We start from the raw sequence: 57,671 nt of genomic DNA on the forward strand, positions 1-57,671 counted from the left end.
TTGTCAAAAGCATCTTGAAGCTTTTGTACAACAGACATTGGATCATGTCCTTCAATTTCATGGCGTTCTACCATCGTGCACAGCTCGCCGTCTTTCAAAAGAGCAAAAGATGGGGAGGACGGTGGATAACCGACAAAGTAACTGCGCGCTTTCGCTGTCGCTTCTTTATCCTGACCGGCAAAAACCGTTACAAGATGATCTGGACGCTTGTCATGATGAATAGAATGAGCCGCAGCCGGACGAGCGATGCCGCCAGCACAGCCACACACTGAATTGATCATTACTAGTGTTGTGCCCTTTTTAGCAAATGTTTCTTCGACTTCCTCTGGTGTTTGAAGCTGTGTATATCCAGCAGCTGTGATTTCCTCACGTGCCTGGCGAACGACATCATTCATTAAAAAATTAAAGTCTATATTCATTGATACCACTCCTTTATCCACATTCGTGTACCCTTATGATAAGACAACGACGCACGGTTTTCAAATAATCTAGTAAATTTTTTATAAATTATGTTTTAAAAACAGCCAATCGGGGAAGATAAATAAGGCAACTAGATCCGTACCCCCTAAACTCCCTAATGGAAGGCTGATACTCATATGAGTATCAGCCGTTTTTTTGTCTTTGTTACATTTTCACTGCGATCAATCATTGAAAAAATGCCATCTGCTTTTAGTAGAGTCTTTATTTTATTGCTCATTCTGCTTATAGACATTGGAAAATAAATTGACCAGTGCCTGAGCCGGCGTTATTTCACCTGTCATCGCCTTTTGCTCCATTTCCGCCAAGTGATGAGTGACATAAGGATGCTGATAAAAATTGGCCTTCAGCTGTTCCACAATCAGCGCATGCAGCCATTCTTTCGTTTGCAGCCGCCGCCGTTCTTCAAATGTGCCGGCTGCTTTTGTTTTCTCTTCAAATTCTTGAATGACTTCCCATAGTTCTAGAATGCCGTTTCGTTGAATAGAAGAGCATGTGAAGGCTTGCGATGCCCAGCCTTTTGTCGCTGGCTGGAGCATATGAAGGATCTGATTAAATTCCCTTCTCGTTTTTTCAGCCAATTGCTTATTAGGACCGTCCGCTTTATTTACCACAATTGCATCGGCCAGCTCCATAATTCCTTTTTTCATTCCTTGCAGCTCATCGCCTGCACCTGTCAGGACGATAAGCAAAAAGAAATCGACCATGCCGCGGACCATGAATTCACTTTGGCCAACACCAACTGTTTCGATCAAAATCACTTCAAAGCCGGCTGCTTCACAGAGAAGCATCGTTTCTCTCGTTTTCCGGTGCACGCCGCCAAGCGTGCCACCAGAAGGAGAAGGTCGGATAAAGGCATTCGGATGCCTCGCCAATGACTCCATTCTCGTTTTATCACCGAGAATACTGCCGCCGGAAATCGAAGAACTGGGATCAATAGCGAGCACCGCTGTTTTTAGTCCGCTTTCACAGAGCATATGGCCGAACGCTTCAATAAAAGTACTTTTTCCAGCTCCCGGAACGCCCGTAATGCCAATACGAATTGACTTCCCTGTACGGGGAAGCAGCTGCTGCAACAGCTCCTGGCCATAGTTATAATGGCTTTTTGCATTGCTTTCAATAAAAGTAATAGCTTTAGCCAAGTCTTTGCGTTCGCCGGCAAGAATTTTTGCTGCCAGCTCTCCTGCATCTGGCAGCTGCTCCTCTTTTTTTCGAAACCGCCTCTTCTGAGGAGAAGCAAAGCCGTCATGAGAGGAAGTGATGCCTTTTCTTACATGAAGGGCCGATTCATGATGGGAATGCTCTTCTTTCGTCATTATTCTGCCACTTCCTCGTAACCGAGCCTGCGGTAGATCTCCTCCAAGATTTTTTGAGCTGAGACTGGAATAACCGTGCCTGGCCCAAAAATACCGGCCGCCCCGTTAGCACGGAGAAACTCGTAATCTTGAGCCGGAATAACTCCGCCTATAAAGACGATAATATCCTCTCGCCCCAGCTTCTTTAGTTCATTCATTAAAGCCGGAAGCAAGGTTTTGTGTCCTGCAGCAAGCGAGCTGACACCGATTGCATGCACATCATTCTCCACTGCTTGTAAAGCCGTTTCTTCTGGTGTTTGGAATAGCGGTCCAATATCTACATCAAAGCCTAAATCGGCGTAAGCAGTAGCCACTACTTTCGCTCCCCGATCATGGCCGTCCTGTCCCATTTTAGCAATCAGCAGACGCGGACGCCGTCCTTCCTGTTCACTGAATTCATCAGTCATCCGCTTAACTTCAGCAATTTGCTCTTCATCCGAAAAATGAGAGCTGTACACACCGCTCACTGACCGGATAACTGCTTGATGTCTTCCGCTTACCTGTTCGATCGCATCGGAAATTTCTCCAAGTGTCGCACGCTCCCTTGCTGCATCTACTGCAAGCTCAAGCAAATTCCCCTCTCCTGTTTCGGCTGCCTTAGTTAGAGCTGTTAAAGATTCTTTTACTTTTTCTTCATTGCGTCCTGCTTTGACACGCTCTAAGCGTTCAATTTGCTTCAGACGCACGGCGGTATTGTCAATATCGAGAATATCAATCGGTTCTTCCTCCGCCATCCTGTAGCGGTTGACCCCAATAATCGTTTCTTCAACAGAATCGATTTGCGCCTGGCGCCTAGCCGCCGCTTCTTCAATTCTCATTTTAGGCAAGCCCGTGTCGATCGCTTTTGTCATGCCGCCAAGCTCTTCTACTTCTTCTATGTGTTTCCATGCTCTTTCCATCAGTTCATGCGTCAGCGCCTCCACATAATACGAGCCGGCCCATGGATCAATCACATTCGTAATACCCGTTTCCTCCTGGAGGTACAGCTGCGTGTTACGAGCAATCCGAGCGGAAAAATCCGTCGGCAAGGCTATCGCTTCATCCAATGCATTCGTATGAAGTGACTGTGTATGCCCCATGGCAGCTGCATGAGCTTCAATCAATGTGCGGGTTACATTATTAAATGGATCCTGCTCTGTCAGACTCCAGCCTGACGTTTGAGAATGAGTGCGCAAAGCGAGCGATTTAGCGTTTTTCGGCTCAAACGGCTGCATCAACTGAGCCCACATCCGGCGGGCAGCCCGCATTTTTGCTACTTCCATAAAATAATTCATGCCAATTGCCCAGAAAAATGACAGCCGCGGAGCAAAAGAATCAATGTCAATACCAGCCTCTAGTCCAGTCCGAACATAATCCAGCCCGTCGGCAAGTGTATAAGCCAGCTCAATATCGGCCGGGGCGCCTGCCTCTTGCATATGATAGCCGGAAATACTAATGCTATTAAATTTCGGCATGTTCTCAGATGTATATTTAAAAATATCGGCAATAATCCGCATCGAAACTTCCGGCGGATAAATATAAGTGTTTCTCACCATGTATTCTTTTAAAATATCATTTTGAATCGTCCCGGACAGCTTTTCACGTGGAACGCCTTGTTCTTCTGCCGCTATGATGTAAAAAGCCATAACCGGCAGTACCGCTCCATTCATGGTCATAGACACGGACATTTGGTCCAGCGGAATCCCATCAAATAAAATTTTCATATCTTCCACGGAATCAATGGCGACACCAGCCTTTCCGACATCGCCGACAACACGCGGATGGTCGGAATCATATCCCCGATGAGTAGGTAAATCAAAAGCGACAGACAGCCCTTTTTGCCCCATCGCCAGATTACGGCGATAAAAGGCATTGCTTTCTTCCGCAGTCGAAAAACCAGCGTATTGCCGAATGGTCCATGGACGGTTCACATACATCGTCGGGTAAGGTCCCCGTGTGTAAGGGGCGACACCAGGAAGGTCCTGTAAATGCTCCATCTCCTTGGTCGTCTCTTTCGTATAAAGAGGCTGCAGACGGATTTGTTCATTCGTTTCAAACGCGAGCTCTTCAAAGGACTTCTTCACTTCTTGCTCCAGAGCCGTCTTCCACTCTTGAAAAGAACGAGAATCGTTTTTGCCTTTTGGATTAAATTGCTGAAAATCCGGTTTACTCATATGCCGCCACCCCTTCCAAATGATCAAGCAGCTCTGTTGCTTTTTTGATTAGGTTTTGTCCTTTATACAGCTGCCCATCAAGGCCAGCCTGCTGCCATTCTGCTTTAATTTCGTCGGACAGCCTTCCTGCCAGATCTATTCTCAGGCCAGAATTTGTCTGCTTCATGGCCGCCACCAGCTGCGGACCAAATTGGTCGTATGCTTTATCCTTTCCACAGATGCAATAATAAGATAGCTTACTTTCTTTGATGAAGCGCACGGCCTCCTCAAGCGTCTGGCACTCTCCGCTTAAATGAGCCATGATACCACCCGTCGCTAATACGCCCGTTACGAAATCCGCCCGTGGTTTAAACTCTTTTAATTTCCCTAAACAAATGAGCCCCGCCTTCGCTTCTATGCCCTTTGCTCTTTCTCTCAATCTTTCAAACGGTTCAGCCAGCCTTTGGCCCTTGACAGGAATCACTTCGCTGCCGCTATCTTTTGCATGGAGTTCGGCAATCGTTGTCTTTTCAGTTACTTGATCAGCCAGCTCATTAAACGAAGCAACAGACTGCTCTGCTCGAAGCACGGATAGCTTTGGCTTTTCTTTCAGTATATCTTCATGGAGATCGGCGTAAATATTCGTGCCAATCATGGACTTTTTCTGTATAGCCAATTCATCGTTTTTCTTTTCTAGCATTTCGGCTAGTTCTGCTTGCAGCGTCCCCGCTTTCAGGGCAGCAATGATCCCGCCTGCCTGTTCGATAGCTAAAAAATGCTCCCACGCTGATTGGCTAAGCTGAGCCGTTAAGGCCTCTATATAGTAGGAGCCGCCCGCTGGATCAATCACTTCTCCAAGATGGGACTCATCTTTTAGAATAAGCGGAATGTTTTTAGCGATCCGCTCTCCGAGTGCAGAAGGCATTCCGCTTACCTCATCAAACGACTTTACTTGTAAATACTCCACGCCTCCAAGCAAGGCTGAAAACGCTTCACTTCCTGTGCGCAAAATATTCACATGACGATCGAGCTTTGACAAATTGAAAGAAGAAGTCTCCGCTCCAATCAGTACTTTTACATCATCCCCTGTTATTCCGTATGCTTCACAAAGCGTCGTCCAGCACTGGCGGAAGGCTCTCAGCTTGGCTGTTTCCATGAAGAATTGTGAACCAATGGCAAAGTGAATCGCCATGCCCTTCACCACTTCTGCCGGAGACCAGCCTTTTTCTTTCAGCCACTCGATATAAAAGACGGCTTCAGCGAGCGCCAGTGAAATTTCCTGAAAAGCATTTGCTCCAGCTTCATGATAAGGAGCCGTGTCAATACGGATCGATTTCAGTCTAGGAAACGCTTTCTTTAATTCGGTTGCTGCTTGTGCATACAGAGCGAGCGTTTGCTCACCAGCAACGAGTCCTTTTTCCGCATAAAGCGAAACAATATCCGTTCCGACAGCACCGTACAGCTTGCTAGTTTTTGATTTTAATAAAAAAGAAGCGATCGCAAGAAAGTGGTCTTTTGTATTTATGTACAGCGGGTATTCCTCTAAAGGCAATGCGGAAAACTCACTGAACGCCATTGCCGGCAGATCTTCTAATGCAAACGAGATCGCATCCTGTCCTGCTTTGAGGGCCGCCGCAAGCTTTTCTGTTAAAGCGGCACTATTATCTGCCTTCACAGCATGGGCATTCTTCCAAGGCACTTCCATGTAGCCACCTTTGTGAAACCCTCTCGTATATAGAGGATAGCCGGGATACTGCTCGGTGTCAGGTGATGCGTCATTCAGTCCATATAAAGGCTTTAACACAATCTTTTCATAGGTGGCTGTCTGAAGGGCGGTGAGCGGTTTTCCCTTTAAGGAAGCTGTTGCTGTCTTTTCCCACTCCTCCAGCGTCACTTTTGGAAAACGCTGAGCTTTTATTTCTTGAATATCCATGCAATCTCCTCTCCTTCGCCTCGCTTTAAATGATCGTTCTTTAAAGATTCTAACTCTTTCTTTATTATTATTTTATCTGAACCCATTACGGCAATCAATGAGAAGCAGCCAAAAAGCAAGCAGCTCCTCCCTTTTTCTCATGGTCAATCCGTGAAAATTTTTTTATAACATGCTATGCTATCTTTACCTTCTTCATTAGAAGGAAACTGAATTAGGGGAGAAAAAAATGAGAAAAATCTTCGCATGGTTGGGAGTATTGTTGTTAAGCTTTACAACGATTGCGCATGCTGACAGTGTAGTCGGCGACGTGATTGTCACTCTCGGCGAAAATTTATCACCCGCTCAAAAAGAGCAAGTTCTAGAAGAAATGGACGTTCCAAGCGATGTTACGACTGTCACCGTATCCAATGCTGAAGAACATAAATACTTAGGTGAATATATACCGAAAGCGCAAATTGGTTCAAAAGCCATTTCATCTAGTAAAATTACGATGAAAGAAAAAGGATACGGCATTAATGTACAGACACATAATATTTCTTGGGTTTCCAAAGAAATGTATACGAACGCTTTATCGACAGCTGGCGTAAAAGATGCAGATATCTATATTACGGCTCCATTTGAAGTATCGGGCACAGCAGCACTCACTGGATTGATTAAAGCCTATGAAACATCTACAGGAGAAAAAATTCCAGAAGAACAAAAACAAGTAGCTAACGAAGAAATGGTAACAACAGCTAAGCTCGGGGACCAAATCGGCGAAAAACAAGCGACCGAATTAATTCAACGCATTAAAGAAGAAGTAGCAAAGGAAAATCCGCAAACTCTTCAAGAGATTAAAGTGATTGTCAATAACGTATCAAACGAGTTGAATATCCAGTTAACACAAGATCAAACTGATCGGCTTGCTGCTTTGTTTGATAAAATGAAAAATCTTGATATTAATTGGGATCAAGTGAATAGCCAGCTTGATAAAGCAAAGGAAAAATGGAACAATTTTAAAAACTCGGATGAGGGTCAAGGCATCCTGCAATCCATTATTGACTTCTTACAAAGAATCGTTGACTGGATTGCCGGCCTGTTCAAGTAAAACAATGAAAAAATAGCGAAAAAGCTGCCAGGGGGTCCCGGCAGCTTTTTTAGTTTCTTAATAAACAGATGTATTCTCGGAAATGTTCTCTAAAATTTCTTTCACACGCTGCAAGAAACGTCCGCAGATGAGACCGTCAAGTACCCGGTGATCCAATGACAGGCAGAGGTTTACCATGTCACGCACCGCAATCATACCGCCTTGCATAACAACAGGACGTTTGACGATCGATTCCACTTGCAAAATGGCGGCCTGAGGATAATTGATAATACCCATTGACTGCACAGAGCCAAATGAACCTGTGTTGTTTACTGTGAAAGTGCCGCCTTGCATATCCTCTGCTTTGAGCGTGCCGGAGCGAACCTTGCCAGCCAGCTCGTGAATCTCACGGGCAATGCCTTTAATCGTCTTCTCATCCGCCTGCTTAATAACAGGAACGAACAAGGCATCGTCTGTCGCAACAGCAATGGACAGGTTAATTTCTTTCTTTTGGATAATTTCGTCTCCCGCCCACATAGAATTCACTTCTGGAAATTCCTTTAGAGCTTGAGCAACAGCTTTCACAAAGAAAGCGAAATACGTTAAATTAAATCCTTCTTTTTTCTTGAATTCCTCTTTTAAAGCATCACGGCGAGCGACAAGATTCGTCACATCTACCTCCATCATCGTCCAAGCATGCGGTACTTCCTGCTTAGAGCGTACCATATTTGCGGCAATGGCTTTTCTCACACCGCTCACTGGAATGCTAATATCACCCGGCATCGAGGAAACAGATGATTTTGACTGTGCTCGCACGGCCGGCTTTTCTTGTGACACAGGTTCGGGCTGTGCCATTGTTTGCTGTGATGCTGGGATGCCGCCGGATTCTATTATTTTCAGCAAATCTTTACGGGTAATCCGTCCGCCTTTTCCAGAACCAGCCACTTGTGTTAAGTCAATATTATGCTCCTGCGAGAGCTTTAAAACGGCTGGTGAATACCGGGCTTTGTTTTCCGTTTTCTCTTCCGCCACTTGTTCTGTCTCCGTGTGAACAGCTTCCGTACTCTCCTGTGAAATTGCTGACTTTTTCTCGCCAGCCCCTTCCACGTCCATTAAACAGATAACCGCTCCGACTTCGAGTGTATCTCCTTCCGCAGCGATCAGTTCTTTTATTGTACCCGTAAAAGAAGAAGGCACTTCCGCATTTACTTTATCTGTCATCACTTCAGCAATCGGATCATATTTATTGACATGATCCCCCGCCTGGACAAGCCATTTGCTAATGGTTCCTTCGGTGACACTTTCTCCAAGCTGAGGCATCGTTACTTTTTCTATTGTCACAAAAAAGCCTCCTCTCTATCTACCTATTTTAAAACTCGGCCAATTCCCGCATTGCTTTTTCGACTTTGTCAGGATTGATCATGAAAAACTTTTCCATTGTTGGTGCATAAGGCATAGCCGGTACATCTGGCCCTGCCAGCCGCTTAATAGGCGCATCCAGATCAAACAAGCAGTTTTCAGCAATAATCGCCGCTACCTCACTCATGATGCTGCCTTCTTTATTATCTTCTGTTACAAGTAAAACTTTTCCTGTTTTCTTTGCCGCTTCACAGATAGCTTCTTTATCAAGTGGATAAACGGTGCGCAGGTCGAGTATCTCTGTTTCAATTCCATCCTTCGCTAACCTTTCTGCTGCCTGCATGGCAAAGTGGACACACAGCCCATATGTAATGACTGTCAAGTCTTCCCCTTTGCGCTTAGTATCAGCCTTGCCGATTGGAAGTACGTAATCCTCAGTCGGTACCTCCCCTTTAATTAAACGGTAGGCACGCTTATGTTCAAAAAATAAAACTGGATCCTCATCACGAATGGCTGCTTTTAACAAACCTTTTACATCATAAGGTGTGGAAGGCATTACGATCTTTAAGCCAGGCTGATTAGCAAACACCGCTTCCACTGACTGAGAATGATAGAGAGCTCCGTGTACCCCGCCGCCATATGGGGCCCGGATCACAATTGGACAGCTCCAATCATTGTTCGAACGGTAACGAATGCGCGCTGCCTCTGAAATAATTTGGTTCACTGCCGGCATAATAAAGTCAGCGAACTGCATTTCAGCAATCGGCCGCATGCCATACATCGCTGCCCCAATGCCAACTCCGGCAATAGCCGATTCTGCCAGTGGAGTATCCATTACACGCTCTTCGCCAAATCGATCGTATAAGCCTGCCGTTGCTTTAAAGACACCGCCCTTTTTTCCTACATCTTCCCCGAGAACAAATACTCTCGGATCCCGTTCCATTTCTTCACGCATTGCCATTGTCACAGCATCTATATAAGAAATTATCGGCATCCTCTTTCCCCCCTATTACTCTTCTGCATACACGTAAGTCAAGGCATCTTCCGGTTTTGCATATGGCGCATTTTCGGCATAATCGGTCGCTTCATTGACTTCTTTCATAATGCGGTCATTTATTTCTTTCTCAAGTTCATCATTTAGTACACCAGTTTCTTTCAAGTACTGACTAAACGTAATAATTGGATCGTTTGACTTTGCTTTTTCTACTTCATCTGGTGAACGATACGTACGATCATCATCATCCGATGAGTGAGCAGTTAAGCGGTAGGATACTGTCTCAATTAACGTAGGTCCTTCTCCACGTCTAGCCCGGTCTGCAGCCTCTTTTACATATTTATATACTTCTATTGGATCATTCCCGTTAATGGTGAAACCCGGCATGCCATATCCTTGTGCCCGATCCGCAACATTTTCGCATGATAACTGCTTTTCTACTGGCACGGAAATCGCATATTTGTTATTTTCGCACATGAAAATAACAGGAAGCTTATGGACACCCGCAAAATTCGCTCCCTCATGGAAATCACCTTGGTTAGAAGAACCTTCTCCAAATGTAACGAACGTAACGATATCTTCCTTCCTCATCTTTCCGCCTAATGCAATTCCGACGGCGTGCGGCACCTGTGTCGTAACAGGAGAAGATCCTGTTACGATTCGATTTTTCTTTTGACCGAAATGGCCAGGCATTTGCCGGCCGCCCGAGCTCGGATCCTCCGCTTTCGCAAAGCCTGAAAGCATAATGTCCGTTGTTGTCATTCCAAATGTTAGCACAACACCCATATCTCGATAATAAGGCAGCACATAATCCTTTTGTTTATCAAGAGCAAACGCTGCTCCTACTTGTGCCGCTTCCTGTCCCTGGCAGGAAATCACGAAAGGAATTTTCCCTGAACGGTTCAACAGCCACATCCGTTCATCAATCCTGCGGGCGAGCAGCATTGTTTTATACATTTCCAATACCGTATTGTCACTTAATCCTATCGCAGAGTGGCGATTTTCAGCCATACCTATTCCTCTCCCTTCTTTCTCTCCTTACGAATGAATGGCCTTGCCGTCTACAGCAAGAGCCGCTTCCCCGATCGCTTCACTAAGTGTTGGATGCGGATGAATCGTATGACTTACTTCCCAGGCCGCTGCATCGAGCACACGGGCAAGCCCCGCTTCTGAAATCATATCTGTAACATGAGGCCCGATCATATGAACACCAAGCAAGTCATCCGTTTGTTTGTCCGCTACTATTTTAACAAAACCATCGCTCTCTCCGTAAACAAGTGCTTTGCCAATGGCTCGAAACGAAAACTTACCAGTCTTCACTTCATACCCTTGCTCTGTTGCTTCTTGCTCCGTCAACCCTACACTTGCAGCTTCCGGGCTGGAATAAATACATTTAGGCACCATCGTATAATCAATCGGATCTGCTTCTCCCCCAGCTAGATGATTGACCGCTGTGATCCCTTCATGGGAAGCAACATGAGCAAGCTGCAAGCCGCCAATGACATCGCCAATCGCATAGATATGAGATTCTTTCGTTTGGTAAAACTCGTTCACTACTATGTTTCCTTTTTCTACTTCAATATCTGTATTTTCTAAGCCGATTCCATTTACATTTGCCTGCCGGCCGATTGAAACGAGCAGTTTTTCAGCTTTATACACCGTCTGGCCGTTATTTGTTTCAGCCTGGATACTAATCGAATGGTCTCTTTTTTCCACTGTCTCCGCAAGCACCTTCGCTCCAGTGACAATATGGGCTCCACGCTTTTTGAGAAGACGTTCCATTTCTTTCGAGATCTCGATATCTTCTGTCGGCAATATTCTATTCGCGTATTCCAAAACGGTGACTTTCACTCCAAAGTCAGTGAGCATCGAAGCCCATTCAATTCCAATCACGCCGCCGCCGACGATAATAATAGATTCGGGAAGGCTTTCTAGCGCTAAGGCGTCATCAGATGATAAAACTATATCCCCATCAAAAGGAAGAGCTTGTAACGGCCGCGGATGAGAGCCGGTTGCGACAATCACATTTTTAGGAAGGAGCATAGGATTATCCGTTCCATCGTTCATTTCCACGGACACCGTACCCGGCATTGGCGAAAAGATAGATGGGCCTAAAATACGGCCAAGCCCTTCGTATACATCAATTTTATTCTTTTTCATTAATCCTTGCACACCGCTATAAAGCGTATCGATAATGTCCTGTTTCCGCTTTTGTACCTTCGCAAAGTTTAACGTTACACTTCCCGCAGAGACGCCAAAGTCCTCACTGTTCTTAGCCGTTTTAAATACCTCCGCACTTCTCAATAATGCTTTAGAAGGTATACAGCCTTTATGAAGGCATGTCCCGCCAAGCTTGCTTTTTTCAACAAGGGCTGTTTTTAAACCGAGCTGTGATGCACGGATCGCTGCGACATATCCGCCCGTTCCTCCGCCAAGAATCACTAAATCATATTCTTCAGCCAAATCTTCTCCTCCTCTTTCTATTGTTCACCTTAGTATATTAATCCTCTCCTGTTAACATGAGAAGGGCCTTTTCTGCTAGAAAAAGCAAGCCATGATCACCATGATAAGCAGATTGCCTGTTTTTTGTTTGTAAGAGATCGCTTGAAAAGGCAAAATGAGCTGGGATATTTAAATAATCCGCAATATAACGGGCCATCTTGATGCCCTCATCCACATCTTTTTGACTTCTAGCCGTTGCTTCCTCCATCGACCCCGGTACACAAACCACTTTTAGCTTTGAAAGATTGATGCCTTCTCTATCAAGAGAAGCAAGCAGAGAGAGGCACATTTCCGCCAGCGGCTGTTTTTTGTATGGAAAAGTTTGTTCAAACACGGCTATTTGATTATCAAACACGCCCGCTATCACTTCTTCCCCAGCTACATACATAACGAGCATGCGAAATGCTTTCGATCGCAAAAGCGCCCCTCCTCTGCTTTTTGTTAATGTTTGCGTCTTGATAAAATATGATGGCCATCTAATAAAAATTGATTTCTCGCTTTGCTCATTTTCTGAATCCGTTCTTCAGCCATACGATCAGCCGCCCGATAAGTCGGAATACCGTCACGCTTAGAAATATCAATCGTTTTTTCAATGTTGTAGTAAATCTGCTCTACTTTTTTCATCGCACGTTCGCGATTATAACCATTTAGTTCATCTGCTACGTTGATTACTCCGCCAGCGTTAATGACGTAGTCAGGAGCATAAATAATGCCGCGCTCATGAAGTTCGTTGCCATCTTTTTCTTCTTTTAATTGGTTGTTAGCGGAACCAGCGACCACTTTTACTTTTAGCTGTGGAATGGTCTCTGAGTTGATCACTGCCCCAAGAGCACAAGGAGCAAAAATATCTGCTTCGACTCCATAAATTTCATCTGTATTCACCGCTATGGCACCAAAGTCATCGACAGCCCGCTTTACGGCCTCTTTATTAATATCTGTCACAATTAACTTTGCTCCTGCCTCGTGCAAGTGACGGCATAAATGATAAGCCACATTCCCTACTCCCTGCACAGAAATCGTAAGCCCTTCGAGAGAGTCTGTGCCGAACGCCTCTTTCGCAGCCGCCTTCATGCCGACAAAGCAGCCGTAAGCCGTCACAGGAGATGGATTACCCGAAGAACCGAACGCTGGAGAAATTCCAGTTACATAATCCGTTTCCTCATGGATAATATCCATATCTTCTACTGTTGTGCCAACATCTTCGGCTGTAATATACCGCCCGTTAAGCCCTTGAATATACCGGCCGAATGCACGAAACATTTCTTCATTTTTATCTTTGCGCGGATCTCCAATAATGACCGTTTTGCCGCCGCCTAAATTCAAGCCAGCTGCTGCATTTTTATAGGTCATGCCGCGCGCTAGACGGAGGGCATCTTCAATGGCTGCTTCCTCTGATGCATATGTCCACATTCTCGTTCCGCCGAGTGCTGGGCCGAGTGTTGTATCATGTATGGCGATGATCGCTTTTAATCCGGACACTTCGTCTTGGCAAAATACTAGCTGTTCATAATCATATTTTTTCATGTATTTAAAAATTTCCATTGTATTTCCTCCTCATGTCAGGTAGTTAATCTCTTCTGTTCATTTTTATAATGCAATTGCTATGCCAATAATCGCTTTATGAAAACGCTTTATTTTCCAATTCACTCTCTGCAGATAGTTGCATACTGCGCAATTTTTTGCAGGCAATTTAGTGCAGTTGATACTTTTCCAGCTTGTAATACAAATTTCGAATAGAAATTTTTAATTCCCTCGCGGCGGCTGTTTTATTTCCATTATGTTCAGCTAAACGTAATTGAAGAATTTCTTTTTCATATAGATCGAGCATTTCCTGCAGCGAGCGGCCATTCTGTCTTTTTATCTTTGGCTGTTCGTCTGTCAGTCCCTTCACTTCCTTTTCTCCTTTTAGGAGCGGCGGAAGAGCTGCAGTATCAATGAAGTGATCACTATAGTTTAAAAAAATCATCGCCCTTCCTAATACATTCTCCAATTCACGCACGTTCCCCGGCCATGAATATCCCATTAATCTTTCCATCGCTTCGGGAGTAACTCCTTCCACAGTTCTTCCATAGTCTTGGTTGATCTTCGCAATGAGCCGCTCACACAAAAGCGGAATATCTGCTTTCCGATTGCGGAGCGGAGGAATATGTATCGGCATCCGGTTGAGACGGTAATATAAGTCTTCACGAAAAGTTCCCTCGGCCATCGCTTTTTCAAGATTAACGTTCGTAGCCGCAATGATGCGAACATTGACAGGTATTGATTTTGTTCCTCCTACTCGAACAATTTCCCGTTCTTGCAGCACACGTAAAAGTTTTGCCTGCATATTGGCGCTTAATTCACCAATCTCATCAAGAAAAATACTGCCACTGTTTGCTTCTTCAAACAATCCCCTTTTGCCGCCACGGCGGGCACCTGAAAAAGCTCCATCTTCATAACCAAACAGCTCACTTTCTAGCAGCGATTCGGTTAATGCTGCGCAATTTACGCGAATAAATTTATTATAGCGGCGGTCACTCGCATTATGAATCGCATGAGCGAACAACTCTTTTCCTGTTCCTGATTCTCCTCTTAATAAAACAGTTGCCGGTGTATTGGCCCCTGCTTTTGCTTGTTCCACAGCGATTTTCATTTCCTCAGAACAGCCAATGATTTCCTCAAATGTATATTTGGCTTCGAGCGTACGAATGATTTGCCGTGCACGGTCAAGTTCTTTCGTTAAAGATTGAATTTCTGTTAAGTCATGAATAACACCGACGCTGCCCTTTAGCTTATCATCTACAAGAATAGGGGCTACATTCACGACTACTTCCTTTTTTTTCGGTCCCACATACATTTTTACCCCCCGCACTGGCTGTTTCTTTGCAAGTACCTGTAAATGCACGCTGTCGCCTTCTGAAATGTCAATGGTCGCCGGTTTGCCAATTACTTCTTTTTCACTGAGACCGGTTAACCTTGTATAAGCCGGATTAATGAGCAGCCCTCTGCCTTTTTCGTCAACTACGGAGATCGCATCATCACTTGAAAAAATAATGGCTTTCAGCATCGTTTCAATTTCTTTTAAATTTGTAATTTCCTCAGCTAAATTTACTACTTCGGTAATATCCTTAAAAATAGAAAACGCCCCAATGACTTTTCCTTCTGTCGTGATCATCGGGATGCGGGAAGTAATAATTTTTTCATTTTTGGCAAGTTGTTGTTCCCGGTTCATTTCAGTCTGCTTGCTTTTTAATACTTCCGGCAGCCGGCTGTTGGGCACAATTTGTTGAACGTGTTGTCCAATGGCCTCTCTCTTTTTGATCTTCAGTATACGTTCGGCACTTTTGTTAAATAAAATGATTTTTTCTGTATGGTCGATGACAATCATGCCTTCATCGATTGATTCAAATATAATATCATATTGATACGACTGATTTTTCAACTGCATAATCAATTCTTCTTTTTGCTGAAGAAGCTGCGCCAGTAAATAAGCAACACTTCCTGGAATCACAATAGCAGCCGGATCGTATTGACGCACTGCTTCAAATACCTGGCTATTGCCTGTCACCTCAATAATGACATCCGGCTTCCTGTCTATGAAGGAGCGCCAATCCTGTCCTGTTTGAACTCCTATCTCCCTTGCCAGACAAAGAGCTGGTGCCTTCCCATTCACATCTACTACCGCTATGACCTTCATAATCTGGCTGTTCTGTAAGATTTTTAAAACTGAAAGGCCGCCTTGCCCACCGCCAATAATTAAAGCTGTTTGCATGAAGCCATCCCCTCGCTTTCTTTCAGCCTGCAAATTCTTGCATACTCTTATTTTATACGTGTAAATCTAACTTGACAAATTTTTCAGGTGAGATATGATTTTTGTGAGTAACAATTGAAGGAGCAAAACTACATGATCCGACTACTGGCATTATTGGTTTTAGTGATTCCTGGCTTTTTGGCGGGGCTTGGCATAAAGTTAATGAGAGATATGCTATTCGGTATATTGCAGCCGCCATTCCCTTTCCTTTGGCTGCAGTTCCTTGTTGGCCTCGTTCTGTTTGTTGGCGGACTAGGATTTGTTGCCGGTTTTATTTTTTACAGAGACCGAAAGAACAATAAAGTACAAAACCGCTTTAAAGACAAGTAAAAGCTCCTTGTGCGTTTCTGCGTTTTCAGCAGGTTACGCATAAGGAGCTTTTTATACATCTAACACGCTATCTCGGATTTCTAAAGCCATTTTTGGATCATCAGTAATAAGGGCTGAGCAGCCTTCCTCAATCAGCCATCGGACTTGCTTTTCTTTATTTACCGTATACGGACGAATTTGAATGCCATGTTCAATAGACGAACGAATAATGTTAAGGTTGACTGTGCGGATATTTGGGTGAATCGCTCCCGCTCGAATCGCTTCTGCATATTTCCAAGGCATATAAAGATGAGAAGAGTATAGAGCAGCCGTTTCTAAATCCGGTGCAAGCTGGTATACGTAAGTCAATGAGTAATGATTAAATGAGGAAATAATCACACGGCCCTCGTAATTAAATTGGCGAATCAGCCGAATAACCTTTTCTTCCATACCTGGATAAGGAAACTCATTATTCTTTAGCTCAATGTTGCAAATAATTTCATTTTCCCGCATCCATTCAAAGATCTCTTCTAACGACGGAATGCCAATATCCCTCGTTGCTTCTGGAAATTTATATTTTGCTTCCAGCTTCGATAAATCCTTCCATTCCCAATCTTTCACGTATCCCTGTCCATTTGTCGTTCTGTTAAGCTTTTCATCATGAATGACAGCAAGACGCCCATCTTTTGTCAGCTGAACATCCAATTCAATGCCATCGGCTCCTGCGGATTCTGCCGCTTGAAAAGCGGCTAACGTATTTTCCGGAGCTATCGCAGAAAAGCCGCGATGGGCAAAGATAGCAGTCATAGAAACACATCCTTTTTCCATATATGCTGCTATGTATACAGCTAGCAGGCGGCTTTACTGGTCCGTCTTGTCAACCTCCTTACTTTTTCAAGAGGCTTTATGCTCAAGGCGTAGCTTATCTGCGACCATCGCAATAAATTCTGAATTTGTCGGCTTCGCTTTTGACATGGAGACTGTGTAGCCGAACAAATTGGAAATCGAATCAATATTCCCGCGGCTCCATGCTACTTCAATCGCATGGCGAATAGCCCGTTCTACACGGCTGGCGGTTGTGTTGTATTTTTTAGCAATATCTGGATAAAGAACTTTTGTAATAGAACCAAGCAGTTCAATATCATTGTACACCATTGAAATCGCTTCCCGTAAATACATATACCCCTTAATATGCGCCGGGACACCAATCTCATGGATAATACTTGTAATGTTCGCATCTAAATTAATGGCTTTTTTTGCTGGCTGCTTCAACATTTCTTGGGATGAGCGCCGCATCATTGAATTTTCTTTCCCGCTCACTTGACGAATATGGTTAAAGAGACTTTCGATGTCAAATGGCTTCAGCATAAAATAAGAGGCCCCAAGCTCTACAGCTTTTTTAGTTACATCCTCCTGCCCAAACGCTGTCAGCATAATAACATTCGGAACGGTCTCCAGATCAAGCTCTCTCATCCGCTCCAATACGGCTAACCCATCTACGTGCGGCATAATAATATCGAGAATCAATACATCTGGCTGTGCGTCCGGCAGCATCTCTAAACAGTCTTGCCCATTGCTTGCTCTTCCTGTCACTTCCATGTCTTCCTGAGAAGAAATATATTCCTCAAGCATATTCACCAGATCTCGGTTATCATCTACAATAGCTACTTTTATTTTAGTCATCATTTATTTCCTCCCCATCCGTTTGCTCTCTCGCAAGTGTACATTTATTCTAATAGTTTTTTCGACAAAGGGAAATGATTTCCTTTAAATTTTAATAATATATATTTTTTTCGTTGAGATTCCTTTATTTTCGACGAATTTCTTCCAGTTTATAAAAAAACAAGCGGAATTATCCGCTTGTTTAACTCGCTTCACTCTTTTCTGTCTCAGTTAACGAAATGCCTGCCTCATTAAGCATCCATTCAATATGCACTCCATATCCTGACGTAGGATCATTCACAAACACGTGAGTAACAGCACCAATGATTTTTCCATTTTGGATAATCGGACTTCCGCTCATCCCTTGAACTATTCCCCCTGTTTTGTCAAGCAGTCTCTTGTCTGTTACTTTTAAAACCATTCCTTTTGTCGCCGGGTACTTTTGAGGAATGGTGCTAACGATTTCGATATCGTACCATTCCACCTTTTCCCCGTTAATAACTGTTAGAATCTTGGCAGGCCCTTCCTTCACTTCATGTGACAAAGCAACTGGATAAGACTTTTTTGCCAAATTATCAGAAAGCGGCTCATTTAAGCGGCCAAATATACCGTACGGACTGTTCCTCTTAATATCACCCAGCTTTTTCTGACCCGTTGAAAACTGGGCCAGCTTTTCTCCTGGGTTACCATTGCGTCCTTTTTCAATGGAAGTGACTTTCGATTTTACAATTTCTCCACCTTGAACAATGATTGGTTTTTTTGTATCTGCATCGGCAATGACATGGCCAAGCGCTCCATATTTTTGTGATCGCGGCTCGACAAAAGTGAGTGTACCAATACCTGATGCTGAATCACGAATGTACAGACCAATTTTAAACGATTGTTCATTTTTATCCTTTAATGGTTGTAACTCCGTGTGCACCATTTTTTGATTTCGGCGTATCGTCATCTGAAGCGGTTCAGCCTCTTGTCCCGCCCGTTGAACAAACGCACTAATGTCCTGCATTTTCTCAATTCTTTTCCCGTTAATTTCCGTGATCATATCACCAACTCTAATGCCAGCCTTTTCTCCAGGCGACTGCTTTCCGCCCGCAGTTTCAACAAGGTGATGGCCAACTACAAGAACACCGAATGTATTCAGCTTAATACCGATCGACTGTCCTCCTGGTATGACACGGATTTCACGAGCAGCGACAGCTTTTTCATTTTTCTCTGGAAAACCAGCCAGCTGCAATAGTTCGTCTTCATTATGAAGTGTACGTCCCGTTGCCACTGACGTTTTTTCAGTTTCTGAACGACTTATGTCTATTGCATAAGCATTGTTAATAAAAGAAGAAAAAATCAAACATACTACAAAGGAAACAAGGAGAATTCCACCAGTGATTGTATTGAATAGATACTTGTTCAAACCGTTCACTCTCCTCGCTTCTAATCGAGCCTGACTTGCTGGCCGTATCTATACTTTTTCCTTGAGAGGCCTCAATTATTACGTAAAAAGCTGCCCACAGTTGGATGTGAATGACAATAAAAACAGCCTGCATAAGGCAGGCTGCAGGAAAATATAGATAAGATCAAGCATGATCGAGTGGTATGCAGTAAAGCAAGCTCGTCAAAGTGCTTCCATTTCAACGCTAATTACATGTTTAATTTGTTTTAATTCATGGTAGACATCTGTTGCATATAATTTTTCATTAACTAAAATAGTTAGGTCCATTTGCTGCAAAGTCCCTTCCTGTACATCCTTGATGCGAACTTTGCTTGCTTTCATGCCTTTTTGTTTCATTTGCTTTAATATTTCCGTCATTTTTTCATCATTATCTACTATGATTTTGACCTTTAATTGCTTCTCTGTTAAAGCCTTAGGCCCAATCCACTTAAAAATAATTGGAAATATTTCTACACTAATGATAATTAAACAAGTGGAAATAATTGCTTCCATCCAAAAGCCAGCCCCACAAGCGATTCCAATGGCCCCCGCTCCCCAAACAATGGCGGCAGTCGTCAGCCCGGAAATAATATCATTATTTCTTCTAAGAATAACTCCTGCTCCTAAAAACCCAATTCCTGATACAATTTGGGCGGCGAGCCGGAGTGGATCCATTGGTTTTTCGTACGGGATCGCAAAGTGGTTAGCTGCATCAATCGAAACATCTGTAAGCAAACAGCTCGTGATCCCAATGACAACACACGTTTTCAAACCAATGGGCTTTTTCTTAATTTCCCTCTCTAAACCAATGATCATAGATAAGATAGTAGCAACACCCAGATTAAAAATAAAATCACTGACTTCGATAGACATATCTCCCCTTCTCCTTTGCGAACACGACCGTAATCCATTAGATTTTTTAATAATCTTCTCTGCCGTTTTTTAATCCAATTATATAGGATCATTTATAAAAATATAGAAAAAAGCTGCAAGAGCAGCTTTGAAATTGTCAAAAAGAGGATTTTAGCATCCCCATCTTTAAGTGTGCGGTTAAGGACTTGGTTAACAGCCTAAAAGCGGTTATTCACATCTCCTTTAAGGACGCGGCGAGGTCTAACAGCTCTTTTGCATGCTGCTTCGTTAAATCCGTCATTTCCACTCCAGAAATCATCCGGCCAATCTCCCGGACCTTGGCTGCATCTTCCAACGGTTCCACTACTGTTCTTGTCCTCCCATCTTTCATTACCTTTGAAATATACAAATGGGTATCCGCCATGGCTGCCACCTGCGGCAAGTGAGAAATACAAAGCACCTGCGAATGGATGGCGACCTCATAAATTTTTTCGCCAATCGCCTGGGCAACACGGCCGCTTACACCGGTGTCAACCTCATCAAAGATGATGGAAGTAATCCCTTGATGCTGAGAAAAAATCGTCTTCATAGCCAGCATAATCCGTGACAATTCTCCGCCAGATGCTACTTTTGAAAGTGGTTTAACTGGTTCTCCTGGATTGGTTGAAATGTAAAATTCTACTTCATCCAGTCCGTCTTTTTTAAAGGGCTTTGTTCGGCCTCCGCCGCTCTCCTCCAACGTTGCAAACTGGATCTCAAATACCGTCTTGTCCATATATAATTGCTTAAGCTCCAAATGAATAGCATCCGTTAACTTTTTGGCTGCCTTCTGTCTTAAACGACTCAGCTGTTCTCCTTCCAGCAGTAAATCTTTTTCATAGGCAGAAAGCTCTTTGTACAGCTTTTCAATATGGGTTTCCCGATTCGTTAGCGTCTCAATTTCCTCTTCAATTTTGGCTCCATATTCTAAAATTTCTTCAATAGAGCCGCCGTATTTTCTTTTCAATTGATTGATCTCATTCAATCTCGTTTCAATAGTATTGAGGCGATTTGGATCAAATTCTAAGCTATCCAACGCAGAGCCTGCATGCCGGGCTGCATCTTCCAGTACGTAAAAACTTTCGGAGACAGCCTCATAAATCGACTTGTAAGATTCATCAATTTCAGCGGCTGCTTCTAGCTGCGTCATCGCCAATCCAACCCAATCCAGCCCTCTTCCTTCTCCTTGGAGTGCGTTGGCCGCATTTTGAACGGATTCGTATAGTTTCTCGAAGTTGCTAAGCTTTCTTTTCTCTTCTAACAACTCTTCGTCTTCATGCAATTGCAATTCTGCCTTCTGAATTTCAGAGAGCTGAAATTGAATTAAATCGAGGCGGTGAGCCATTTGCTGTTCATTCTCACTCAACTGGCTGATGGACTTCGCTGTTTGTTCATATCGCTTATATACTTCGGCATAGCTCTCTTTGGCAGCTAGCACTTCCGTTCCGCCAAAATGATCAAGTAAACGCAGGTGCTGACTGGCATCCATTAATTCTTGGTGTTCATGCTGTCCATGAATATCAACGAGAGCTGACCCGATTTCACGTAAAATGCCAATCGTGACAAGCTTTCCATTGATACGGCACACGCTCTTGCCATTTGCCGAAATCTCGCGGCGAATGATGATCGTTTCTTCTTCCACCTCAATGCCAAATTCTTGCGCCTTCTTCAAACAAGGATGATCCGGGCTATCAATTTGAAACATTCCTTCTATTTCGGCTTTTTTTTCGCCGTGGCGAACAAATTCAGATGAACCGCGGCCGCCAACAAGCAAGTGAACCGCATCAATAATGATGGACTTTCCTGCACCTGTTTCACCCGTAAGTACAGTCAGTCCTCTTTCTAGTGATACGTGAAGTTCCTCAATAATCGCAAAGTTGCGTATAGACAATTCCTGTAGCAAAGTCAGTTCACCTCAAATCAAAGCATTTCTAAAAAACGTTCCGAAATGACAGACGTATGCTCGGGAGCGCGGCAAATAAGCAAACACGTATCATCACCACAAATAGTTCCCATTATCTCTTCCCAATCTAAGTTATCAATTAACGCCCCCACTGCTTGGGCGTTGCCCGGAAGTGTTTTCATAATAACAAAATGTCCGGCAGAATCGATGCTGACGAAAGAATCTACGAGTGTGCGCTTCAGTTTTTGTAAAGGGTTAAAGCGCTGATCCGCCGGCAGGCTATATTTATAACGGCCGTCCATTAATGGAACTTTTACTAAGTGCAATTCTTTAATATCGCGGGAGATGGTTGCTTGCGTAACGTTGTAACCGAGTTCTTTTAAATAATCAACTAATTCATCCTGTGTTTCTATTTCATTATTGGCAATAATTTCTCTTATTTTAATGTGACGTTGTCCTTTATTCATCGTTCATCACCTCATAGATCGTATAAATATACCTGAATATACGACATTTTATCTTATTTACCCACTAATGTATAGTATTCAAGATTTTTCAGATAATTAAATCTATTCAACAGACTCCTCCTATACACAGCTATTGCTTTTCGTTACAACCAACTGTTAAAAAACCATATTCATCTTTAAGAGAACCAATCAATAAAATATTTAAAAATGCAGCACACCTTATTCACTGAACGCCTCTCTTAAATGAGAAAACTGGCCAGAACCTCCTGACCAGTTTTCTAATAGAACTAATTCGTTTTTTTAACTTGCTTTAGTTCGGAATGAGCAGCCTGCACAACTGACTCCACCGGCACCTCTAAAAAGTTTTGTCCTACTATCGAATCGGCTTGCGGCCAAGTTAAGTGAATCAAAAATTCAATATTGCCATCTCCGCCGGTAATCGGTGAAAAGGAAAGGTTTTTGATGTCATAGCCAAGCCCGATCGACAAATCGATAATTTTTTCTACTACTTCTTTGTGAATAGCCGGATCCCGGACAATTCCCTTTTTGCCAACCTGCTCTTTTCCTGCTTCAAATTGCGGTTTAATGAGCGCTACCGTATCGCTTCCGGGTACAAGCAGCGTTTTTAAAACAGGCAAAATGAGCGAAAGCGAGATAAAGGATACATCAATGGTGGCGAACTCAGGAGCCCCCTCCTTGAGATCCTCTGGCGTGACGTAGCGGAAGTTTGTCCGTTCCATTACTACAACCCGCTCATCCTGACGAAGCTTCCATGCTAGTTGGTTGTATCCGACATCAAGCGCATAAGATAGCTTTACTCCATTTTGCAAGGCACAATCAGTAAATCCACCGGTCGACGAGCCAATATCAAGCATAATTTTATCTTTAATATCGAGTTCAAAGACTTTTAATGCTTTTTCCAGCTTCAAACCGCCGCGGCTTACATAAGGAAGCATATTGCCTTTTATTTGCAAAGGAGCATCGGAGGAGATTTTTTCACCAGGCTTATCAAGTCTTTCTTCGTTAGAATAAACAAGACCGGCCATAACAGCACGCTTCGCTTTCTCTCTTGTCTCAATAAGGCCTCTCTCCACGAGCAGCACATCAATACGTTCTTTTTTCGCTTTCATACTTATGCTCTTTTCTGTTTTTTTGGTGTCATCGCTGTTAATTTACGTACAGCCGTCTCTTCTGTTAATCCGATTTCATCAAGTAACGCATTGACGCTGCCATGCTCAATAAAGCAATCCGGAATCCCCATACGGTCGATGACATGTCCATAAAAACCGTGATCATGGGCAAATTCAAGCACCGCGCTTCCGAAGCCTCCTTGCAGAATAGCTTCTTCAATCGTTAGGATTGGCATATTGGCTTCCAAAATAGCCATTAGCATTGCTTCGTCAAGCGGTTTGATAAAACGAGCGTTGACAACCTTAATTGATAATCCCTGCTTCTCCGCAAGTGCGGCTGCTTTCATTGCCATCGGAATGGTCGTGCCAAAAGTAAGGATCGCTGCGTCTGTGCCTTCCCGCAGCACTTCCCATGAGCCAATCGGAATTTGCTTCAGCTCTTCGTCCATTGCTACTCCCGATCCATTGCCGCGCGGGAAACGCATAGCAATTGGTCCATCGTCGTACTGGATTGCTGTATTGACCATATGCTGGCCTTCATTCTCATCTTTCGGCATCATCAGTACCATATTTGGTATATGCCGCAAAAAAGCAATATCAAATACGCCTTGATGCGTTTCTCCATCCGCACCGACAAGTCCGGCCCGGTCAATACCGATAAATACATTTAAATTTGGGCGGCAAATATCATGGACAACTTGGTCATACGCCCGCTGTAAAAATGTAGAGTAAATCGCAAGAAACGGCTTCATTCCTTGGGTAGCTAATCCAGCAGCGACAGTAGCGGCATGCTGCTCGGCAATTCCAACATCAAACATCCGGTCAGGGAACTCTTCAGCGAATCCTAATAATTTAGATCCAACAGGCATCGCCGGTGTAATCGCTACAACCCGGTCATCTGTACGAGCGATCCGTCTCACTGTCTCACTGACAAGAGCACTCCAAGCAGGCGGTTGTCCAACTGGTTTAATTAAATCGCCAGTATCTATTTTATATGGACCCGTTCCATGCCACGTTCCCTTTGTATCGAGTTCGGCTGGGCCGTATCCCTTTCCTTTTTTAGTTAAAACATGCAATAAAACTGGGCCTTCTGTCTTCTTGGCATATTGCAGATTTTCCAATAATTCTTCATAGTTATGGCCATCAATCGGACCAAGATAAGTAAACCCAAGCTCTTCAAAAAACATGCCGGAAACAAGCAAATACTTTAAGCTGTCTTTTAAACGCTCAGCCGTTTGGGCCATTTTCCCGCCAACTGCCGGAATTTTTTTCAATAAACCTTCAAGTTCGTCTTTTACCCAATTGTATTTGCCAGCAGTCCGCAGACGGCCTAGTATGCTGTGAAGGGCCCCGACGTTCGGAGCGATCGACATTTCATTATCATTTAAAATGACGATCATGTTCTTCTTTTCATGACCGATATGATTAAGAGCTTCCAGCGCCATGCCACCTGTTAAAGCCCCATCACCAATCACAGGGACAATATAAGATTGTTCTTTTTTTAGATCCCGGGCGATGGCCATTCCCATTGCAGCCGACAAAGACGTAGAGCTGTGACCAGTCTCCCATACATCATGCTCGCTTTCCGCCATTTTAGGAAAACCGCATAACCCTTTATACTGACGGAGCGTTTCAAATTGGTCCGCCCGTCCGGTTAATATTTTATGAACATACGATTGGTGGCCGACATCCCATATAATTTTATCTTGTGGGCTGTTGAAACAGCGATGCAGCGCAACGGTCAGCTCAACAACTCCAAGATTAGGACCAATATGGCCGCCTGTTCTTGACAAATTTTCAATCAAAAATTGTCGAATGTCCATGCTTAATTCATTTAATTCATCAATCGTCATGCTCTTTAAAAAGGCAGGACTTTTAATAGATAACAGATCCAATCGGATCACTCACTTTCATAACTGTGTCATTTCACTTTCTTTATTATAACGCGATCATTATTTTACACAACTTTTCACCTGAAAAACGGACAGCTTCAACCAGCTTTTTATATGGACTGCTTTGAAAAAATAGCCGCTAACACAGCGCGTGATAACGGCGATTCCACCAAAATAATACTGTTATTATATCACACAGAACAATCCACAACAATTTTAGTCAATTTTCTTACTGATCACGCGTCGCAATTAAATCAACAAGGTCCAGGAGGAGTGCAGAGTCTGTCTTTGTTTGAAGAAGGGCTTCGCGTGCCAAATTGGCATGTTGAGCTAATTGGGCTTTTGCCCCTTCCATTGTAAGTAAAGATGGATAAGTGCTTTTATGATTAGCCGAATCGCTGCCAACCCGTTTGCCGAGCTTTTCTTCTGAACCTTCCACATCTAAAATATCATCTTGGATTTGAAAGGCAAGTCCAATATGAAAGGCATATTGTTCAAAGTACTTCAGCTGTTCCTCAGTGGCGCCAGCAAGCAAAGCGCCAGCCATCACACTGTAAGCAAGCAAACGGCCGGTCTTGTTTTTATGGATATATTCCAGTTCAGAAAGCGTTAACTCTTTCTGTTCTCCTTCAATATCAGCCATTTGGCCGCCCACCATTCCCTCAGGTCCTGCTGCTTCTGCTAACCATTTCATTAACACAACTTTTTCTTCGTTTGAATAGCTTTCGTCCTGAGCGATGACTTGAAAAGCATACGTTAATAAGGCATCTCCTGCTAGAATAGCAGCAGCCTCTCCAAATACCTTATGATTCGTCGGCTGTCCTCTTCTAAGATCGTCATCATCCATGCTCGGCAAATCATCATGGATAAGTGAATACGTATGAATCATTTCAAGTGCAGCCGCTGCTGCAAGACCAATGCGGGGGCTTTTTTCAAAAGAAGCAAGCGTTGCAAAAATCAACATCGGACGAATCCGCTTTCCTCCTGCCTGCAGTGAATAATCCATCGCTTCTTTCAATACAGCTGGCGCTTGTAAGGCCGCCACCAATTCTTTTAATTCTCTTTCTAAAATTTCTTTATATTCCTTCATAAAAGCAGAAAGTGTAGCTGTCATCTTCATTCCCCCTCGTCAATAGAAAACTCTTTTTCGCCATCATCCGTTATTAATTTTGCTAACTGTTCTTCCGCCTGGTTTAGTAAAGTATGGCAAAAGCCAGATAGCTCCATGCCTTTTTGATAAAGGCTTAAAGCTTTTTCTAATGGCACATCTCCCTCTTCCAGCTTCATGATAATAGACTCCAGCTTGTCCATTGCTTCTTCAAACGTAATCTCTTTATTCTCCATTCTTTTTCACCTCAATTGATTCAACTTGACAAATAAGATGGCCGTCAGCCAGCTGCACTTTCACCTGTTCTCCCACCTGTACTTCCTTACTTGATTTCACAAGCTTCTCTTCTTTATCGTAAGCAAGGCTGTAACCCCGTTCCATTATTTTAAGCGGACTCAAGGCATCAAGCATGGAAAGATGCTGGCGAAGATCTTCTTTCTTGTTTCGCAAAAGCAGGCCAATCTCCCGATTAAGAGAAGCGTCTAAACGGCTGATTTGCTGCTTCGCCTCGTTCATCTTTCTCTCTGGGTGACTTCGGCGCAGTCTCTCTGTTAAGTCATTGATTTTCGCTGCGGTATTTTTTATATATAGGAATTGTCCTCTTTCAAGCATCTCCGTTAAACGGTCAAGCCGCTCCTGCTGCTGTCTGTACAAAGCGTGCGGATTGCGGAGAATATACGCATTTCTAGCGCTTTCATACCGCTTTCTCTCACGCCTGATTTTTTCCGATATCGCCCGAATTAATCTCGTTTTTCGGACAAACACCTTTTCTAACACCTCTTCAAGATGCGGAACAGCCATTTCAGCTCCAGCTGTCGGCGTTGGTGCTCTCTTGTCGGCAGCAAAATCAGCTATTGTAATATCTGTCTCATGGCCGACGGCTGAAATAACAGGAATCGCCGAGAAATGAATGGCCCTTGCTACTACTTCTTCATTGAACGCCCACAATTCTTCAATGGAGCCCCCGCCGCGGCCGACGATGAGCACATCAGCCCGTTCATCTTTGTTAGCCCGTTCAATGGCCGCGACGATGGACGGCGCAGCATTTGTCCCCTGTACGAGAGCTGGATAAATGAGCATTTCCGCCACTGGATAACGGCGCTTAATCGTTGTAATAATATCCCGAACAGCCGCCCCTGTTGGCGAGGTAACAATCCCAATGGTTTTTGGATAGGCGGGCAGCGGTCTTTTTCTATTTTCGTCAAAAAGCCCTTCTTTCGCAAGCTTCGTTTTTAACTGTTCAAAAGCAAGGTATAAACTGCCGATGCCGTCTGGCTGCATGGATTTCACATAGATTTGATATTGTCCGCCGGCTTCATAGACGGTAATGTCTCCTGTAATAAGTACTTGCATGCCGTTCTCTGGCTGGAATTTAAGCGACCGATTAGCAGAGGAGAACATAACGGCCAGAATACGTGCTTTATCGTCTTTTAGCGTAAAATACATATGTCCGCTTGAATGACTTTTAAAGTTGGAAATCTCCCCTTTAACATACACATTCGTTAAATGAGGATCCGCATCGAATTTTCTCTTTATGTATTTTGTCAGTGCTTTAACGGTTAAATAGCGTTCGACTTCCATTTTTCATTCCACCTTTTCCGGTCAAGCTAAAAAGCTGCCCCCTCATTATAACATGATTAGGAGACAGCTTTTTATAGAAAGATTATTTAACAGCCTGTTGTGCTTTTTGTTTCGCTGACTGTACTGTATTGTAAAGCAGCATCGTAATGGTCATTGGACCGACACCGCCCGGTACTGGAGTAATGGCAACAGCTGTTTCTTTCGCGCTTTCAAAGTCCACATCGCCGCACAGCTTGCCATTTTCATCTCGGTTCATGCCGACATCAATAATGATCGCTCCTGGCTTGAAGTCGTCTTTTTTTAGGAATTTCGCTTTTCCAACTGCCGCAATGACGACGTCTGCCTGTCTAGTAAAAGCAGAAAGGTCCTTTGTTCTTGAATGGCAAACTGTGACTGTTGCACTTTCTTTTAACGCCAATAGAGCTGCCGGCTTGCCGACAATATTGCTCCGTCCTACGACGACAACATGCTTGCCTTCTAAAGAAATATTTTCTCTTTCAAGCATTTTGATAATGCCGTATGGCGTACACGAATAAAAGGCTTCTTTGCCGATCGCCATTTTTCCAACATTCACTGGATGGAAACCATCGACATCCTTCTCTGGAGAAATCGCATCAATGACTTTATCTTCAGACAAATGGGCTGGTAAAGGAAGCTGCACAAGAATTCCGTGAATAGCCGGATCCTCATTTAACTCAGCAACCTTTTGTAAAAGCGCCTCTTCAGATAAGTCTGCCGGATAACGATAAATTTCAGAATGAATCCCCACTTCAGCACATGCTTTGTCCTTGTTACGTACATATGTATGAGAGGCTTGGTCATCTCCCACCAAAATGACTGCCAAGCCGGGTGTAACACCATTTGCTTTTAATTCCTCAATTTCTTTTTTTAATTCTGTGCGAATATCTTGTGCAATTGCTTTGCCATCGATAATAGCAGCTGTCATTATTTTTCCCCCTTCGTTCTTGACTCATTTACAAAGATTCTTTAATTCTTGATAGTACACCATTGATGAATTTGCCCGCTTGCTCGTCACTAAATTGTTTAGCAAGCTCGATCGCTTCATTGATAGCGACTTTCTCTGGCACATCGTCTCCGTATTTCATTTCAAACACAGCAAGCCGGAGAATATTCCGATCCACTCTAGCTAAACGGTCAAAGGACCATTTTTCTAAATGTGCTTTGATCGTCGCATCAATGTCTTCCTGATGTTCAAAAGTCCCTTTTACACTTTTACTTAAATATTCGTCAGCTGCCTCTTCTCCTAAAACGTTGGCAATCGCTTCTTCCGGTTCTGCGCCGCTTACATCCATTTGGTAAAGTGCCTGCAGGCTTTTTTCACGTGCTGTACGTCTTTTCATGTATTGTATACTCCTTTATTTGGCCTTTTTCTGCATTATAAAAAGATAATAGCACATATTCAAAGGAAATCCATCTTCTTCTGAAAAAACCCGCCATAGAAAAAAACCAAAGGGGAAAAGCCCTTTGGTTTTCTGCTTACACTTCTGAAGCGAAATCGCTTTCAGTATTTTTTGTATCGAATTGGACACCCACTACGTGAATATTGACTTCCTCCGCTTCTAATGCTGTCATATTTAACAATGCCTGGCGGATGCTGTCCTGAATTTTTTGTGCCACACTTGGGATAGACACTCCAAATGCAATCACACAGTATACATCGATTTTGATGCCTTCTTCTGTTAAATCTACACGGACACCTTTCCCGTGATTTTTTTTGCCGAGGCGTTCTACTACACCGGATGCGAAGCTTCCGCGCATTTTTTCCACGCCTTCTACTTCTGAAGCGGCAATACCGGCAATCACTTCAATCACTTCTGGTGCAATTTCGATTTTGCCAAGTCCGTTATCGCCATTGCTCATTTCTAGTACTTGATTTGCTGCTTGATTGTTTTCTGCCACTCTTTACACCTCCGTTTTCATTACATCATACTTTTCAAGAAACTTCGTATTAAATTCTCCATCAACAAACTGATCATGCTCAAGCAATCTTAAGTGGAATGGAATCGTCGTATGGATTCCTTCAATCACAAACTCACTTAATGCTCTTTTCATGCGGGCAATCGCTTCTTCACGTGTTGCACCATATGTGATTAATTTAGCGATCATGGAATCATAGTATGGCGGAATCATATACCCTGGATAGGCAGCAGAATCCACACGTACACCGAAACCGCCCGGCGGCATATAATCTGTAATTCTTCCTGGAGATGGCATAAAGTTCTTCTCAGGGTTCTCAGCATTAATACGGCATTCGATCGACCAGCCTGTAAATTCTACCTCTTCCTGTGTCAAAGACAGCTCTTCTCCTGACGCAATCCGGATTTGTTCTTTAATCAAATCCACGCCCGTTACCATTTCGGTTACAGGATGTTCTACTTGAATACGGGTATTCATCTCCATGAAGTAGAATTTTCTTTCCTGGTAGTCATAAATGAATTCTACCGTTCCTGCTCCTGTATAACTAACAGCTTGTGCAGCTTTAACAGCGGCATTTCCCATTTCCTCACGGGTTTTGGCATCTAATGCCGGTGAAGGTGTTTCTTCGAGCAATTTTTGCATACGACGCTGAATCGTACAGTCACGTTCTCCAAGATGAATCACGTGGCCATACGTGTCGGCCACTACTTGAATTTCTACATGACGAAAATCTTCAATGAATTTTTCTAAATACACACCTGGATTTCCGAATGCAGTAGCCGCTTCCTGCTGAGTCATATTAATGCCTTTTTTCAGCTCTTCTTCATTTCTTGCTACGCGGATTCCTTTTCCTCCGCCGCCTGCCGTTGCTTTAATAATGACAGGATAACCAATATCAGCAGCGATTGAAAGACCATCTTCGATCGATGGAATGATTCCAGGTGAACCCGGCACAATCGGCACGCCAGCTTTTTTCATCGTCTCGCGCGCTACATCTTTCGTTCCCATTTGAGTAATGGCTTCTGGTGACGGACCGACAAAAATAATGTTACATTCACGGCATAGCTCAGCAAAGTCGGCATTTTCCGCTAAAAAGCCATATCCTGGATGAATGGCATCACAATTCGTTAGCTTAGCCACGCTAATAATATTCGTGAAATTCAAGTAGCTGTCTTTAGAAGCTGTCGGCCCAATACAGTACGCTTCATCAGCAAGCTGAACATGGAGAGCTTCCTTATCGGCTTCAGAATACACCGCTACCGTTTCCACATCGAGTTCTTTACAGGCACGGATGATCCGCACTGCAATTTCGCCGCGGTTGGCAATTAATAACTTCTTAATCATTCCGCTCTCTCCCTTATTGAGGTTTTACTAAAAATAACGGCTGTCCGTACTCTACTAGCTGGCCGTCTTTTACAAGAACCTCTACAATTTCTCCGTCTACTTCCGCTTCAATTTCATTGAACAGCTTCATAGCCTCTACAATACATACGACTGTATCTGTTGAAACTTTTGATCCTGCTTTTACATAAGCCTCGGCATCTGGAGAAGGAGATTGATAAAATGTTCCTACCATAGGAGAAGTAATTTTATGTAAGTTCTCATCTGCAGCAGCTGGCTTTGGAGCTTCTTGTACCGGTGTTTCCTGAACAACCGGTGCTACTGCCGGCGCAGGCGGAGCAGCTTGTACAGGAGCGGCTACGGGCTCTTGTACAGGAGCTATCTGTGGCGCAGCTGAATATGTAACACCTGAATGTTTCTTGATTTCTACTTTGCTGCCTTCAGATTCAAATACAAACTCTTCAATTGACGATTGGTCAACAAGCTTAATAATTTCTCTAATTTCCTGTACTTTCATTCATTGGACACCCCTTGAAAGATTATGACTAGATACTAATATCTTACGATAATGTCTAGCGGAACTTCAACTGAAAAGTTAATTGAAGCTTGTATTGTTCATTTTAGCCCTTTTTTTAAAAAGATGAAATAAAAAGTCTTACTTTTAGAAAAAACAAAAAGCTCTTTGATCGAAAAACTCCTGTCAAAACTGATCACTGCCAGTCCTAACAGGAGTTCTTTTGATGAGTAAAAAAACAGATTTGATCCGTCTTTACTTAACCGGCTGGAACTCAACAGCGACCGGCTGCTGCTTGCCAAGCTCGTCCCTTACTAGCCGAATAATATCATTGGCCGCGGCCGCTGAATGTTCATTGGATTTAACTGTAATGCGAACATTCTCTCCATCAGCCCGAACGAGAGCATCTGAATATCCTTTAGACTTAATGAGCGTCTCCAATAAATTTTCTTTTGTCGCTAGTTCTGTCAGCTTCTCCATTTCTTCATAGGCTGCATTTTTATCTTCTGCTGATAATTCAGCCGATGCTACTTTCGCTGTCAACTCCTCTTTCATCTTGTTGCGGTCATCTTCCATTTCCATGCGAAGCATATCAAACGCTTCATCACCAGCCGATTCTGTAATAATAGCTGTCTGCTTATCTCCTGCTGCATTTTTCGTTTCTTTCACAGCCGTTTGGCTGCCATCTACCTTTTTCTCCATCACTTCAGTCGTTAACTCTCCCTCTTCCACAGGTGAAGCTGTCTCCGGCGACAGCTGTTCCGGAGAGGTAATATAGTAGACTGATAGAACAACAACTAGGCTCAGCATTGTCAGCAGCCAGACAGTTTGTTTTTTTAATAGCATTTAAGCATCCTCCTTTGGTTTTTTCGGCATGACTGCCACACGATGACTTGGCACATTTAACACCCTTGTTACAGATTCAATGATCCACTTTTTTACTTGAATGTTCTCAGCTCCTTCAGCCACAACAAGTACACCGCGAATATCCGGCTTTTTCATTTCTAGAATAACCGGCGCTTCCCCACCATCCTCTTTTACCATTACCAAATTCTCGTCTCTTGTCTGGTCTGTAATCGTGCGCTCTCCCCCTCTCTTATCCTGCTCCTTCGTTTCCTGGGTTTTAACGGCTGTATTCTTCTCAAATACCTTTCTCTCGGATGCTTCGATCGTGACGACGACTGTCACATTGCTGACACCGGCGATTTGCTCTAAAGCAGCGGTAAGCTCTCTCTCATAGACTGCTTCAAAATCTTCCGGTGTAGACGCAGCTTGTTTATTCCCCTCCTCAGAAGAGTCTTGCGGGAGGACAGCATTTATTTCTTTCCTATCCTTTAAATCACTTAAAAGCATAAAACTAATGCCGATAATGGCGGCAATGGCCATCCATTTTGCCTTGTTAGCTGTTTTCTCCTCTCCGCTTTTTTTAGATGGGATTAAGGATTGCAGCCACTTAAAGCGGCTTTTACGGTCAACCAAGGCTGTCCCCCTCCTCTACCATATGAATATTCAATTGCTCTGTTGGAATATTCCACTTTTTTGAGAGAAAAGAAGCTAACTCTCTCTCTTCTTTTTGCCCCGGCTCTGCCTGCTTAGAAGCGTCAATGCTAATTTCTTTGACATACGCTTTGCCCGCACGGTCCGAAATTGGGGCCATATAGACGTCAATGCGTTCAATGTTTTTTGGCAAGGAATTCTCCCATTTTTCCACTTGGATATTGATGTCCACAATTTCTTTATGAAACGTTTGTTTAAGATCATTTTCGACAAGTGCTTGCAGCTGCTGTTCGCTTTCTTTTAAAATAAATAGTTCCTTGGAGGATTCTAGGCTGCTCTGTTTACTGATAGCTGCTGTAGCCGCCTGCTGATCCGTTATCGTGCTATCTGCCCATTCCGCAAGCTTTTCTTCGATATCGACAGAAAGTATTTTCCATAACGGCTGCAGCATAATAAACAATAAAAGCAGTCCAATTACCACTTTGGCATATTGCTGAAAGCGATTAGAAGGCAGAAGCAAATCCACCACGGCAGCCAGTAAAAGAAAAGCAATGATACTTTCTAACCAATTAGTAAAAAAACTCATGAAGTTCGTTCCCTTCTTCAACGAATCATCATCGTCACATTACTAGCAGCGACCAAAATAACGATAGATAAAAGAAACATAAAAGAAACAATCACCAACGCTGCAAACACATAGGTCATATTTTTGCCGATAATCTCCAGGCACTCTGTGATCGTTTCATCGCCAAGCGGCTGTAAAATAGCACCAGCAATCTTATACACTAGGACAAGGGCAAAAATTTTTAAGGCTGGAAAAGCGACGATAAGCAGCAAAATTCCTGCCCCTGCAATCCCAATCGTGTTTTTTAAAAGCAGAGAAGCGCTCATCACAGTATCTGCCGCTTCTGTAAACATCTTTCCAACAACCGGAATAAAGTTTCCGGCAAAAAATTTAGCTGTCCGGATAGCTAAACCGTCTGCTACTGCTGCTGCCGATCCCTGAATGGATACAATCGCTAAATAGATCGCCATGAAAGCACTTAAGAGTCCAACACTCCAATGACGAAGCAAATCAGCCAGCTTCGTAGCTTTATAATGAGTAGAAAACAAACTAACAACACTCAATAAGGTAGAGAAAAACAACAGCGGTAATACTACCTTTTGAATGACCAGTCCGCTAATATTCATTAAAAACAGCAGAAATGGATGAAAAACAGTAGCTGAAATAGCGCCCCCTGTTGAAGCTAAGAGTGCCAGCAAAATCGGCATGAGCGCCAATAAAAACTGGATCATTTGGTCAACCGCCTCTGTCGCATACTCCATTGCCAGCCGAAAGCTGTTTAGCGCTAAAATAAGCAGCACGATCAGCACGACGCTATAGGCTGTTTTGCCGACAGTTCCCTGCTCAAAGGCATTTTGGAGAATTTGCAAAAAAACAGAAAAGACGGTCAAGAGAATAAGGGTGCCAAGCAGCTTTCCATTCGCATACAGTTCGTGGAAAACAAAGCTCAACAGCCCTTTCGCCCAAGTGCTGAAAGAAAAGGCTTGTCCCTCTTTGAAAAGATCTGTGAGCGGCTGCCGTTCTGTTTCGGGTAAATATTGTCCGTATGTTTTCAAAAGCTGATCCCAATAGACAGACAGATCATTCATGCCAAGCTGCCCAAGCTGTTCTTCAGCGACCGCTCCAATATCCGGACTTTTCTTTTCTTCCTGTTCTGCCTGCACAGAAGCAGCGGCAGGGAGAAAAAGCACCAGAAACAGTAAAGCGATTTTTTGACAGAGCCGCATCGTTTCACCGCCTTCCTCCATCCCTCTCTTCTCTGTCTGTCGCTGCTTTCCGATGGAAAATATAGTTAAATAGCTTTAGAGCAGCTTTCGGCTAACCTATTTTCCTGGAAGCATCGTTAAAATCGTTTCTATCAAAATCGTTAAAATCGGGATCGCCATCGATAAAATAATGACCTTGCCCGCGAGCTCCATTTTAGCGGCTAACGCTTCCTGCCCGGCATCTTTCGTAATTTGGGATGCAAACTCAGCAATATAAGAAATACCAATGATTTTTAAAATCGTTTCTACATACACAAACTCCACTTCAGCCTGTGCGGCCAGCTTTTTAATCATCAGAATGATCTCAGCAATCCTGTCAGCTAAAAATAAAAATAACCCGCTTCCAACAAACATTACGAGTAAAAAAGCGAAGATCGGCTGTTGTTCCTGTAAGAGAAGAGCCAAAAAAACTGTCACAAGAACAACAGCAGCTACTTGGATAATTTCAATGGTTCTCCTCTCCCGTCAGTGAAATAAAAATACTTCCCTAATCTTGTCAAACAATTCCTCTACGATGGAAACGATCAAAAATAAAATATAGACGAAACCCAGCAGCGTCACCCATTGGGCATATTCTTTCTTTCCTACCTGTTCGAGAATCGTATGGAGGAATGCGACGACTAAACCGACACCGGCAATTTTAAAAATCATTTCCACCTCAATGCCCATTTTCTTCCTCCTTTCTGCTAAAACAGCAGAAGCACGATTAACAGACCGCCCATTACACTCAAACTTCTCAGCATTTTTCCGTATCTTTTTTGCTTTTCATAGGCTTCTTCTTCCTGACGCTCCAAATGCTTCAGCGTGACAAGAATTTGTTTCTGCTCTGTCTTACGATCATGCTTGCCAACCGTTTCTCCAAATTCTAAAAGGATTGCTCGTTCACTTTCCATTAAGGCTGTTTTAGGCCAAATAGCTGCCAAACTCTTTTTCCATGCTTCCTTTGCATCCAACTCTGTCGATGTTAACAGCTCGCTAAATAAAGCAAACAATTCATTTATCGGCGGCGGCAGCCGTTCAGACAGCTTTCTGGCTGATTCGTGTAAGGGAGTAAACCCATATACGATCTCGGCTTCTAGTGTTTGCAGGGCAGAGCGGATGAAACGGATTTGCTTTGGCCTGTCACTTAATTTTTTCGACTGCTCCATACCGATCCAAAAAGAAGAAAATAGTATAAGCAGCGCTCCTATCCACTTCATTGTCCCATCCTTGCCGGAGACATTAATTCCTGCCCAGATTGATCAAGCACTTTAAACGACCTTACTCCTTTTTCAGAAGAAAGTTCAATGAATCGCTCAAATGCTCCACTTTCTATCATAGCCTGCACGATCGGCCGGCGAACGACTTCACTGTAGCTGGACCCGTGAGCGGTGGCGATTAAGGTAATGCCCGCATTAATCGCTTCCGCTACAGCCTGTCCATCCTCCGCTCTGCCTATTTCATCGGCCACCAATACGTCGGGACTCATCGAACGAATCATCATCATCATTCCCTCTGCTTTCGGACAGGCATCCAGGATATCCGTTCGCAACCCGATATCAAGCTGTGGAATTCCTTTTACACAACCGGCAATTTCTGAACGCTCATCTACAATGCCTACTTTTACAGGCGCGATATCCTTCTGCTTGATCCCGGTCCCTGTGGCGGCTGTTCTTGCTAGATCTCGAAGCAAGGTTGTTTTTCCCGTTTGTGGCGCTCCAATAATTAATGTATTTTTCCACTTTCCCTCAAAAAGCCAGGGGATGAGCGGATAACAAACACCCGGCTTTTCCCTGGCGATCCTTAAATTAAAAGAAGAAAGGTAGCGCAAAGCTTTTACTTTTCCCTCTTCGAGAATGACCTTTCCTGCCAAGCCAACGCGATGACCTCCCTCGATCGTTAAATAGCCACACCTTAACTCTTCATCCAGCGCGTAAAAAGAATGCTGACTCAGTTTATTAACAAGAGCTTGTCCTTCTTCAAGAGTGACGATATGAGACAAGTGAAAAGGGCGACCAGCAATCACTTCGATCGGCTTGCCGATGCGCACCCTGATTTCTTCAATTTGACTTTTCAGTTCGGATGGCATGGCATTGATGGTTTCCTTCAATGTTTGCGGCAAATAAGCATATATTGTTTCCATAGACGCTTCCTCCTTTTTCTCCTCCTTTTTATTCAATGTATGTGCTGAATTTCAAGATATGCCGACTCTGTTTTCTTAAAAGAAAAAATGGCCGGAATCATCCGGCCATTTCATTATCGCTGGCAAATCTTCTCTATAAATAAAAAACCGTTCCTAAAAAGGAACGGTTTTTTTGCTTTTAAGCACGGGAAATATAGCTGCCATCATCTGTATTGATGACAAGGACGTCTCCTTCATTCACGAAGAATGGCACTTGAACGGTTAAGCCTGTTTCAACTGTGGCTGGCTTTGTTCCGCCTGAAGCTGTGTCGCCTTTAATACCAGGCTCCGTTTCAATAACTTTCAATTCAACGGTGTTTGGAAGATCGACTCCAAGTGTTTCTGTGTGATACATCATAATGGAAACTTCCATGTTTTCTTTTAAAAACTTCAACTCATGTTCAATTTGGGAAGCAGGCAATTCAATTTGCTCATAAGATTCATTGTCCATGAACACGTGCTGATCACCATTTGCATAAAGGTACTGCATTCTACGGTGGTCAATTTGTGCTTTTTCAACCTTTTCTCCTGCACGGAATGTTTTTTCTTGAATGCTGCCATTACGTAAGTTGCGCAGTTTAGAACGAACGAAAGCCGCTCCCTTACCAGGTTTAACGTGTTGGAAATCGACTACACGCCAAAGACCGCCGTCTACTTCAATCGTTAAACCTGTACGAAAATCGTTTACTGAAATCATGTTGTATTTCCTCCTGTTTCCTTAAAGAATAAGTAAATCTTTTGTGGAATGCGTGAACGTTTCATTGCCTGTGTCTGTGATTAACGTATCATCTTCAATACGTACACCGCCAACCCCTGGCAAGTAAATACCCGGTTCAACCGTCACAATCATTCCCGGTTTCAGAACCGTATCAGAACGGAAGGAAAGTGCCGGCCCTTCATGAACTTCGAGCCCGATGCCATGACCGGTTGAATGGCCAAAGTACTCCCCATATCCTTTTTCAGTAATATAATCGCGAGTAATAGCATCCGCTTCTTTTCCTGTTAAGCCGCCTCTGATCTGCTCCATCCCTTTTAACTGGGCATCCAGCACAATCTGATAAATTTCCTTCATTTGTTCAGATGGTTCTCCCACTGCAACGGTCCGGGTGATATCGGAAACATATCCTTTATAATAAGCTCCGTAATCCAATGTCACCATATCGCCTTTTTCGATCACCTTATCACTCGCTACACCATGGGGCAGAGCGGATCGTTTGCCGGAAGCTACGATCGTATCAAAGGAAGAAGAAGTTGCTCCCCATTTTCTCATAAAGAACTCCAGCTCGTTGGAAACCTCTAGTTCGGTCATTCCCGGCTTGATAAACTCAATGATATGTTTAAAGGCAGCATCAGCAATATCGGCCGCTTCCTTTAATATCTTAATCTCTGAATTATCCTTAATCAAGCGCAATTTTTCAATCATTTCACTGACCGGCACTAATTCTTCTTTAAAGAGGCTTTTGAGGGTTTCGTAAGTTTGAAAAGTCGTGTACGCTTTTTCAAATCCAAGCCGCTTTATACCTAGTTTTTTCGCCTGTGCCACCACTTCTTCATACAGCGTTCCTTTATGCTGGACAACCTCAAACTCTTCCGCTTGTTTTCCAGCCTGTTCTACATACCGGAAATCAGTGATGAATACGGCTTTCTCATCAGAAATGAGAGCTGCTCCCGCAGAGCCGGTAAAGTTTGTTGCATAGCGGCGATTATAGGGACTCATCACAAGCAGGCCATCTATTCCCTCTGTTTTCATTTGCGCACGCAGTTTATCTACTTTACTCATTGGTTTCTCCCTTCCCTCATCTATGGATAAGTGCCTGTAAAGCCAATTCGTACCCGATAAAACCGAGACCAGCAATTTGTCCAGCCGCTACAGGCGCTATAACAGAGTGCTCCCGAAATGGCTCACGACTATGAATATTACTAATATGTACCTCAATCACAGGAACTGAAATCGCTGCTATCGCATCTCGAATAGCATAGCTATAATGAGTAAATGCTCCCGGGTTAAAAATGATACCATCCATTTCTTCATCTGCAGCCAAGTGAATTCTGTCAATTAATTCCCCTTCGTGATTAGATTGAAACGCACTGACACTTATGCCCAACTCTTTTCCTTTGGCCATGATCCGGCTTTCTAAGTCTTCAAGCGTTTCATGACCGTACACTTCCGGCTCTCGTTTGCCAAGCCTATTTAGATTCGGCCCGTTTAGTAAGAGAATGTTTTTCATGTAATCTCTCCGCTTCCCAAATATAGTTACATGAATATTTTAACATATTTAAAATAATTAAAACTACTTACCCGTTTGCGTTTTCCCAAGCATTTAACCTCTTTTCCCTTAGGAGATGCTGTTCATATCCGTAGGAAATAGAATACCCAATAAATAAGCCGTAGAGAATAAGTAAACAAAGTGTTGTCGATAAGGTGTTAGCATTGAGTTTTTGCCAAGAGGGAATGCTCGCTAACAAAGGATGAATGATCACAAATAAAAAAATCCAAAGGGCTACCCCGAACAGAACACCACTCCAAATGGTTTTACTCTTCTTTAACAAGAAATAATAAACGATGGCTAAGAGGATAGACACACCCGTGTGGAAAATCATACCCGCTGCTACTCGCCAAAAGCCACTTTGAATTTTTGGCAGATTTACATATTTGACGACCGCATTAATGTCTATTGTCATAAAATGAAAGTAAGCAGCAAATTGAGCCACCCCTCCCCAGATGAGCCCTCCGAATAACCCGATCACTAATGCATAACTTAAAGGAAATTGAGCTTTTTGTTCTTTTCCTTGTCTATTTTCCATTGTGCACCTCCAAAAAATGAGTAAAAATAGGCAAAATACGATTACGAAGTGATTCAGCTTTTATTTTTGCTTAATAAGGGATAGAATATGTATATAGAAGGTTTTTACATCTGTTAATTATGAAAGAGGGTATAAGATGAGTGAGCAAAAGCCGGTTTACGGCGGGCAGGCCCTAGTAGAAGGCGTCATGTTTGGGGGAAAGCATCATACGGTGACAGCCATTCGCCGGAAAGATCGTTCCATTGAATTCTTTCATTTGCCAAGAACGCCAAAACCTGTTTTACAAAAATTAAAGAAAGTTCCTTTTTTGAGGGGGATTTTTGCCATCCTCGATTCGGCCGCAACCGGTTCTAAACATTTAAATTTTGCGCAGGAGCGGTATGATGTAGATCCTGAAGATGACGGACAACTAAACGACGAGGCCGAACCATCTAAATGGACGATGGTCCTCGGTGTAGCGGCTATTGGTATTCTATCTTTTTTATTCGGAAAGTTTATTTTTACACTCGTTCCAGTATTTCTTGCTGAACTTACCCGCCCCATCTTTTCAGGCGACTTTGCACAAATTCTAGTTGAAGGCTTTTTCAAACTGGTTCTCCTGCTTGTTTATATTTATTTAATCTCTTTAACTCCACTCATCAAACGAGTGTTTCAATATCATGGAGCTGAGCATAAAGTAATCAATGCCTTTGAGAGCGGGCGCCCGTTAACAGTGGAAAATGTGCAGGCTGCTTCACGTCTCCATTATCGCTGTGGGTCTAGTTTTATTTTATTTACAGTCATTGTTGGGATTTTTGTTTATATGCTCGTTCCAACAGACCCGCTTTACGTTAGGGTGCTCAACAGAGTGGCTCTTATTCCCGTTGTTCTCGGCATCTCCTTTGAAGTATTACAGCTAACAAACAAACTTCGGGATGTTCCTGTTCTTCGTTACTTAGGTTATCCTGGCCTGTGGCTGCAGCTCTTAACAACGAAGGAGCCAGAAGATGATCAAGTAGAAGTAGCGATCGCTTCATTTGAGAAGTTGTTAGAAATGGAAGAAAGCACGAAAAAGGGATTAAGTACAGAGGAAATTGTCTAATATGTAAATAACAGCTTATTTAACAGCTCGTTAGGAGGTGGCTTTTTTGACAATCCGGTCAGTCATTGCCTATACACTCATGGGACTCGCTGCCATTGGTTTAATTTCCATGTTGCTTTACTCACCTGGAGCTTTAGCAAGACAGCTCATTATTCTTGCGGTTACTGCTGTAGTTATTTATTTTATTTACCGTCTTGTCATCCAAAAGCGACTTGGCGGTGGTTCAGAAGACAAGGCGTTTGCAAAAGCAGCGAAAGAATCAAAGAAACGGCTGCAAAAGCACCAAAAACCTTCCTCTTCCTCATCTGTTTCTTCGAAAAAGAAAAAATCTTTCCGTAGAAAAAGAGCGAATCACTTAAAGGTCATTGACGGAAGAAAAGGTAAAAAAAACAACCGGGCGTCCTCTTAACCCCCGGTTGTTAATAGCACCATCTCTTTAAAAATGCCTCTGTATAACTGCGCCCTGCTTGAATGAGGGCGTCTTTTTTTTCGTCTGATAAGTCGAAATCCGTCACAGCTGTACCCTCCACGGGAATAAAAACGATATTTCGTTCGTGCCTTCTCGAAATGTATCTTGCATCGTGCGCATCTTTCATCGTATGAAACATCGCGCTAAACAGATCTGCTCCCGTATTGATCTGTCTCGGCATCCTCATCGTTCTTGTACTTAATTTTATACCGAGCACCGGCCGTTTTTGCTTCTTCTCCTCATCAAACAGCCAGAGGGGGAAATTGCTCAGCATGCCGCCGTCCAGTATAAGCGCCTTGCCATGTGGCACAGACAGTTTGACCGGCTGGAAAAAGTAAGGAAGCGTACAGCTCATCCGCACGGCCCGAGCAATCGGAAAAGTATGCGGATTAATTCTGTAGGAAGGCAAGTCGTCGGGCAATGTGAGGATTCGGCCGTTCGTAATATCCGACGTTACGACCCGCAATGCTTCAGGTGCCAAATCGCCAAATGTCCGAATCCCCTTTTGCATAAGCAAGCCATCAATCCACTGCTCCAGCTTCTTTCCCTTATACAAGCCAAGTGTGAAGTAAATCTTTAACCACCGGATAAATGGCAAATCAAATAATGTATCATCAAGCAGCTGTTTTCCCTCTACTTCTTTGATCACTCTCTTTAATTCCACGCTCGTATACCCAGCTGCGATTAAGGCCGCCATAATGGCGCCAGCGCTCGTGCCTGCTAATCTCGCAAATCTTAATCCTCTGCTTTCAATGGCCTCATAGGCGCCGATAAGAGCAAATCCTTTAATCCCTCCCCCGGAAAAAACCCCGTCAATATACATGTCCTTTTCTCTCCTCTCTTCCTTTCTTCTTATATGTGTAATCGGAGAAAGCTTGGCCTAGACGAAAATCTTACAAGTTCGAGGGAGATGAACTGTATTTTTCTCTGTGTCCGGGGAACGAATGCTATGTTTTTCACTTATGATCCACTCTAGAAAAGTTTGTACTAAAACTATAAAAAACAGCCCCCGGATTGACTTCCGGGAGCTGTTGTATGGGAAAGATTGACTTTTTACAGACCGCATTTAAGCTGAGCGCCACAGTTTGTGCATGTATTGCAGCCGCCCATTTCTTCTACTGTTCCTTTGCGGCAAACAGGACAAGTATTTCCTACTTCACTGCCGATCGTTACATTGGTCGAGCGGATTTCTTGAATCGTATCCACGAGCACGACATGGTTCTCATGTTCTTTCGGTTTTGATTCTTCTTGTTCATCAAAGCTATTTTCTTCTGCTTTTAATGTCAAGACCTGAGAGTCACGGCTGCCGTCTACATATACGGTGCCGCCTTTAGCGCCGCCTTTGTAAAGACGCTCGTACACTTTTTCTACTTGCTCCACTGTGTAGCCGCGCGGGGCATTCACTGTTTTCGAAATGGAGCTGTCGATCCAGCGCTGAATCACACACTGAACATCAGCATGCGCTTCAGGAGCGAGGCTCATCGCCGTTACAAACCATTCCGGTAAGTTGTCTGGATCTGCCTGTGGATGACGATCCAAATACTCTTTTACGATGTCTGCCTTCACTTCAATAAATTTCCCTAAACGTCCACTGCGGTAGTACGTGAAGGAGAAGTAAGGTTCTAAACCGGTAGATACTCCAACCATTGTTCCAGTGGATCCCGTTGGCGCAACAGTTAAGAGATGCGAGTTACGAATGCCGTTTTCAATAATAGACTCGCGAACATCTTCCGGCATTTTCTTCATATAACCTGTTTCGATGAATGCTTGGCGCAAACGATTGGTCTCTTCCTCTGTTTCTCCTTCAAGGAATGGGAAGCTGCCTTTTTCTTTTGCCAGTTCCACAGAAGCTCTGTAGGCTGTTGTCGCAATCGTTTCGAACACTTTGTCTACAAGCTCATTGCCTTCAGGCGAACCGTATTCTTTCTCACAGTAAATTAATAAGTCAGCAAGCCCCATTACACCAAGACCGACACGGCGTTCACCGAGTGCCTGCTTTTTATTTTCTTCCAGGAAGTAAGGCGTTGCATCAATCACATTATCCTGCATTCTTACCCCTGTACGGACTGTTTCTTTCAGCTTTTCAAAATTAACCGTCTTCGTTTCTTTGTCTGCCATTTCTGCCAGGTTAACAGCAGCCAAGTTACAAACAGAAAATGGTGCGAGAGGCTGCTCTCCACATGGGTTTGTCGCTACAACTTGCTGACCGTATGCTTTTGCATTGGTCATGTCATTCGCATTATCAATAAAGAAAATACCTGGTTCAGCGGAATATGTCGCACAAATATTGATCAAGTTCCACAATTCGCGCGCCTTGATCTTACGGTATGTACGCACGGCATGTCCTTGTTTTTCCCACTCGCGTACATCGCCGACTTTATGCCAGTTTTCGTTATAATAGGCCATCTCTTCTTTGCTATACGTTTCAACAGCTGGAAAACGCAATTCATAGTCTGCGTCTTTCTCGACCGCTTCCATGAACTCTTTCGTTAAGCAGATAGAAATATTAGCACCTGTTAAAAACTCAGGATTGTGAACCGTGTACGTTCCGCCTGTTCTTAATTTCTCTTCTGCTTCTTTAATAATTTCAGCGCTGAAGCCGCCGTAGCCCGGAATGTTTTTGTAATTGACCACTCCTTGATACATGGCTTCTTCGCGTTCAGTAAGCGGCTTGAAGTTCAGCTTGTCCTTCGCTGCTTTTTTGATTTGTTCATCTTCTGTATTTTCAAGCAAATAGCGTAAAATACGCGGATTTTGCATTTTTGAAATGATAAATTCTACGATATCTGGATGCCAGTCCGCTAGCATGATCATTTGGGCCAAGTTGTTGCATTGGTTCGTTACACCAACTCTCTAAGTCACCCTAGAGTTCAGACCATATCTTACACCCTACTGAGTGCCCTCGCACTTCGGAAGCACTTACTTCCTACTCTACTCCCTTCCACCTAAGGTGTGGTTTCGATGGTCGTTGAACCTTCTCCACTCTTCCGAGACAGGAGCTTGGCTGCTGATTGTCTTTTTCCACCTGCTGTTTTTGAGCGTTCACGTCTGCTGTTTCCAGCTGCGTTGTAGCCAACAGGTCATGTAAAGAGTTCCCAGCAATTCACGAGGTTTTTTTATAGACGAGGCACTTATTTACCACGTCTGGATCCACCCTGCTCAACAAGATGCGTTAATTTCGCAATGTCATCAAGCCAGGAAACCGATCCGGATGATTTTCCGTTGACGCCCTTAGCGAGCGTGTTGCGTGGGCGCAGGGTAGAACCGTTCGTCCCAACACCGCCGCCGCGGCTCATAATTTCCATCACTTGCTTGCGATGTTCAGAAATACCTTCGCGTGAATCAGGAACGAATGGCATAACGTAACAGTTAAAATACGTTACATCCGTCTGTGCTCCTGCTCCATAAAGAACGCGTCCCGCTGGAATAAAATTTAAGTTCACAAGCTCTTGATAAAATTTCTCGAACCACTCTTTACGCTTTTCTTCTGTTTTTTCTACAGAAGCGAGGCCTGTTGCGTTTCGTTTAGCAATTTGCTCGTAGTAAATTTCTAGAGGCTTTTCAATCACATCAAGAGGACGGCGGATAAGGCCTGTTTCTTGTTCTTTCGGATCATCCAATGCACCGCGGAATTCTTCATCCACAAGTACTTCGGCTTTTTTCTCCTGCCAGTCAATGCTGGTAATAAAACCAACACCTCTCGCTGGAAACTTCGGATCCTCTTTAATCGTTAACACAACAAAATCGCCTTCCGTTAACGTGACTTTCTCTGTGTCTTTAAACGAATAGCGGTCGATCATAACAAGACGTGAAACCCCTTTGTGAGTGATTTTCATATCAGGGGTGACAGGATGAACTTGAGGGAAGACGCTGATGTCTTTGTTCAATCTGTCAATGTTGAGGGACATATTCTTTTGTGACGCAACAGACATAATCACAGCTCCTTTTCTTCTACATATTTCACAGTCATTTAAACATTCTATACCCATGTATTCTGACTAAAAACTCAACAAACACAATATATTGTGTTTGTTTTTCTTGATACATTACTATATATTGAGTTAAAAACATTTTTTTGTCAAGCTGACAAACGACCGCCTTCCGATGTAAAAATGCGATCGAACTAGGGAAAACAACGATATTGCCAAAACAAGAAAATTTTTCGTGCTCGGCCCTCACGTAGCTTTCTTCTTTTTTCCGCAAAAAAAGAGAACAAGCCTAAAGGCTAGCTTCTCTTTCGCTTGATGATTTATCTTTTAAAATTCCATTCATCTGAAGCGTATTTTTCTTTCGCAAGCCGCTCAATATAGGCTAGTTCTTCTGCCGTAAATTCATACGGTTCAAGCTCAATTCCAAGACCTTCCTCAAACCCTTTTTTGAATGCTTCGCCCGCCATATCATAAGTCACTCTGTTTGGGCTAATGTCATTAATGGCGACGGCTTTATTTTTAAACGCCCGCTGCATTCTCTCTTTCACCCGTTCATTCGAGTATGTAAATAAACTGAACAGCTTGTCTTCATCTAGATCCAGCAAGATGGAGCCATGCTGCAAAATAACACCTTTTTGTCTCGTCTGGGCACTTCCTGCTACTTTTCGGCCTTCAACGACGAGTTCGTACCAGCTTGGCGCATCAAAACAGACAGACGACCGTGGGTTTTTCAAGCTGTCTTTCTCCTCTTCTGTCCGTGGTACTGCAAAATAAGCCTCTAGACTAAGGTGATGGAATCCTTTTAAGATTCCCTCAGATATCACTCTGTATGCCTCTGTCACCCCAGCTGGCATATTTGGATGCTCCTCCGTAACGATGACACTATACGTTAACTCATGTTCATGAAGCACGCCTCTACCGCCAGTTGGACGGCGGACAAAGCCAAGACCATGCCGTTTAACAGCCTCCAAATCAATTTCCTTTGTTGCTTTTTGAAAATACCCAATTGACAACGCTGCTGGTTCCCAGCCGTAGAAACGAATCACAGGCGGGATTTTCCCTTTGCTATGCCATTCTAATAGCGCCTCATCCATTGCCATATTGAATTCTGCCGTCTGCCGGCCGGAATCAACAAATCTCCAAATCTCTTTTTTCATGGTGATTGCCGCCTTTTTCATGATAAATTCACCCACTTAGTGTATCAAAAGCAGAGACAAAAACAAAGAGTTATCGCTCGTTTATTTCTTTTGATTCTTCCCGCAGCCACGTTTATAATAGAAATCAGTGCATGTTTACTAGGAAGGGGTGTATCCATTGCTTTATACAATAGCTGCCATTTTAGGCGCCATCATTCTGTATACTTTATATATGTATTTTTCCCAGAAAAAAGCGGTCAAGTCGCTCTCCCAGGAAGAGTTCATTAAAGGGTACCGCAAAGCTCAGCTCATTGATGTCCGTGAACCGAACGAATTTGAAGCGGGTCACATTTTAGGCGCGCGCAACATTCCGCTTACACAAATGAAAACGCGCATGAAGGAAATTCGTCCGGACAAGCCTGTGTATCTGTATTGCCAAAGCGGCCTGCGCAGCGGCAGAGCTGCTCAGACATTGTACAAAAAAGGCTACCGCGATTTATATCACTTACAAGGCGGGTTCAAAGGCTGGACTGGAAAAGTAAAAAGTAAGTAAAAAACTGCCTCCACCGAGGCAGTTTTTCTATTGTAAACATTTAAGCGTTCTGCAATTCCCGCTCGTAACGAAGAACTGGCTTACGAGCTGCTGCTGTTTCATCAAGACGGCCGATGACGGTTGTATGCGGCGCTTCTTGAACGATTTCTGGGTTAGCTTCTGCTTCCTTCGCAATTTGAATCATAACGTCGATGAAAGCATCTAGCGTTTCTTTTGACTCTGTTTCAGTCGGTTCGATCATAATACATTCTTCCACATTTAATGGGAAGTAAATTGTAGGTGGATGGAAACCGAAGTCTAACAGACGCTTAGCAATGTCAAGCGTACGCACCCCAAGCTTTTTCTGGCGTTTTCCGCTGAGTACAAATTCATGCTTACAATGACGGTTAAACGGCAGGTCAAAATAAGGAGCAAGTCTGCGCATCATATAGTTAGCGTTTAATACCGCATATTCTGTTACCGCTTTTAAGCCATCTGGGCCCATTGAGCGGATATACGTATAAGCGCGAACATTAATGCCAAAGTTTCCGTAAAACGGTTTTACGCGGCCAATGGACTGCGGGCGGTTATAATCGAAACGATAGACGCCTTCTTCTTTCACTAGAACCGGTTTTGGCAAGTAAGGAATTAAATCCTTCTTCACGCCGACTGGACCAGAACCCGGACCGCCGCCGCCGTGAGGACCCGTAAATGTTTTATGGAGATTTAAGTGAACCACATCAAATCCCATATCTCCAGGACGGGCTTTTGACATAACGGCATTTAAGTTGGCGCCGTCATAATACACCTTGCCGCCGACACCGTGAATGATTTCAGTGATTTCTAAAATATTTTCTTCAAATAAGCCAAGTGTATTTGGATTTGTCAGCATGAGCGCTGCAGTTGTCTCGTCCGCTACCCGTCTTAAATCTTCTAAATCTACTAAGCCGTCTTCCCCAGACTTCACCGTTACCGTTTCAAAACCGGCAACTGTAGCAGAGGCTGGGTTTGTACCGTGAGCAGAATCCGGTACAATTACTTTTGTACGATTAAAGTCCCCGTTTTCTTCATGGTAAGCACGAATCATCATTAATCCCGTCCACTCACCCTGAGCTCCTGCTGCTGGCTGCAGTGTCACTTCATCCATGCCTGTAATTTCTTTTAAATGCTCTTGAAGGTCGTACAATAGCTCCATTGCTCCTTGTACAGTTTCTTCTTGTTGAAGGGGATGCACATGAGCAAAACCTTCAAAACGAGCAACGTCTTCATTAATTTTCGGATTGTATTTCATCGTACAAGAACCAAGTGGATAAAATCCAGAATCCACACCATGGTTTCTATTTGATAGCGCTGTGTAATGACGCATAATATCAAGTTCAGAGACTTCCGGAAGTTCCGGCTCTTCCTCACGTAAATATCCTGCAGGCAAAAGGGCAGACAAATCTGCTTCTGGTACATCTAATTCAGGCAGACTATAGCCAATCCGCCCTGGTTGAGACAATTCGAAAATAAGCTCTTGGTCCTTCTTATTCATGGCTATCCCCCAATTCTTTTGCAAAAAGTTCAATTTCTTCTTTTGTCCGCAGTTCTGTCACAGCAACGAGCATGCAATTTTCAAGACCATCGTAAGTAAGACCAAGGTCATAACCGCCAATAATGCCTTTTTCAAGCAGCTTTTGGTTTACTTCTCTTACCGGTTTATTGAGGCGAATAACAAATTCATTAAATACAGGTCCCTCAAACAAGACTTCTACTCCATTTTGCTTTAACGTCTCTCTAGCAAAAAATGCTTTTTGCAAGTTTTGTGTCGCGATTTCACGCACACCTTTTTTACCTAAAGCTGTCATAGCTACACTGGCTGCAAGAGCGTTAAGTGCCTGATTGGAGCAAATGTTAGAAGTCGCTTTGTCACGACGGATATGCTGCTCGCGTGCTTGCAGCGTCAATACGAAGCCGCGTTGTCCTTGATCATCATGCGTCTGGCCAACGAGACGGCCTGGCACTTTACGCATCAGCTTTTTCGTTACTGCAAAGTATCCGCAGTGCGGTCCGCCAAATTGAGCCGGAATGCCAAATGGCTGAGCGTCACCGATCACAATATCAGCACCAAATTTTCCTGGAGGTGTCAGTGCACCAAGAGCAAGTGGATTAGAAGAAACAACAAACATGGCTTTTGCGTCATGAGCCGCTTTTTCTACTTCAGAAAGTGACTCAATCGCACCGAAGAAGTTAGGATATTGAACGATCACAGCTGCTGTATCGTTATCGACTAATTCATTTAGCTGATCAATGTCTGTTACTCCATTTTTGTGCGGGATTACCACTACTTCAATGTTTTGGCCTTTTGCGTAAGTCGCTAACACATCGCGTGACTCTGGATGAACCGTTTCTGATACGAGTACTTTCTTTCTTTTCGTCTGACCAGCGCTTAGCATAGCTGCTTCCGCCAACGCTGTGCCTCCGTCATACATAGAAGAGTTCGCTACATCCATACCCGTTAATTCGCAAATCATCGTTTGGAATTCAAAGATCGCTTGCAGTTCCCCTTGGGAAATTTCTGGCTGGTACGGTGTGTAAGCTGTGTAAAATTCTGAACGAGAAATAACGTGGTCTACAATAGACGGCGTATAGTGATCATATACACCTGCCCCTAAAAAGGAAGCATATTGTTTCGCATTGATGTTTTTAGCAGCCATTGCGCTTAATTCTTTTTTCAACGCTGGTTCTGCTTTTGCTTCTTTAATATTATATAATCCCTGAAAACGTACTTTTTCAGGAATGTCGGCAAATAATTCATCTACCGTTTGGACACCCACTGTTGCAAGCATTTCCTTTTTATCCGTTTCTGTCATCGGCAAGTAACGATGCTTCATTATATTCCCCTTCTCTCTTTCTTATTTTGAGCGTTTATAAAATGGTGGTTTTACCGTTTTAGCTGTTAATTTTTTGCCGCGGATTTCTACTTGCAGCTCTTGATCAGGTACAGCATACTCTGCTTTCACTAAAGCCAGACCAATATTTTTCTTTAACGTCGGTGATTGAGTACCGGTCGTTACATGACCCACTTCTTCTTCACCGGAAAAAACAAGATAGCCGTGACGCGGAATTCCCCGATCTATCATCTCAAGACCAATCAATTTCCGCTTCGGACCATTTTCTTTCTGCTCTTTCAACACGTCTAGGCCAATAAAGTCCTCTTTGTTTGTCTTTACTGCAAAACCTAAGCCTGCTTCAAGTGGTGAAATATCATCAGCTAGCTCCTGTCCATATAAAGCAAGGTTCGCTTCAAAGCGTAAGGTATCACGCGCACCGAGTCCGCATGGAAGAAGACCGTCTTCTTTGCCAGCCTCTAAAAGATCTTCCCATAGCTTAGGGGCATCTTCACTTCGGCTATAAATCTCAAAGCCATCTTCTCCTGTGTAACCAGTTCGTGATACGAGAGCTGGTATCCCGTTAATTCTAACTTCCTGCTTAAACTTAAAAGACTTAATCTCACTTAAATCCACATCAGCCACTAGCTTTTGCAAAATTCCTTCAGCAGCAGGACCTTGAATAGCGAGTTGTGCCCAGTCTTTTGATACGTTTTCAACTTCTATATTTCCTGCTTGATGCTTCTTCAGCCAATCAAAATCTTTATCTGTATTCGCTGCATTCACAACAAGTAGATAATCATCTTCAGCTAGCATGTAGACGAGCAAATCATCGACAGCTCCGCCTTTTTCATTACACATAATCGTATAGATTGCTTGATCTGGCTGGAGCTTTGACAAGTCGTTCGTCATCATTTTTTGTAGAAAGGCTAAGGAGTCTTTTCCCTTTACTGTAATTTCCCCCATATGAGAAACATCAAAAAGCCCTGCCTTTGTGCGGACAGCCTCATGTTCTTCTTTAATACTTGAAAATTGAACAGGCAGTTCCCATCCTCCAAAATCAATCGTTTTTGCTCCAGATCGCTGGTACGATTCAAACAATGGTGTGCGCTTTAATTCTCCCATTTCCCTACCCCTTTCATTGTCTTCCTGCGGTTCAGCCCATTATTTTTGCATAAAAAAAGACAAAGAACAGCTTTTACAAGTTGTTCTCTGTCCTTGAACCTGAAAGTTTAACCTGGTAAACAGGCTGTCTTCTTTGGTGGTTTCGTTAACGAAACGCTCTCCAGAGTCGCGTCCAGCAAGAGTTCTTTTGCCTGAGAGATTCACAAAAAGCTTGTTTGCTCCTTCGGCGCTGTATAAACAGTCTCTCCCCTCGCCTTCATTCGCTATATTTAGTTAATAAATGGGCATACTATGAACATCGGATTAGAGTAAATCAACAATATTCGCTTTTTTGCAAAATGACATAATATTTTGTTCACTTACATCCTACCATTAAAGGTAAGGTTTCGGCAACATATTTTATAAAGGAGTTTTTCAAATGGATGTGGAAATTTATTTCGATCATAGCTGGGAAGAGGAATTAGAAAAAAGACTCGAACAAGATGGGCCTTGGGGGAGCTGGCCGCTTTTCCAATCGACTATTAATATGGAAAGACGAATGATGGTCCCTGATTTTGAAGGATTGTTAGCTCCTAGCTTTCTGCCGGAACTTACGGCTCTTCCGCATCAGCTTGAAGCAGCTAGAAGAGTAGTGGAAGAAATGAATGGCAAAGCTATTTTAGCGGATGAAGTAGGACTCGGCAAAACAATCGAAGCTGGGCTAGTATTAAAAGAGTATTTGATTCGCGGCCTCGTGAAAAAAGTTTTAATCTTAGCTCCGGCTTCTCTCGTTTCTCAATGGGCCCATGAGTTAACTACTAAATTTTACATTCCTGCTATTGCCCAAAAGAAGTTTTATGCCTGGGATGAGCATGATATCGTCATTTCCTCGATCGATACAGCCAAACGAAGTCCGCACAAGGAAAAAATTTATGAACAAGACTATGACTTAGTTATTATTGATGAAGCTCATAAATTAAAAAACCATAAAACAAAAAACTATCAATTTGTCCGTCACTTAAAAAAGAAATTTTGCCTATTACTCACAGCGACACCTATTCAAAACCGGCTTGATGAAATGTTCCATCTCGTTTCGCTATTAAAGCCTGGTCATTTGGGAAGCGAAGGACAGTTTAGTGAGCAGTTTAAAAAAGGAGACCGGCAAGTACAAAACCATCACCATTTAATTAAGCTCATGAATAAAGTGATGATTCGTAACCGTCGGCAGGATACAGGTGTGGAGTGGACAGCCAGAAAAGTAGAATCCGTTAAAGTGACTTTCACAGAGGAAGAACGCTCGCTCTATCAAGCTCTTGAACAGCTCGTCCGCAGCCAGCCAGATGATGTACGGTCTGCTTTTTCCTTGCTTACTTTGCAGCGGGAAGCCTGCAGCAGCAAAGAAGCCGTCTTTTTCACCTTAAGAAACATGGCGAAGAAGCTGAATGGAAACCATCTTGATTTTCCAGAGAGTTTTCAAAACGCTTTGTCACATATACAGAACATTACGCACAACTCTAAAGCAGAAAAAGCACTTCAGCTCGTTCAATCGATTAATGACAAAGTAATTATTTTTACTGAATACCGGGCAACGCAGCTATATTTACAGTGGTTCTTTAAACAAAACGGGATTACATCCGTCCCCTTCCGCGGTGGGTTTAAACGCGGAAAGAAAGATTGGATGAAGCAGCTTTTCGAGAAGCAGGCTCAGATTCTAATCGCGACGGAAGCGGGCGGCGAAGGATTAAACCTACAATTTTGCCACCATGTCATTAATTTTGATCTTCCCTGGAATCCAATGCGACTTGAACAGCGGATCGGCCGTGTTCATCGATTCGGACAAACAAAAGATGTGTGCATTTATAACTTCAGCATTGAAGATACAATTGAAGACCGAATTCTGCAGCTGCTCTATGAAAAAATCCATCTATTTGAGCAGGCTGTCGGGCAACTAGATGATATTTTAGAGAGAATCGATCTTCCTAATATGCAGGAACATTTAGTGGATATTTTTCAGCACTCCAAAACAGAAGGAGAGCTGCACGTCAAAATGAAAAACCTTGAAGCGGCCATCGAATTAGCCAACGAGTGGAAAAAAGAGGAGGAGCGCTTTAGTGAAGAACGAAATTCATCTATTTCTTGAAGACTATTTTAAAGCCACTGAATGTACTTTTTTAGAGAAAACAGAAGGGTCACTTAGTGTCAAACTAACGCCTGCCATTGATAAAGAATTGATGAATCGGCCTTTTTATTGGCATTATGCCGAAAAAACTGGAATGAAAGCGGAGCCGCTTTCCGTAACCTTCATTACCGATCAAACCAAAATACCGGCTGATCTTGAAGGGGAATCTATCCACTTCGGCACCCCTCGTCTGCAACAGATTTTTCAATCGGCGAAAGAACATACCCGTTTTATCAGGCTCTACGAACAAAGAGCCACCGGTCATCGCCAGCCGCTTCATCCATGGCTTTTAATAAATGTAAAAGTATCCTATGAAGCCAATCATAAAAAAGATATCTTTTATTCACTTGGCCTCAATTTAATTAACGGAATGATTCAAGAAGAGTTCATGGACGTACTCAACCGTAAACAGCTCGTATCAAAAATCCCTGATTTTTCTTTTACCATTACTCCCTTAATTAAACCAAAAAGCGGCGTTAAGCGATTGCAGCGCTTTTTAACCTCCCAGCTTGAAAAAGAAAATCATCAATGGGCGGTAAAAGCACAAAAAGAATGGGAGGAAGACTCCCTCCTGCTTGATTCTTTTTATGAAGACGAAGAAAAACCTGAGGCTTATTTTATCGAAAAGGCGGCATTAGAAAAACAATATTCTCCAAAGATCGATGTGAATATTATTAATGGTGGGGTGATTTACTTGCATTCCTAAATAAAGCGCTGCGCCATCACTTTTTATAAAAGAGCTGGCGCAGCGCCCAAGGAAGCAAACCAAACCATCTAGAAGAAAAGGCCGCACGCCCAGCCCGTTTCTGGTAACGTTTTTCTCTTCTTACTTGCTTCGGTTCATTCCAATAACTAAGAAACGTTGCAATAAAATATTTTACGTATTCGTTCACAAACACCGCCTCCTGCAGTCGGTGTCATTTTTTCCAATTTCTGCTCGTTCTAAACACCTGCTATTCAATCCAGCGGACAATTTGTCGATCGGCCATGCTATAAATTATCCTTGTTGAAAATCTTGTTTCTGCTTTAGCCGTCTTTAAATGAATCGCTACTAATTCCTCTGTCTCGTCTGGTATCACTTTATATGTGACATCCCCACGATCTGTACGGTACATACCGGAAATCTCCTCTCCATTTTCCAGAAGCATGAAAATTTCCTGCAGTGCCATGAACTCTATCACTTTCGTTTCATAGTAGTCTGTTAAAAACAAAGCTGTTTTCTGCTTACTGACAAAGATTCCCGTTCCAAAAATGGCCGCTGTGCAAACAACGGTAAAGAGAAGAATCGTGTAAGGGAGAAGAACCCCCCTTTCATTACTGATTAAGCCTTTCATATTGCTTCCCCTGCAAAAAGATGAAGATACGCTCTTTCCTTTTCACCGTTTTTAAAAACAGCTCTTGTGCATAGTGAGGAATCGCACGGATAAAATTGCACAGAAGAAACTTCCTGCAAAATCATTTCATGTCCTCTGCCTCCAACCCTTCTCCTTATCCCCTCTTTATATTTCTCAATTGAAACCACTTCACCTTCTTGTATAAATGTGATTTGCTCATCTGTTATCTTCAGAGAATGAGACATATATAACTCTTTTCGCAGCTGCAGTACAAACAACTCCCATTCCGTTCTTCTTTCTGGATCAAGCTGCTCCTCCACCCGATAGACGGTCCCGTAGATAAGAGGAAAGAGAGCAGCCATACTAATAAAAATCATTAAAACAAATAAAGACTCTACCATCGTAAAGCCATTATTGTTTGTTAATACAAGAAGCTTGTCCCGATACTTTAAAGCAAGCGGCTGCCTTCGTCGTTTCCCAGGAAATATCATACTTCTCTCCCTCCTCTTCATAAACGACTTGAAAGTCCTTTCTTTCAAGCAGCCTCTTTCCACTCTCCTCATATAAGAACCTCATTCCTTTTTGCCGCTCCCATAGAGCTTTAGACTGTCCTGTCATTTGCACCATTAACGGCAGCACAGAGGCAGCCAACATCACAATTATCATTAAAGAAAGCAAGCTTTCTGCAAGCGTAAAGCCTCGTTCATTGTTCCGTAACATAAAATCTCCCCTTACCAATTTGAAAAACCAGCGAGATGTACCGACTTCCATACCTAAAACGAACGGTACCAAAGTTATTTGTATTCCCGTTTGGCAAAAAAGATAAAATCGTTAATGAACCATCCATATAACGAATCGTATCAGGCATGTTTCGTTGGACTAAAAAGTTTGCAGTAGAAGTGAGTGATCGGATTGTATAACAATTTTCTGTATAGAAGAACTTTACCTCTACTTTTTCCTGCCTGGCGATTGCATAAGACTGAGCGAAAAAAAGATCGGCCTGCAGCTGATTAAGAAACTGTTCTTTCTCGAAATGAGCTGCGAGCTTTGGAAAAGGAAGCACAGCGATAGAGAGTAAAACGATTATAATGGTAAGCACGACCATCGTTTCCATGAGCGTAAAGCCTCTCTCTTCTTTTGGTAACCGCATTCTTTTATGGAACAATGGATACTTCCCCATCTGTTCCAATCTTTAACTGGTCTCCATTCGGACAAGCCGTCTCATCATCTCTTAAATACCCTTTATCGGCCATTTCCTGAATGGTCGAAGGAAATTTATTAAGATCAATCCGATAAGCTTGCACCTGGCCTTGCACCATGTGTTTAAACGCCGTACATCCTTTTTTATTAATGCTATTACTCTGTTTTGCTACATTTGGTATAGCGATAAATAACAACACTGAAATGACTAATAAAACAATCATCATTTCAATGAGGGTGAAACCAGCCTCATTTTTATAGATAAATCTTTTTCTCACGAATAGATGCCTCCTTCTTAGATAGAACCGACCATTTGGAACATCGGCAGCATAACCGACAGGTAAATCGCAATTACAACAAGACCTACGCACAAAAAGATAGACGGCTGTAAAATAGACAAGCTTCTCTTTATTTTCTTTTCTAGTAAAGTCTCACAAAAATGACTGAACAAGAATAGTTCTTGAGCTAGCCGGCCATTCGTTTCACCATGACGAAGAATACGCGGAAGCTGAGGCACAAAGCAGGACATCTGTTCTGCTGCCTCTGCAAAAGACTGGCCTGTAACTAAACCGCTGTTTATTTCTGAAGCAACATGGCGCAGTACCGGGTGCATCGTCTGTTCTTGTAAGATTAGTAACACTTCATTCACCGCAAAACCGCTCTTCAGCAAAGAGGAAACCTCCTTTGCAAATAGGCGCGTAAAGAGCAACGGAAAATAAGTGGAAGTAATAGGAGTTTTTATGAGCCAATGGATTTTACTTTGGGGAGTTTGCCTTTGATATTGAAAAAAGACAAACAGAGAAGCAGCTGCCAGCACGCCAGCAGCTAATAAAATAAAGGGCGGTCCCTTTTGTAAAAAGGTGATGAGCAGAAACGTACTGCCGCTAGGGGTAAAGTTAAGAGCCGCATACAGCTCCTCAAAACGCGGCATTAAGAAGTAGTTTAAAAGAAACAATAGCATAAATAAAAGAAAGAGCAGAAAGAGTGGATATTGGAGCAGCTTTACTAATTTTTCCTTCGCCTGTTCTGTCTTTTTCCAGTGCTCGCCCGCATGCAGTAATGTTTCAGGCAGACGGCCATGCTTTTCGGCAAAGTACACTTGCAGACAAATCATGGACGGAAAATGAAGCATATGAAGAATTTCATTTAAAGGCGTACCCGCGTTTAGTTCAGTGCGAATTAATCGAATAGATTCACGATGATTACGGTCAAAATTGATTAGTAAAAATTCAAGCGCATCACCAATCGCAAAACCTTGATTTAGCATTTCTCCCAGCCTGAAAATAAATTCACCTTGATATCTTCCTGCTCTTCTCCTCTTCAAATACCCAGCGATCGTATTCAGTTTGAGAGAGATATCCAAGAGCAATCCCCTTCCTTAATAAATGTTTTAGCAACGGGTAATGGTATTGGCTCGCCTCTCCTTTCGCTTCATTTAACACGGCTTGCAAGTCTGTGCCGCTTAATATTTCGTATACAGTAGCTTGCCTGCGTTGTTTCTTTACAGGACAGTGAGGAGAACAATCCGCTCCGCATTTCGGACAGAGAAGATTAACAAGACGCTGTGCAGTAACCCCAATTAACGTTTGTTGGATCTCATGCCATTTTAGTCCAAACTCAAGCAGACGGAATATCGCTCCTTTTGCATCCCTCGTATGCAAGGTCGTTAAAACAAGGTGGCCTGTGAGTGAAGCACGGATTGCAATTCTAGCCGTCTCTTCATCACGGATTTCTCCTACCATAATCACGTCTGGATCATGCCTTAAAATAGCCT

General features: G+C 43.2%; 58 protein-coding genes, 4 pseudogenes and 2 riboswitches (2 of these 64 cut by a window edge). Of the genes and pseudogenes, 7 read left to right on the forward strand and 55 right to left on the reverse strand.

The features are described 5' to 3' along the window. The 4 genes from AC623_RS12815 to AC623_RS12830 all read right to left on the reverse strand — a co-directional run. Positions 1–419: the 5' portion of a BrxA/BrxB family bacilliredoxin gene (locus tag AC623_RS12815; protein ID WP_049663062.1), read on the reverse strand. 19 nt of this gene lie to the left of the window's left edge; the window shows 419 of its 438 coding nt (coding positions 1–419); the start codon lies at positions 417–419; its stop codon lies beyond the left edge, outside the window. A 267-nt stretch (positions 420–686) separates the two neighbouring features. After that, positions 687–1,793 carry a methylmalonyl Co-A mutase-associated GTPase MeaB gene (meaB, locus tag AC623_RS12820; RefSeq protein WP_049663064.1) on the reverse strand — a complete coding sequence of 369 codons (1,107 nt, stop codon included), beginning with the start codon at positions 1,791–1,793 and terminating at the stop codon, positions 687–689. Then, a complete protein-coding gene (gene scpA, locus AC623_RS12825) occupies positions 1,793–3,985 on the reverse strand; it encodes a methylmalonyl-CoA mutase (RefSeq protein ID WP_049663066.1) in 2,193 nt (730 codons plus the stop codon). Before scpA ends, meaB begins: the two co-directional genes overlap by 1 nt. Continuing rightward, positions 3,978–5,897 carry a methylmalonyl-CoA mutase family protein gene (locus AC623_RS12830; RefSeq protein WP_049663068.1) on the reverse strand — a complete coding sequence of 640 codons (1,920 nt, stop codon included), beginning with the start codon at positions 5,895–5,897 and terminating at the stop codon, positions 3,978–3,980. The genes scpA and AC623_RS12830 overlap by 8 nt, the downstream gene beginning before the upstream one ends. A gap of 226 nt (positions 5,898–6,123) precedes the next feature. Here AC623_RS12830 and AC623_RS12835 point away from each other — a divergent pair, with 226 nt between their 5' ends. Further along, entirely contained in the window at positions 6,124–6,984 is an 861-nt protein-coding gene (locus AC623_RS12835) for a DUF1002 domain-containing protein (RefSeq protein WP_049663069.1), read from the forward strand. Positions 6,985–7,041: 57 nt separating this feature from the next. On the opposite strand, the pseudogene AC623_RS12840 reads toward AC623_RS12835, so the two are convergent. From AC623_RS12840 to AC623_RS12870, 8 genes and pseudogenes are all read right to left on the reverse strand, one after another. After that, positions 7,042–7,974 (reverse strand): annotated as a pseudogene (locus AC623_RS12840) (dihydrolipoamide acetyltransferase family protein); the annotation flags it as partial. 162 nt (positions 7,975–8,136) lie between these two features. Further along, a pseudogene (locus AC623_RS22350) lies at positions 8,137–8,283 on the reverse strand (biotin/lipoyl-containing protein); the annotation flags it as partial. 49 nt (positions 8,284–8,332) lie between these two features. Further along, positions 8,333–9,316 carry an alpha-ketoacid dehydrogenase subunit beta gene (locus AC623_RS12845; RefSeq protein ID WP_049663072.1) on the reverse strand — a complete coding sequence of 328 codons (984 nt, stop codon included), beginning with the start codon at positions 9,314–9,316 and terminating at the stop codon, positions 8,333–8,335. A gap of 15 nt (positions 9,317–9,331) precedes the next feature. Then, positions 9,332–10,327, reverse strand: coding sequence for a thiamine pyrophosphate-dependent dehydrogenase E1 component subunit alpha (locus tag AC623_RS12850; protein ID WP_049663073.1), 996 nt, complete (start codon positions 10,325–10,327; stop codon positions 9,332–9,334). 27 nt (positions 10,328–10,354) lie between these two features. Further along, positions 10,355–11,779 (reverse strand): dihydrolipoyl dehydrogenase, encoded by a 1,425-nt coding sequence (lpdA, locus tag AC623_RS12855; RefSeq protein WP_049663074.1) that lies wholly within the window; start codon positions 11,777–11,779, stop codon positions 10,355–10,357. A 37-nt stretch (positions 11,780–11,816) separates the two neighbouring features. Continuing rightward, positions 11,817–12,236: a hypothetical protein gene (locus tag AC623_RS12860; protein ID WP_049663076.1), complete on the reverse strand. Its 420-nt coding sequence runs from the start codon at positions 12,234–12,236 to the stop codon at positions 11,817–11,819. Between the two features lie 23 nt (positions 12,237–12,259). Next, a complete protein-coding gene (gene bcd / locus AC623_RS12865) occupies positions 12,260–13,360 on the reverse strand; it encodes a branched-chain amino acid dehydrogenase (protein ID WP_049663078.1) in 1,101 nt (366 codons plus the stop codon). A gap of 148 nt (positions 13,361–13,508) precedes the next feature. Continuing rightward, the gene (locus tag AC623_RS12870; RefSeq protein WP_049663080.1) at positions 13,509–15,569 is read right to left on the reverse strand and encodes a sigma-54 interaction domain-containing protein; all 2,061 of its coding nucleotides are present in this window, start codon (positions 15,567–15,569) and stop codon (positions 13,509–13,511) included. 132 nt (positions 15,570–15,701) lie between these two features. On the opposite strand from AC623_RS12870, the gene AC623_RS12875 reads away from it, so the two are divergent. Then, entirely contained in the window at positions 15,702–15,938 is a 237-nt protein-coding gene (locus AC623_RS12875) for a DUF2627 domain-containing protein (protein WP_049663083.1), read from the forward strand. 51 nt (positions 15,939–15,989) lie between these two features. Here the strand turns inward: AC623_RS12875 and AC623_RS12880 are convergent, their stop codons facing one another. The 28 genes from AC623_RS12880 to AC623_RS13015 all read right to left on the reverse strand — a co-directional run bounded on the left by AC623_RS12880 (position 15,990) and on the right by AC623_RS13015 (position 40,063). Next, a complete protein-coding gene (locus AC623_RS12880) occupies positions 15,990–16,724 on the reverse strand; it encodes a glycerophosphodiester phosphodiesterase (RefSeq protein ID WP_049663085.1) in 735 nt (244 codons plus the stop codon). An 87-nt stretch (positions 16,725–16,811) separates the two neighbouring features. After that, positions 16,812–17,600 (reverse strand): sporulation transcription factor Spo0A, encoded by a 789-nt coding sequence (gene spo0A, locus AC623_RS12885; protein ID WP_049666599.1) that lies wholly within the window; start codon positions 17,598–17,600, stop codon positions 16,812–16,814. Between the two features lie 181 nt (positions 17,601–17,781). Further along, on the reverse strand, positions 17,782–18,987 hold the full coding sequence (gene spoIVB / locus AC623_RS12890) for a SpoIVB peptidase (RefSeq protein WP_049663087.1): 1,206 nt from the start codon (positions 18,985–18,987) through the stop codon (positions 17,782–17,784). 201 nt (positions 18,988–19,188) lie between these two features. Next, entirely contained in the window at positions 19,189–19,878 is a 690-nt protein-coding gene (locus AC623_RS12895) for an MgtC/SapB family protein (protein ID WP_049663089.1), read from the reverse strand. A gap of 211 nt (positions 19,879–20,089) precedes the next feature. Further along, the gene (gene recN, locus AC623_RS12900) at positions 20,090–21,799 is read right to left on the reverse strand and encodes a DNA repair protein RecN (protein ID WP_049663091.1); all 1,710 of its coding nucleotides are present in this window, start codon (positions 21,797–21,799) and stop codon (positions 20,090–20,092) included. A gap of 17 nt (positions 21,800–21,816) precedes the next feature. Next, positions 21,817–22,266 (reverse strand): transcriptional regulator AhrC/ArgR, encoded by a 450-nt coding sequence (gene ahrC, locus AC623_RS12905; protein WP_049663093.1) that lies wholly within the window; start codon positions 22,264–22,266, stop codon positions 21,817–21,819. Between the two features lie 287 nt (positions 22,267–22,553). After that, on the reverse strand, positions 22,554–23,396 hold the full coding sequence (locus AC623_RS12910) for a TlyA family RNA methyltransferase (protein ID WP_049663095.1): 843 nt from the start codon (positions 23,394–23,396) through the stop codon (positions 22,554–22,556). A gap of 2 nt (positions 23,397–23,398) precedes the next feature. Continuing rightward, positions 23,399–25,291: a 1-deoxy-D-xylulose-5-phosphate synthase gene (dxs, locus tag AC623_RS12915; protein WP_049663097.1), complete on the reverse strand. Its 1,893-nt coding sequence runs from the start codon at positions 25,289–25,291 to the stop codon at positions 23,399–23,401. 226 nt (positions 25,292–25,517) lie between these two features. Then, positions 25,518–26,402: a polyprenyl synthetase family protein gene (locus tag AC623_RS12920; RefSeq protein WP_049663098.1), complete on the reverse strand. Its 885-nt coding sequence runs from the start codon at positions 26,400–26,402 to the stop codon at positions 25,518–25,520. Positions 26,403–26,404: 2 nt separating this feature from the next. Beyond that, a complete protein-coding gene (gene xseB / locus AC623_RS12925) occupies positions 26,405–26,632 on the reverse strand; it encodes an exodeoxyribonuclease VII small subunit (RefSeq protein ID WP_049663100.1) in 228 nt (75 codons plus the stop codon). Beyond that, a complete protein-coding gene (gene xseA / locus AC623_RS12930; RefSeq protein ID WP_049663102.1) occupies positions 26,622–27,977 on the reverse strand; it encodes an exodeoxyribonuclease VII large subunit in 1,356 nt (451 codons plus the stop codon). The genes xseB and xseA overlap by 11 nt, the downstream gene beginning before the upstream one ends. 82 nt (positions 27,978–28,059) lie before the next feature. Further along, positions 28,060–28,923 carry a bifunctional methylenetetrahydrofolate dehydrogenase/methenyltetrahydrofolate cyclohydrolase FolD gene (gene folD / locus AC623_RS12935; RefSeq protein WP_049663104.1) on the reverse strand — a complete coding sequence of 288 codons (864 nt, stop codon included), beginning with the start codon at positions 28,921–28,923 and terminating at the stop codon, positions 28,060–28,062. Positions 28,924–28,951: 28 nt separating this feature from the next. Next, complete coding sequence (gene nusB / locus AC623_RS12940) at positions 28,952–29,338, reverse strand: transcription antitermination factor NusB (RefSeq protein ID WP_049663106.1); 387 nt, start codon at positions 29,336–29,338, stop codon at positions 28,952–28,954. Between the two features lie 136 nt (positions 29,339–29,474). Beyond that, entirely contained in the window at positions 29,475–29,858 is a 384-nt protein-coding gene (locus AC623_RS12945) for an Asp23/Gls24 family envelope stress response protein (RefSeq protein WP_049666602.1), read from the reverse strand. Positions 29,859–29,900: 42 nt separating this feature from the next. Continuing rightward, a complete protein-coding gene (gene accC, locus AC623_RS12950) occupies positions 29,901–31,259 on the reverse strand; it encodes an acetyl-CoA carboxylase biotin carboxylase subunit (RefSeq protein WP_049663109.1) in 1,359 nt (452 codons plus the stop codon). 13 nt (positions 31,260–31,272) lie between these two features. Further along, positions 31,273–31,773, reverse strand: a complete 501-nt coding sequence (accB, locus tag AC623_RS12955; RefSeq protein ID WP_049663112.1) for an acetyl-CoA carboxylase biotin carboxyl carrier protein — start codon at positions 31,771–31,773, stop codon at positions 31,273–31,275. A 252-nt stretch (positions 31,774–32,025) separates the two neighbouring features. Beyond that, on the reverse strand, positions 32,026–32,616 hold the full coding sequence (locus AC623_RS12960) for a SpoIIIAH-like family protein (RefSeq protein WP_049663114.1): 591 nt from the start codon (positions 32,614–32,616) through the stop codon (positions 32,026–32,028). Continuing rightward, entirely contained in the window at positions 32,617–33,249 is a 633-nt protein-coding gene (gene spoIIIAG / locus AC623_RS12965) for a stage III sporulation protein AG (RefSeq protein ID WP_049663117.1), read from the reverse strand. It lies immediately after the preceding gene. Beyond that, positions 33,242–33,853 carry a stage III sporulation protein AF gene (gene spoIIIAF / locus AC623_RS12970; RefSeq protein WP_049663119.1) on the reverse strand — a complete coding sequence of 204 codons (612 nt, stop codon included), beginning with the start codon at positions 33,851–33,853 and terminating at the stop codon, positions 33,242–33,244. The genes spoIIIAG and spoIIIAF overlap by 8 nt, the downstream gene beginning before the upstream one ends. Positions 33,854–33,870: 17 nt before the next feature. After that, positions 33,871–35,079 (reverse strand): stage III sporulation protein AE, encoded by a 1,209-nt coding sequence (spoIIIAE, locus tag AC623_RS12975; protein ID WP_049663122.1) that lies wholly within the window; start codon positions 35,077–35,079, stop codon positions 33,871–33,873. Between the two features lie 75 nt (positions 35,080–35,154). Beyond that, positions 35,155–35,547, reverse strand: a complete 393-nt coding sequence (spoIIIAD, locus tag AC623_RS12980; RefSeq protein WP_269429938.1) for a stage III sporulation protein AD — start codon at positions 35,545–35,547, stop codon at positions 35,155–35,157. A gap of 15 nt (positions 35,548–35,562) precedes the next feature. Beyond that, entirely contained in the window at positions 35,563–35,766 is a 204-nt protein-coding gene (gene spoIIIAC / locus AC623_RS12985; RefSeq protein ID WP_049663125.1) for a stage III sporulation protein AC, read from the reverse strand. A gap of 17 nt (positions 35,767–35,783) precedes the next feature. Further along, entirely contained in the window at positions 35,784–36,296 is a 513-nt protein-coding gene (gene spoIIIAB, locus AC623_RS12990; RefSeq protein ID WP_049663127.1) for a stage III sporulation protein SpoIIIAB, read from the reverse strand. Continuing rightward, positions 36,293–37,219, reverse strand: coding sequence for a stage III sporulation protein AA (spoIIIAA, locus tag AC623_RS12995; protein WP_049663129.1), 927 nt, complete (start codon positions 37,217–37,219; stop codon positions 36,293–36,295). The genes spoIIIAB and spoIIIAA overlap by 4 nt, the downstream gene beginning before the upstream one ends. Before the next feature lie 178 nt (positions 37,220–37,397). Next, on the reverse strand, positions 37,398–37,955 hold the full coding sequence (gene efp / locus AC623_RS13000; protein ID WP_049663130.1) for an elongation factor P: 558 nt from the start codon (positions 37,953–37,955) through the stop codon (positions 37,398–37,400). 21 nt (positions 37,956–37,976) lie between these two features. After that, complete coding sequence (locus tag AC623_RS13005) at positions 37,977–39,038, reverse strand: M24 family metallopeptidase (RefSeq protein ID WP_049663133.1); 1,062 nt, start codon at positions 39,036–39,038, stop codon at positions 37,977–37,979. Positions 39,039–39,054: 16 nt separating this feature from the next. Then, a complete protein-coding gene (gene aroQ / locus AC623_RS13010; RefSeq protein WP_049663134.1) occupies positions 39,055–39,486 on the reverse strand; it encodes a type II 3-dehydroquinate dehydratase in 432 nt (143 codons plus the stop codon). 67 nt (positions 39,487–39,553) lie between these two features. Further along, positions 39,554–40,063, reverse strand: coding sequence for a YqhR family membrane protein (locus AC623_RS13015; RefSeq protein WP_049663136.1), 510 nt, complete (start codon positions 40,061–40,063; stop codon positions 39,554–39,556). 136 nt (positions 40,064–40,199) lie between these two features. Here AC623_RS13015 and AC623_RS13020 point away from each other — a divergent pair, with 136 nt between their 5' ends. After that, positions 40,200–41,144, forward strand: coding sequence for a DUF1385 domain-containing protein (locus tag AC623_RS13020; RefSeq protein WP_049663138.1), 945 nt, complete (start codon positions 40,200–40,202; stop codon positions 41,142–41,144). A 46-nt stretch (positions 41,145–41,190) separates the two neighbouring features. Then, complete coding sequence (locus AC623_RS13025; RefSeq protein ID WP_049663140.1) at positions 41,191–41,553, forward strand: SA1362 family protein; 363 nt, start codon at positions 41,191–41,193, stop codon at positions 41,551–41,553. A 10-nt stretch (positions 41,554–41,563) separates the two neighbouring features. Here the strand turns inward: AC623_RS13025 and AC623_RS13030 are convergent, their stop codons facing one another. The 4 genes and pseudogenes from AC623_RS13030 to AC623_RS13050 all read right to left on the reverse strand — a co-directional run bounded on the left by AC623_RS13030 (position 41,564) and on the right by AC623_RS13050 (position 46,699). Further along, positions 41,564–42,436, reverse strand: a complete 873-nt coding sequence (locus AC623_RS13030; protein WP_049663141.1) for a patatin-like phospholipase family protein — start codon at positions 42,434–42,436, stop codon at positions 41,564–41,566. 230 nt (positions 42,437–42,666) lie between these two features. Then, positions 42,667–44,433 (reverse strand): annotated as a pseudogene (locus tag AC623_RS13035) (vitamin B12-dependent ribonucleotide reductase); the annotation flags it as partial. 317 nt (positions 44,434–44,750) lie between these two features. Further along, positions 44,751–45,545, reverse strand: a pseudogene (locus AC623_RS13040) (ribonucleotide reductase N-terminal alpha domain-containing protein); the annotation flags it as partial. A 317-nt stretch (positions 45,546–45,862) separates the two neighbouring features. Then, entirely contained in the window at positions 45,863–46,699 is an 837-nt protein-coding gene (locus AC623_RS13050) for a lipoate--protein ligase family protein (RefSeq protein WP_049666606.1), read from the reverse strand. Positions 46,700–46,910: 211 nt separating this feature from the next. On the opposite strand from AC623_RS13050, the gene AC623_RS13055 reads away from it, so the two are divergent. Continuing rightward, the gene (locus AC623_RS13055) at positions 46,911–47,231 is read left to right on the forward strand and encodes a rhodanese-like domain-containing protein (protein ID WP_049666608.1); all 321 of its coding nucleotides are present in this window, start codon (positions 46,911–46,913) and stop codon (positions 47,229–47,231) included. Positions 47,232–47,271: 40 nt separating this feature from the next. Here AC623_RS13055 and gcvPB read toward each other — a convergent pair whose 3' ends face one another. Genes gcvPB through gcvT form a run of 3 tightly spaced genes read right to left on the reverse strand, consistent with a single transcriptional unit; the run spans position 47,272 to position 51,205 of the window. After that, the gene (gene gcvPB, locus AC623_RS13060; protein ID WP_049663145.1) at positions 47,272–48,744 is read right to left on the reverse strand and encodes an aminomethyl-transferring glycine dehydrogenase subunit GcvPB; all 1,473 of its coding nucleotides are present in this window, start codon (positions 48,742–48,744) and stop codon (positions 47,272–47,274) included. After that, positions 48,737–50,083 (reverse strand): aminomethyl-transferring glycine dehydrogenase subunit GcvPA, encoded by a 1,347-nt coding sequence (gene gcvPA, locus AC623_RS13065; protein WP_049663148.1) that lies wholly within the window; start codon positions 50,081–50,083, stop codon positions 48,737–48,739. The genes gcvPB and gcvPA overlap by 8 nt, the downstream gene beginning before the upstream one ends. 21 nt (positions 50,084–50,104) lie before the next feature. Beyond that, positions 50,105–51,205, reverse strand: coding sequence for a glycine cleavage system aminomethyltransferase GcvT (gcvT, locus tag AC623_RS13070; protein ID WP_049663150.1), 1,101 nt, complete (start codon positions 51,203–51,205; stop codon positions 50,105–50,107). An 85-nt stretch (positions 51,206–51,290) separates the two neighbouring features. Beyond that, positions 51,291–51,371: riboswitch (glycine riboswitch) on the reverse strand. 3 nt (positions 51,372–51,374) lie between these two features. Continuing rightward, positions 51,375–51,465: riboswitch (glycine riboswitch) on the reverse strand. 158 nt (positions 51,466–51,623) lie between these two features. Here gcvT and AC623_RS13075 point away from each other — a divergent pair. Together AC623_RS13075 and AC623_RS13080 are read left to right on the forward strand one after the other, a co-directional pair. Further along, positions 51,624–53,324 carry a DEAD/DEAH box helicase gene (locus tag AC623_RS13075; RefSeq protein WP_049663152.1) on the forward strand — a complete coding sequence of 567 codons (1,701 nt, stop codon included), beginning with the start codon at positions 51,624–51,626 and terminating at the stop codon, positions 53,322–53,324. Next, positions 53,296–54,069, forward strand: coding sequence for a YqhG family protein (locus AC623_RS13080; protein WP_049663154.1), 774 nt, complete (start codon positions 53,296–53,298; stop codon positions 54,067–54,069). Before AC623_RS13075 ends, AC623_RS13080 begins: the two co-directional genes overlap by 29 nt. 16 nt (positions 54,070–54,085) lie before the next feature. On the opposite strand, the gene AC623_RS21120 is transcribed toward AC623_RS13080, so the two are convergent. The 8 genes in view from AC623_RS21120 to comGA are tightly spaced (at most 60 nt apart) and all read right to left on the reverse strand, a layout consistent with a single transcriptional unit that may run on beyond the window. Beyond that, positions 54,086–54,256, reverse strand: a complete 171-nt coding sequence (locus tag AC623_RS21120) for a YqzE family protein (protein ID WP_176713600.1) — start codon at positions 54,254–54,256, stop codon at positions 54,086–54,088. 60 nt (positions 54,257–54,316) lie between these two features. After that, positions 54,317–54,697: a competence type IV pilus minor pilin ComGG gene (locus AC623_RS13085; protein ID WP_049663156.1), complete on the reverse strand. Its 381-nt coding sequence runs from the start codon at positions 54,695–54,697 to the stop codon at positions 54,317–54,319. Then, positions 54,694–55,188, reverse strand: a complete 495-nt coding sequence (gene comGF / locus AC623_RS13090; RefSeq protein WP_197090970.1) for a competence type IV pilus minor pilin ComGF — start codon at positions 55,186–55,188, stop codon at positions 54,694–54,696. The genes AC623_RS13085 and comGF overlap by 4 nt, the downstream gene beginning before the upstream one ends. Then, positions 55,109–55,417 (reverse strand): type II secretion system protein, encoded by a 309-nt coding sequence (locus AC623_RS21535; RefSeq protein WP_049663159.1) that lies wholly within the window; start codon positions 55,415–55,417, stop codon positions 55,109–55,111. The genes comGF and AC623_RS21535 overlap by 80 nt, the downstream gene beginning before the upstream one ends. Then, complete coding sequence (gene comGD / locus AC623_RS13100; RefSeq protein WP_049663160.1) at positions 55,401–55,862, reverse strand: competence type IV pilus minor pilin ComGD; 462 nt, start codon at positions 55,860–55,862, stop codon at positions 55,401–55,403. The genes AC623_RS21535 and comGD overlap by 17 nt, the downstream gene beginning before the upstream one ends. Beyond that, positions 55,852–56,175, reverse strand: coding sequence for a competence type IV pilus major pilin ComGC (comGC, locus tag AC623_RS13105; RefSeq protein WP_269429920.1), 324 nt, complete (start codon positions 56,173–56,175; stop codon positions 55,852–55,854). Before comGC ends, comGD begins: the two co-directional genes overlap by 11 nt. Before the next feature lie 17 nt (positions 56,176–56,192). Further along, a complete protein-coding gene (gene comGB, locus AC623_RS13110; RefSeq protein WP_231603501.1) occupies positions 56,193–57,260 on the reverse strand; it encodes a competence type IV pilus assembly protein ComGB in 1,068 nt (355 codons plus the stop codon). After that, on the reverse strand, positions 57,187–57,671 hold the 3' portion of the coding sequence (gene comGA / locus AC623_RS13115; RefSeq protein WP_049663163.1) for a competence type IV pilus ATPase ComGA. The gene runs 601 nt beyond the window's last position; the window shows 485 of its 1,086 coding nt (coding positions 602–1,086); its start codon lies beyond the right edge, outside the window; its stop codon occupies positions 57,187–57,189. The genes comGB and comGA overlap by 74 nt, the downstream gene beginning before the upstream one ends.

This window comes from Bacillus sp. FJAT-27231 (genome assembly GCF_001183975.1).
GTDB lineage: Bacteria > Bacillota > Bacilli > Bacillales > Domibacillaceae > Pseudobacillus > Pseudobacillus wudalianchiensis.

Bases quoted from the DNA above. Each gene is read 5' to 3' on its own strand.
- AC623_RS13030 (WP_049663141.1), bottom strand. From the start codon at position 42,436: ATGTATATTGACGGGGTTTTTTCCGGGGGAGGGATTAAAGGATTTGCT.
- efp (WP_049663130.1), bottom strand. From the start codon at position 37,955: ATGATTTCAGTAAACGATTTTCGTACAGGTTTAACGATTGAAGTAGAC.
- comGF (WP_197090970.1), bottom strand. From the start codon at position 55,188: ATGATATTTCCTGGGAAACGACGAAGGCAGCCGCTTGCTTTAAAGTAT.
- folD (WP_049663104.1), bottom strand. From the start codon at position 28,923: ATGACAGCTGCTATTATCGATGGCAAAGCAATTGCACAAGATATTCGC.
- spoIIIAA (WP_049663129.1), bottom strand. From the start codon at position 37,219: ATGGAAACAATATATGCTTATTTGCCGCAAACATTGAAGGAAACCATC.
- AC623_RS12960 (WP_049663114.1), bottom strand. From the start codon at position 32,616: ATGCTATTAAAAAAACAAACTGTCTGGCTGCTGACAATGCTGAGCCTA.
- AC623_RS12895 (WP_049663089.1), bottom strand. From the start codon at position 19,878: ATGTCTATCGAAGTCAGTGATTTTATTTTTAATCTGGGTGTTGCTACT.
- aroQ (WP_049663134.1), bottom strand. From the start codon at position 39,486: ATGAAAAACATTCTCTTACTAAACGGGCCGAATCTAAATAGGCTTGGC.
- AC623_RS12870 (WP_049663080.1), bottom strand. From the start codon at position 15,569: ATGCAAACAGCTTTAATTATTGGCGGTGGGCAAGGCGGCCTTTCAGTT.
- spo0A (WP_049666599.1), bottom strand. From the start codon at position 17,600: ATGACTAAAATAAAAGTAGCTATTGTAGATGATAACCGAGATCTGGTG.
- spoIIIAE (WP_049663122.1), bottom strand. From the start codon at position 35,079: ATGGAGGAAGGCGGTGAAACGATGCGGCTCTGTCAAAAAATCGCTTTA.
- AC623_RS12880 (WP_049663085.1), bottom strand. From the start codon at position 16,724: ATGACTGCTATCTTTGCCCATCGCGGCTTTTCTGCGATAGCTCCGGAA.
- nusB (WP_049663106.1), bottom strand. From the start codon at position 29,338: ATGAAAAGACGTACAGCACGTGAAAAAAGCCTGCAGGCACTTTACCAA.
- spoIIIAF (WP_049663119.1), bottom strand. From the start codon at position 33,853: ATGAGTTTTTTTACTAATTGGTTAGAAAGTATCATTGCTTTTCTTTTA.
- AC623_RS12835 (WP_049663069.1), top strand. From the start codon at position 6,124: ATGAGAAAAATCTTCGCATGGTTGGGAGTATTGTTGTTAAGCTTTACA.
- xseA (WP_049663102.1), bottom strand. From the start codon at position 27,977: ATGGAAGTCGAACGCTATTTAACCGTTAAAGCACTGACAAAATACATA.
- AC623_RS13075 (WP_049663152.1), top strand. From the start codon at position 51,624: ATGGATGTGGAAATTTATTTCGATCATAGCTGGGAAGAGGAATTAGAA.
- scpA (WP_049663066.1), bottom strand. From the start codon at position 3,985: ATGAGTAAACCGGATTTTCAGCAATTTAATCCAAAAGGCAAAAACGAT.
- AC623_RS12830 (WP_049663068.1), bottom strand. From the start codon at position 5,897: ATGGATATTCAAGAAATAAAAGCTCAGCGTTTTCCAAAAGTGACGCTG.
- AC623_RS21535 (WP_049663159.1), bottom strand. From the start codon at position 55,417: ATGTTACGGAACAATGAACGAGGCTTTACGCTTGCAGAAAGCTTGCTT.
- AC623_RS12850 (WP_049663073.1), bottom strand. From the start codon at position 10,327: ATGGCTGAAAATCGCCACTCTGCGATAGGATTAAGTGACAATACGGTA.
- AC623_RS13020 (WP_049663138.1), top strand. From the start codon at position 40,200: ATGAGTGAGCAAAAGCCGGTTTACGGCGGGCAGGCCCTAGTAGAAGGC.
- spoIIIAC (WP_049663125.1), bottom strand. From the start codon at position 35,766: ATGGGCATTGAGGTGGAAATGATTTTTAAAATTGCCGGTGTCGGTTTA.
- AC623_RS13085 (WP_049663156.1), bottom strand. From the start codon at position 54,697: ATGAAAGGCTTAATCAGTAATGAAAGGGGGGTTCTTCTCCCTTACACG.
- gcvT (WP_049663150.1), bottom strand. From the start codon at position 51,205: ATGGGAGAATTAAAGCGCACACCATTGTTTGAATCGTACCAGCGATCT.
- AC623_RS12945 (WP_049666602.1), bottom strand. From the start codon at position 29,858: ATGAGCAATGGCGATAACGGACTTGGCAAAATCGAAATTGCACCAGAA.
- AC623_RS12910 (WP_049663095.1), bottom strand. From the start codon at position 23,396: ATGAAAGCGAAAAAAGAACGTATTGATGTGCTGCTCGTGGAGAGAGGC.
- AC623_RS12845 (WP_049663072.1), bottom strand. From the start codon at position 9,316: ATGCCGATAATTTCTTATATAGATGCTGTGACAATGGCAATGCGTGAA.
- meaB (WP_049663064.1), bottom strand. From the start codon at position 1,793: ATGACGAAAGAAGAGCATTCCCATCATGAATCGGCCCTTCATGTAAGA.
- bcd (WP_049663078.1), bottom strand. From the start codon at position 13,360: ATGGAAATTTTTAAATACATGAAAAAATATGATTATGAACAGCTAGTA.
- AC623_RS13015 (WP_049663136.1), bottom strand. From the start codon at position 40,063: ATGGAAAATAGACAAGGAAAAGAACAAAAAGCTCAATTTCCTTTAAGT.
- AC623_RS12875 (WP_049663083.1), top strand. From the start codon at position 15,702: ATGATCCGACTACTGGCATTATTGGTTTTAGTGATTCCTGGCTTTTTG.
- accC (WP_049663109.1), bottom strand. From the start codon at position 31,259: ATGATTAAGAAGTTATTAATTGCCAACCGCGGCGAAATTGCAGTGCGG.
- AC623_RS13055 (WP_049666608.1), top strand. From the start codon at position 46,911: ATGTATTTTTCCCAGAAAAAAGCGGTCAAGTCGCTCTCCCAGGAAGAG.
- AC623_RS12920 (WP_049663098.1), bottom strand. From the start codon at position 26,402: ATGACAGCTACACTTTCTGCTTTTATGAAGGAATATAAAGAAATTTTA.
- AC623_RS13050 (WP_049666606.1), bottom strand. From the start codon at position 46,699: ATGAAAAAAGAGATTTGGAGATTTGTTGATTCCGGCCGGCAGACGGCA.
- accB (WP_049663112.1), bottom strand. From the start codon at position 31,773: ATGAAAGTACAGGAAATTAGAGAAATTATTAAGCTTGTTGACCAATCG.
- AC623_RS13005 (WP_049663133.1), bottom strand. From the start codon at position 39,038: ATGAGTAAAGTAGATAAACTGCGTGCGCAAATGAAAACAGAGGGAATA.
- gcvPB (WP_049663145.1), bottom strand. From the start codon at position 48,744: ATGAATAAGAAGGACCAAGAGCTTATTTTCGAATTGTCTCAACCAGGG.
- ahrC (WP_049663093.1), bottom strand. From the start codon at position 22,266: ATGAATAAAGGACAACGTCACATTAAAATAAGAGAAATTATTGCCAAT.
- gcvPA (WP_049663148.1), bottom strand. From the start codon at position 50,083: ATGAAGCATCGTTACTTGCCGATGACAGAAACGGATAAAAAGGAAATG.
- spoIIIAB (WP_049663127.1), bottom strand. From the start codon at position 36,296: ATGAAGTGGATAGGAGCGCTGCTTATACTATTTTCTTCTTTTTGGATC.
- xseB (WP_049663100.1), bottom strand. From the start codon at position 26,632: ATGGAGAATAAAGAGATTACGTTTGAAGAAGCAATGGACAAGCTGGAG.